The 57,671-nt window shown below is 35.6% G+C and carries 51 protein-coding genes (2 of these 51 only partly in view); 28 read left to right on the top strand and 23 right to left on the bottom strand.

The window, feature by feature from the left end:
- The 14 genes from bamA to EGI05_RS17765 all read right to left on the bottom strand — a co-directional run.
- On the bottom strand, positions 1–2,513 hold the 5' portion of the coding sequence (gene bamA, locus EGI05_RS17830; RefSeq protein WP_123264360.1) for an outer membrane protein assembly factor BamA. The gene continues 25 nt to the left of window position 1, outside the view; the window shows 2,513 of its 2,538 coding nt (coding positions 1–2,513); the start codon lies at positions 2,511–2,513; its stop codon lies off the left edge, out of view.
- Positions 2,514–2,543: 30 nt separating this feature from the next.
- Positions 2,544–3,293 carry an isoprenyl transferase gene (locus EGI05_RS17825; RefSeq protein WP_123264414.1) on the bottom strand — a complete coding sequence of 250 codons (750 nt, stop codon included), beginning with the start codon at positions 3,291–3,293 and terminating at the stop codon, positions 2,544–2,546.
- A gap of 5 nt (positions 3,294–3,298) precedes the next feature.
- Positions 3,299–4,192 (bottom strand): type IX secretion system protein PorG, encoded by an 894-nt coding sequence (gene porG, locus EGI05_RS17820; RefSeq protein WP_123264359.1) that lies wholly within the window; start codon positions 4,190–4,192, stop codon positions 3,299–3,301.
- Positions 4,193–4,406: 214 nt separating this feature from the next.
- Positions 4,407–6,902, bottom strand: coding sequence for an exopolysaccharide transport family protein (locus tag EGI05_RS17815; RefSeq protein WP_123264358.1), 2,496 nt, complete (start codon positions 6,900–6,902; stop codon positions 4,407–4,409).
- A 2-nt stretch (positions 6,903–6,904) separates the two neighbouring features.
- Positions 6,905–7,759, bottom strand: coding sequence for a polysaccharide biosynthesis/export family protein (locus EGI05_RS17810; protein ID WP_123264357.1), 855 nt, complete (start codon positions 7,757–7,759; stop codon positions 6,905–6,907).
- Positions 7,760–7,796: 37 nt separating this feature from the next.
- On the bottom strand, positions 7,797–8,915 hold the full coding sequence (locus EGI05_RS17805) for a glycosyltransferase family 4 protein (RefSeq protein WP_123264356.1): 1,119 nt from the start codon (positions 8,913–8,915) through the stop codon (positions 7,797–7,799).
- Between the two features lie 94 nt (positions 8,916–9,009).
- The gene (locus tag EGI05_RS17800) at positions 9,010–10,011 is read right to left on the bottom strand and encodes a glycosyltransferase family 2 protein (RefSeq protein ID WP_123264355.1); all 1,002 of its coding nucleotides are present in this window, start codon (positions 10,009–10,011) and stop codon (positions 9,010–9,012) included.
- A gap of 3 nt (positions 10,012–10,014) precedes the next feature.
- Complete coding sequence (locus tag EGI05_RS17795; RefSeq protein ID WP_123264354.1) at positions 10,015–11,085, bottom strand: formimidoylglutamase; 1,071 nt, start codon at positions 11,083–11,085, stop codon at positions 10,015–10,017.
- A 36-nt stretch (positions 11,086–11,121) separates the two neighbouring features.
- Complete coding sequence (locus tag EGI05_RS17790) at positions 11,122–11,583, bottom strand: ecotin family protein (RefSeq protein ID WP_123264353.1); 462 nt, start codon at positions 11,581–11,583, stop codon at positions 11,122–11,124.
- A 121-nt stretch (positions 11,584–11,704) separates the two neighbouring features.
- Positions 11,705–14,260 (bottom strand): type I DNA topoisomerase, encoded by a 2,556-nt coding sequence (gene topA / locus EGI05_RS17785; RefSeq protein WP_123264352.1) that lies wholly within the window; start codon positions 14,258–14,260, stop codon positions 11,705–11,707.
- A 52-nt stretch (positions 14,261–14,312) separates the two neighbouring features.
- Entirely contained in the window at positions 14,313–15,461 is a 1,149-nt protein-coding gene (locus EGI05_RS17780; RefSeq protein WP_123264351.1) for a hypothetical protein, read from the bottom strand.
- Between the two features lie 153 nt (positions 15,462–15,614).
- Positions 15,615–19,055 carry a T9SS type A sorting domain-containing protein gene (locus EGI05_RS17775; RefSeq protein ID WP_123264350.1) on the bottom strand — a complete coding sequence of 1,147 codons (3,441 nt, stop codon included), beginning with the start codon at positions 19,053–19,055 and terminating at the stop codon, positions 15,615–15,617.
- A gap of 297 nt (positions 19,056–19,352) precedes the next feature.
- Positions 19,353–20,492, bottom strand: a complete 1,140-nt coding sequence (locus tag EGI05_RS17770) for an EpsG family protein (RefSeq protein ID WP_123264349.1) — start codon at positions 20,490–20,492, stop codon at positions 19,353–19,355.
- On the bottom strand, positions 20,493–21,497 hold the full coding sequence (locus EGI05_RS17765; protein ID WP_123264348.1) for a hypothetical protein: 1,005 nt from the start codon (positions 21,495–21,497) through the stop codon (positions 20,493–20,495). It lies immediately after the preceding gene.
- A gap of 218 nt (positions 21,498–21,715) precedes the next feature.
- Between EGI05_RS17765 and EGI05_RS17760 the strand changes: the two genes are divergently transcribed.
- The 5 genes from EGI05_RS17760 to EGI05_RS17740 are packed head-to-tail and all read left to right on the top strand — an operon-like array spanning position 21,716 to position 28,316.
- Positions 21,716–25,336 carry an MMPL family transporter gene (locus EGI05_RS17760; RefSeq protein WP_228428637.1) on the top strand — a complete coding sequence of 1,207 codons (3,621 nt, stop codon included), beginning with the start codon at positions 21,716–21,718 and terminating at the stop codon, positions 25,334–25,336.
- Between the two features lie 43 nt (positions 25,337–25,379).
- Positions 25,380–26,294 (top strand): dialkylrecorsinol condensing enzyme DarA, encoded by a 915-nt coding sequence (locus tag EGI05_RS17755; protein WP_123264346.1) that lies wholly within the window; start codon positions 25,380–25,382, stop codon positions 26,292–26,294.
- 2 nt (positions 26,295–26,296) lie between these two features.
- A complete protein-coding gene (locus EGI05_RS17750) occupies positions 26,297–27,436 on the top strand; it encodes a beta-ketoacyl-ACP synthase III (RefSeq protein ID WP_123264345.1) in 1,140 nt (379 codons plus the stop codon).
- Positions 27,436–27,867 carry a hypothetical protein gene (locus EGI05_RS17745; protein WP_123264344.1) on the top strand — a complete coding sequence of 144 codons (432 nt, stop codon included), beginning with the start codon at positions 27,436–27,438 and terminating at the stop codon, positions 27,865–27,867. Before EGI05_RS17750 ends, EGI05_RS17745 begins: the two co-directional genes overlap by 1 nt.
- A gap of 5 nt (positions 27,868–27,872) precedes the next feature.
- The gene (locus tag EGI05_RS17740; RefSeq protein ID WP_123264343.1) at positions 27,873–28,316 is read left to right on the top strand and encodes an ABC transporter permease; all 444 of its coding nucleotides are present in this window, start codon (positions 27,873–27,875) and stop codon (positions 28,314–28,316) included.
- 123 nt (positions 28,317–28,439) lie between these two features.
- Here the strand turns inward: EGI05_RS17740 and EGI05_RS17735 are convergent, their stop codons facing one another.
- A complete protein-coding gene (locus EGI05_RS17735) occupies positions 28,440–31,352 on the bottom strand; it encodes a M16 family metallopeptidase (protein WP_123264342.1) in 2,913 nt (970 codons plus the stop codon).
- Positions 31,353–31,610: 258 nt separating this feature from the next.
- Between EGI05_RS17735 and EGI05_RS17730 the strand changes: the two genes are divergently transcribed.
- The 16 genes from EGI05_RS17730 to EGI05_RS17655 all read left to right on the top strand — a co-directional run bounded on the left by EGI05_RS17730 (position 31,611) and on the right by EGI05_RS17655 (position 43,912).
- Positions 31,611–32,018, top strand: coding sequence for a hypothetical protein (locus tag EGI05_RS17730; protein WP_123264341.1), 408 nt, complete (start codon positions 31,611–31,613; stop codon positions 32,016–32,018).
- Positions 32,015–33,010, top strand: coding sequence for a BtrH N-terminal domain-containing protein (locus EGI05_RS17725; RefSeq protein WP_123264340.1), 996 nt, complete (start codon positions 32,015–32,017; stop codon positions 33,008–33,010). The genes EGI05_RS17730 and EGI05_RS17725 overlap by 4 nt, the downstream gene beginning before the upstream one ends.
- Before the next feature lies 1 nt (position 33,011).
- Complete coding sequence (locus EGI05_RS17720) at positions 33,012–33,767, top strand: ABC transporter ATP-binding protein (RefSeq protein WP_123264339.1); 756 nt, start codon at positions 33,012–33,014, stop codon at positions 33,765–33,767.
- Positions 33,757–35,022, top strand: a complete 1,266-nt coding sequence (locus EGI05_RS17715) for an ABC transporter permease (RefSeq protein ID WP_123264338.1) — start codon at positions 33,757–33,759, stop codon at positions 35,020–35,022. Before EGI05_RS17720 ends, EGI05_RS17715 begins: the two co-directional genes overlap by 11 nt.
- Positions 35,012–35,440, top strand: coding sequence for an acyl-CoA thioesterase (locus tag EGI05_RS17710; RefSeq protein ID WP_123264337.1), 429 nt, complete (start codon positions 35,012–35,014; stop codon positions 35,438–35,440). Before EGI05_RS17715 ends, EGI05_RS17710 begins: the two co-directional genes overlap by 11 nt.
- The gene (locus EGI05_RS17705) at positions 35,437–36,570 is read left to right on the top strand and encodes a beta-ketoacyl synthase N-terminal-like domain-containing protein (protein ID WP_123264336.1); all 1,134 of its coding nucleotides are present in this window, start codon (positions 35,437–35,439) and stop codon (positions 36,568–36,570) included. The genes EGI05_RS17710 and EGI05_RS17705 overlap by 4 nt, the downstream gene beginning before the upstream one ends.
- Positions 36,571–36,578: 8 nt before the next feature.
- Entirely contained in the window at positions 36,579–37,121 is a 543-nt protein-coding gene (locus EGI05_RS17700; RefSeq protein ID WP_123264413.1) for a beta-ketoacyl-[acyl-carrier-protein] synthase family protein, read from the top strand.
- Positions 37,122–37,186: 65 nt separating this feature from the next.
- Entirely contained in the window at positions 37,187–37,444 is a 258-nt protein-coding gene (locus EGI05_RS17695) for a phosphopantetheine-binding protein (RefSeq protein WP_123264335.1), read from the top strand.
- 73 nt (positions 37,445–37,517) lie between these two features.
- The gene (locus EGI05_RS17690; RefSeq protein ID WP_123264334.1) at positions 37,518–38,717 is read left to right on the top strand and encodes a beta-ketoacyl-[acyl-carrier-protein] synthase family protein; all 1,200 of its coding nucleotides are present in this window, start codon (positions 37,518–37,520) and stop codon (positions 38,715–38,717) included.
- The gene (locus tag EGI05_RS17685; RefSeq protein ID WP_123264333.1) at positions 38,714–39,775 is read left to right on the top strand and encodes a beta-ketoacyl synthase N-terminal-like domain-containing protein; all 1,062 of its coding nucleotides are present in this window, start codon (positions 38,714–38,716) and stop codon (positions 39,773–39,775) included. The genes EGI05_RS17690 and EGI05_RS17685 overlap by 4 nt, the downstream gene beginning before the upstream one ends.
- A 118-nt stretch (positions 39,776–39,893) precedes the next feature.
- The gene (locus tag EGI05_RS17680; RefSeq protein ID WP_123264332.1) at positions 39,894–40,649 is read left to right on the top strand and encodes a polysaccharide deacetylase family protein; all 756 of its coding nucleotides are present in this window, start codon (positions 39,894–39,896) and stop codon (positions 40,647–40,649) included.
- Positions 40,642–41,268, top strand: a complete 627-nt coding sequence (locus EGI05_RS17675; RefSeq protein WP_123264331.1) for a LolA family protein — start codon at positions 40,642–40,644, stop codon at positions 41,266–41,268. Before EGI05_RS17680 ends, EGI05_RS17675 begins: the two co-directional genes overlap by 8 nt.
- Positions 41,234–41,869 (top strand): hypothetical protein, encoded by a 636-nt coding sequence (locus EGI05_RS17670; protein WP_123264330.1) that lies wholly within the window; start codon positions 41,234–41,236, stop codon positions 41,867–41,869. Before EGI05_RS17675 ends, EGI05_RS17670 begins: the two co-directional genes overlap by 35 nt.
- Before the next feature lie 3 nt (positions 41,870–41,872).
- On the top strand, positions 41,873–42,244 hold the full coding sequence (locus tag EGI05_RS17665; protein WP_123264329.1) for a 3-hydroxyacyl-ACP dehydratase: 372 nt from the start codon (positions 41,873–41,875) through the stop codon (positions 42,242–42,244).
- Positions 42,245–42,249: 5 nt separating this feature from the next.
- Positions 42,250–42,735, top strand: a complete 486-nt coding sequence (locus EGI05_RS17660; protein WP_123264328.1) for a hypothetical protein — start codon at positions 42,250–42,252, stop codon at positions 42,733–42,735.
- Between the two features lie 4 nt (positions 42,736–42,739).
- Complete coding sequence (locus EGI05_RS17655) at positions 42,740–43,912, top strand: DUF2062 domain-containing protein (RefSeq protein ID WP_123264327.1); 1,173 nt, start codon at positions 42,740–42,742, stop codon at positions 43,910–43,912.
- Here EGI05_RS17655 and EGI05_RS17650 read toward each other — a convergent pair.
- Positions 43,909–45,627, bottom strand: coding sequence for a response regulator (locus tag EGI05_RS17650; protein WP_123264326.1), 1,719 nt, complete (start codon positions 45,625–45,627; stop codon positions 43,909–43,911). The genes EGI05_RS17655 and EGI05_RS17650 overlap by 4 nt on opposite strands.
- Positions 45,628–45,899: 272 nt before the next feature.
- Here EGI05_RS17650 and EGI05_RS17645 point away from each other — a divergent pair, with 272 nt between their 5' ends.
- The 6 genes from EGI05_RS17645 to EGI05_RS17620 all read left to right on the top strand — a co-directional run bounded on the left by EGI05_RS17645 (position 45,900) and on the right by EGI05_RS17620 (position 49,178).
- Positions 45,900–46,085 carry a hypothetical protein gene (locus EGI05_RS17645; RefSeq protein ID WP_123264325.1) on the top strand — a complete coding sequence of 62 codons (186 nt, stop codon included), beginning with the start codon at positions 45,900–45,902 and terminating at the stop codon, positions 46,083–46,085.
- A 93-nt stretch (positions 46,086–46,178) separates the two neighbouring features.
- Positions 46,179–46,475 (top strand): hypothetical protein, encoded by a 297-nt coding sequence (locus EGI05_RS17640; RefSeq protein WP_123264324.1) that lies wholly within the window; start codon positions 46,179–46,181, stop codon positions 46,473–46,475.
- Positions 46,476–46,555: 80 nt separating this feature from the next.
- Complete coding sequence (locus EGI05_RS17635; protein WP_123264323.1) at positions 46,556–47,083, top strand: hypothetical protein; 528 nt, start codon at positions 46,556–46,558, stop codon at positions 47,081–47,083.
- Positions 47,080–48,000, top strand: a complete 921-nt coding sequence (locus EGI05_RS17630) for an HTTM domain-containing protein (protein ID WP_123264322.1) — start codon at positions 47,080–47,082, stop codon at positions 47,998–48,000. Before EGI05_RS17635 ends, EGI05_RS17630 begins: the two co-directional genes overlap by 4 nt.
- A 22-nt stretch (positions 48,001–48,022) precedes the next feature.
- Positions 48,023–48,814, top strand: a complete 792-nt coding sequence (locus EGI05_RS17625) for a GLPGLI family protein (RefSeq protein WP_262694910.1) — start codon at positions 48,023–48,025, stop codon at positions 48,812–48,814.
- Between the two features lies 1 nt (position 48,815).
- Complete coding sequence (locus EGI05_RS17620; protein ID WP_123264320.1) at positions 48,816–49,178, top strand: thiol-disulfide oxidoreductase DCC family protein; 363 nt, start codon at positions 48,816–48,818, stop codon at positions 49,176–49,178.
- An 8-nt stretch (positions 49,179–49,186) separates the two neighbouring features.
- On the opposite strand, the gene EGI05_RS17615 is transcribed toward EGI05_RS17620, so the two are convergent.
- The 7 genes from EGI05_RS17615 to EGI05_RS17585 form a co-directional block, all read right to left on the bottom strand.
- Positions 49,187–50,812, bottom strand: coding sequence for a C45 family autoproteolytic acyltransferase/hydolase (locus tag EGI05_RS17615; protein WP_185144986.1), 1,626 nt, complete (start codon positions 50,810–50,812; stop codon positions 49,187–49,189).
- 97 nt (positions 50,813–50,909) lie between these two features.
- Positions 50,910–52,439 carry a phytoene desaturase family protein gene (locus EGI05_RS17610; protein ID WP_123264319.1) on the bottom strand — a complete coding sequence of 510 codons (1,530 nt, stop codon included), beginning with the start codon at positions 52,437–52,439 and terminating at the stop codon, positions 50,910–50,912.
- A gap of 131 nt (positions 52,440–52,570) precedes the next feature.
- The gene (locus EGI05_RS17605; RefSeq protein ID WP_123264318.1) at positions 52,571–53,455 is read right to left on the bottom strand and encodes an LpxL/LpxP family acyltransferase; all 885 of its coding nucleotides are present in this window, start codon (positions 53,453–53,455) and stop codon (positions 52,571–52,573) included.
- A gap of 106 nt (positions 53,456–53,561) precedes the next feature.
- Positions 53,562–53,816, bottom strand: coding sequence for an acyl carrier protein (locus EGI05_RS17600; RefSeq protein ID WP_123264411.1), 255 nt, complete (start codon positions 53,814–53,816; stop codon positions 53,562–53,564).
- Positions 53,817–53,820: 4 nt separating this feature from the next.
- Entirely contained in the window at positions 53,821–55,041 is a 1,221-nt protein-coding gene (locus EGI05_RS17595; protein WP_123264317.1) for a beta-ketoacyl-[acyl-carrier-protein] synthase family protein, read from the bottom strand.
- Positions 55,042–55,115: 74 nt separating this feature from the next.
- Positions 55,116–55,847 (bottom strand): 3-oxoacyl-ACP reductase FabG, encoded by a 732-nt coding sequence (gene fabG, locus EGI05_RS17590; RefSeq protein WP_123264316.1) that lies wholly within the window; start codon positions 55,845–55,847, stop codon positions 55,116–55,118.
- Positions 55,848–55,904: 57 nt separating this feature from the next.
- Complete coding sequence (locus tag EGI05_RS17585) at positions 55,905–57,425, bottom strand: HAL/PAL/TAL family ammonia-lyase (RefSeq protein ID WP_185144981.1); 1,521 nt, start codon at positions 57,423–57,425, stop codon at positions 55,905–55,907.
- A gap of 98 nt (positions 57,426–57,523) precedes the next feature.
- Between EGI05_RS17585 and EGI05_RS17580 the strand changes: the two genes are divergently transcribed.
- Positions 57,524–57,671 carry the 5' end (the start) of an NAD(P)/FAD-dependent oxidoreductase gene (locus tag EGI05_RS17580; RefSeq protein WP_123264314.1) on the top strand. It continues 1,100 nt past the right edge of the window, so 148 of the gene's 1,248 nt are visible here — the first part of the coding sequence; its start codon is at positions 57,524–57,526; its stop codon lies off the right edge, out of view.

The following is a 57,671-nucleotide window of genomic DNA, read 5'->3' as shown; positions in this document are numbered from 1 at the left end:
TGGGTCTTCCATCCTGAAGGATCGGTTCCAAGTACTGTTTTATCGAATCCATATGCAAAGTCAAATCCAATCAGACCAAATGCTCCCATATACACTCTTACTCCGACTCCGACTGATCTCTTTAACTGGAAAGGGTTATAATTACTCCATGAATTCCAAACGTTACCTCCTTCTGCAAATGTTAAAGCATAAATTTTAGCTGTCTGGTTCAATGAAATCGGGTATCTTAATTCTAACGTAAATCTGTTATAAATCGTACCTCCTCCTTTTTGAGTGATATCATCAACGGTTCCTCCATATGTAGAAGCATTTTCATATCCTCTCAACGGAATTAATTCTCTACCATCATATCTACCTCCGAAAAGTCCGGTTCCCCCTACATAGAATCTCTCGAAAGGCGGAGCTCCCAATTCTCTGTTATATCCATCCATAAAGCCCATTTCAGCAGAAGATCTCAATACCAATTTTCCAACGATTTCATTATAAACATCTGCTTTGAACTTGATTTTATAGAACTCCATCCACTTATACTTTTCCGTTGGAGACATTGTTGAGTAATCTTTATTGCTAAACAATGAGTAAGGAGGCGTAAGTTTCGCTGAAAGTTCTATGTTTGAACCTACAGTAGGGAAAATCGGGTCGATTCCGGCAGAGTTTCTGCTTAGTCCGATATTCAAACTGAAGTTATTGGCATTTCCGTAATATTCTGTGGTATCACCGAATTCGAATGGATAGTTTTTAAAGTTATATTTCTGGAACTGAATTCCGGTATATAATGAGAAATAATCATCCGGCCATTTCAAGAGTCTGTTCAGGCCTACTGAAGCTGAGAAGATATTTAATTTCTGTGCATTTCCACTAACATCCGAATATTTAACTCTGGAGTTGTTCAAACTTACTGAAAGTGAAGTTTGTCTTGTTCCGAACAACCATGGCTCTACGAAAGATATCCCGTAGTTTTGGAAATATTGTCCTGCCTGCGCCTGGATAGACAATGTTTGTCCGTCTCCTTGCGGAACTGGCTTGAAGTCTTTAAATTTAAGGAAATTCTTTAACGAGAAGTTATTAAACGTTAATCCTAACGTTCCTATGAAGCTATTCCCCCCATATCCGGCTTGTAACTGAACTTGTGAAGATCCTTTTTCCACTAATTTCCAGTTAATGTCTACAGTATTATCCTGTTGATTAGGATTAATATCCTGACCAATCTGCTGTGGATCAAAGAAAGACATCCCTGCTAAATCGAAATATGTTCTTTTGATATCACTTTTCGCAAATAAGCTTCCTGGTTTTGTTCTCAAAGCACGAAGGATAACGTGGTCATGAGTAGTAGTATTACCTTCCCATGTTACTCTGTTCCATGTTGCTTTTTCTCCTTCATTGATACGGATTTCAAGATTAACAGCATCTCCGGAAACAGATTTTTCCACTGGAGTTACGTTAGAGAAAAGGTAACCGTTATTCATATATACGGATTTGATATCAGAATCATCTTCTTTACCTCCGTCTTCCCCTACTTTCTTATTAAATCCAACAGCATCGTAGATGTCGCCTTTCTTGTATCCTAAAAGTCTTTGTAAATATTCTGTGGAATATACAGTATTACCCGTGAATGTAATGTCACCGATATAATATTGTTTACCTTCGTTCAGCTTTACATTGATCTCGTAATTGTTATTCTTATTTCTCCATACGGAATCCGAAACGATAGCTGCGTCTCTATATCCTAAAGAGTTATAATAACTAATCAGATTTTGTTTATCTTCCTGATATTTTTCTTCAATGAATTTGGAAGATTTTAGGATACCTCCGATACCGAATCTCTTTTGCTTAGTTTCTTTGAATCCTTTTTTTCTAAGCTTGGCATCTGTAATTTTGGTATTTCCTTCAAACTCAATGTGGTCGATTTTCACTCGTTTTCCTTTGTCTACATTGATCGTCCAGTCAACAAGTGAAGGGTCGTTTGCATTTACCTTATCCTGAATGGTAATTTTGGTATCGGCAAATCCTTTTTTAATGTAGTCTTTAGGAATATTTGTTTTAAGGCTTGAAATTAAATTTTGAGTAATCTTGGTACCTGGCTTCAGGTTATTATCCTTTGCCAATTTTTCATTTTTAGATTTACCAATTCCTTTTCCTTCAAATTTTACTTCTCCAAGCTCTTTTAAATCCTGTAAATAGAATCGTAAAACTACTGTTTCACCCTCTATACTTTGTACATACACTTCAACTTCAGAAAAAGATTGAGTATCCCAAAGTTTTTTGATGGCATTACTGATTTTTTGTCCGGGAATATCCACGTTTTCACCTTTAGATAGTCCTGTAAATCTTAATATTTGAGCTGGCGTGTATTTTTTAACCCCATCTACAACAATATCCTTAAGAGTGTATGTGCCTGTTTGATTTTCCGCATATACAGGATTATTCACTTTTGTGCTATCCTGTGGAGTTACCTGTCCATAAAAATGTGCAGAGGCAGCAAACATAATGATGGGTAATAGTCTAAACTTCATTTTATCGTAGTCTTTCTTTTCTTTAAAATTTTACTGGATTTTTATTTGTTCTCCGGTCATACCGAATCTCCTTTCTTTGTTTTGATAATCTACAATACATTGAAAGAAGATGTCTTTTGAAAAATCCGGCCATAGAACATTTAAAAATTGCAGTTCTGCATAAGCGATCTGCCAAAGAAGGAAATTACTTATCCTTATTTCACCGCTGGTTCTGATAAGTAAATCTACTGGAGGAAAATCTTTTGTGTAAAGATAGTTTTCGAATAATTTTTCATTAATATCCTCTACATTTACCTTTCCTTCCTTTACATCTGTGCTTATATTTTTAACGGCATTCAGTATTTCATTTTGAGAGCCATAGCTAATGGCCAGTACTAAATTCCCTTTTGTATTTTCTTTGGTAAGTTCTACCACACGAAGCAACTGTTCTTTTACCAACGGTGGTATTTTTTCTAAGTTTCCGATCACATGCATTCTTAAACCTTTGCTGAAGATTTCTTCTGCTTCAAGCAATAAGGTTTCCGCCAGCAGATTCATTAACGTATCTACTTCATCTTTAGGACGGTTCCAATTTTCCGAGGAAAATGTATAGAGAGTTAAATATGGTATATGGATCTCATTGCAAGCATTAATGGCATTTCTCACGGCATTAATAGCATTTTTGTGACCAAAAGTTCTTTCTTCGCCACGAGATTTCGCCCATCTTCCGTTGCCATCCATGATGATGGCTACATGTTTCGGTAAATTCTCAGAATTTATTTTATCTTTAATCAACGACATATTCATTAATCACAATAGCATGGAGGTCTTCCGAAAGAATAAGTAAGCCCTAAACTAAAGGTATTCATCCAATCTTTCGATCTAAAGTCTCCAACATTTCTTTCTCCTAGGAATGCATTTTCTCTTTCTTTGGAAACAATATAATAATTTCCGGACTGAAGCAATGACCCTCCAGTAGACGGATCCAAAATATCTGCATTATAAGTGGACTTCACATCTTTGGAAAGGATCTTACTATGATCCAACTGGTCCGTTAATGTATATCTGAAGGTAGCTTCAGCAAATATTCCCCAATTATAATTAAACTTATATTTTAAACCTACTCCAAAAGGAATCTGCATTACTGTCTTGGTACCTGTAGAGTATACCGGCGTTGTAGTGAAATCAAGCTCATTTAGCGGAGCCTGTGCCACACCGTCTGCATCTCTTCTAAAATCATTAACTAGAGTAGCTTTCGGAGCATCAAACATTAAAGCCCCAACCCCCGCGAAGATATATGGACTCGCCATACTTACTTGCTCATTATTTACAGGGAAGAAGTTATATTCAAACATTAAACTTGCCTCATATACGTTATTTTTCCCGTATGAGTTTCTGTTTTTTCTGTATTCTTCTTTTGCTACTTTATCATTAAACTGAACCTGGTTGTATCCAAGGTCTAATCTAACCGTCTGATAAGGATTAAAATTAAATCTATATAATACCCCTCCATAAAAAGGAAATCCCCATTCCGACATTCTATCTAAATCCAATGGCTTTTGTAAAATATAATTGGTTCGCCCTATATCAGCCACTAGGTTACTCATACCTAGACGAACTCCCAATTCATTTCTTTGTGCTTTAACACCTGCCATTGTCCCCAATATGGCAAGGAAGCTAAACAATAATTTTTTATTCATAAAAGAACATGGATTTATGGTTATTTTAAAATTTAATTTTTGCAAATATAAAACATTTTTATATTAATGATATTCTTAATGTTTAGTTAAAAATAAACAAAAAATAATAATTTGTTATAAAGTAAACGACAAAGTGACAAAATTATTCTTTTTCTAATAACTTACAACATATCTCGTATACAAAAACCCTCATTAAATGAGGGTTTAAAAATATTTATTTTTTATTAAATATTGCCTGCACTTTATTTCTTATTCTGATTAAAAGAGGTTCCTTATAGTTTTTATCTTCATCAAAATATCCGTAACCGTAACCATAGCCATAACCATAGCCGTATCCATAACCATATCCCTGCTTCACATTATAATCATTATATACAAGTCCTAAATGCTCAATTTCATTATTATGATATTTCTCTGTAATCATTTTAAGCATATATTTCTCTGTATACTCGTGACGAACTACATATAAATTAGCATCAGAATATTTCATCAGCTCATATGAATCCGCAACTAGCCCTACAGGTGGTGAATCTATAATAATAAAATCGTATTTGTCTTTCAATTCCTGAATGAAGTTTATATTTCGTTCACTCATCAAAAGTTCAGAAGGGTTAGGAGGAATTGGTCCTGAAGTGGCAACATCAAGATTTGGGATCCTTGTTTTATTGATAATCTGATCAATAGAAACTTCCCCTGTTAAATAATTGGAAATCCCATATTTATTATCAATTTTAAAGTCACCAAAGATTTTTGGTTTTCTTAAATCCATTCCCAATAAGATGGTCTTCTTATCACTTAACCCTAAAACAGACGCCAGGTTAATTGAAACATATGTTTTTCCTTCCCCACCAATAGAAGAGGTAACCAGAATGATTTTGCTTTTCCCGTTTTCATTGGATAAAAACCTCACATTCGCTCTGATTCCTCTAAAGGCCTCGGAAACGGAAGATTTCGGATGTTCCAGCACCGTAAGCATATTGTCATTATTATTATTTCCAATAACTCCTAATAATGGAATTCTTGTAGCACCCAACAATTCTTTAATATTTCTTATTTTATTGTCCAATACTTCTCCAATAAGTATAAATAATAATGGTAATAATAAAAGTCCTCCTACAATAGCCGCTTTCGTTCCTTTTACATTAGGCCCTATTGGAAGCTGTCCTAAGTTTTTAGCCGGGTCAATCACAGTAATGTCTGACTGATTGGTAGCCACTTTCATTTGAGCATCATTCTGTCTGGCAAGAAGGCTGTTATAAGTAGCCTCTATCATATTGTATCCTCTCTCTGCATCCAGATATCTTCTTTCTTTCTCAGGATATGACTCCAGATCAGTATTAGCACTGGAAATATCTTGGTTTAATCTATTGATCTGCTCATAATACCCGGTGTAGTAATTCCTTAAGGAATTGGAAGAAGCCAGTTTCGCATCATTGATCAGCCTATTGATTTCTCTCATGGGTTCAGAATTTGGTGTATAAATCTGAGCCATTTCTCTTCTCTTAAGGTATAGGGCTTTCAATTCGGAAACTGATGCTGAGAAAAGTCCGTCTTCAAATCCTGCAGCATTAGTGCTGATCATTTTATCAAAGTTCTGGGTCTGAAGAGTGTTTCTTATTGTATTTAATGAGTTGATTTTGCTCATTAAATCTGCTTTTTTAGCTTCAAGTTCTTTGATTTTATTCAAGGACTTTTCATCTCTATCCTTAATATCATATAACTTTTCCGAAGTTTTCAGGAAATTTAAAACCGAAGCACTAGAATCAAGTTTCTTTCTGATATCATTAATGCTTCCTTGCAGATAAGCATCTGTATTTTTATTGACAATATTTTTGTCCGCTAATCTTTTTTTCTGTAATTCGGCAACCGATTTATTCAAAAAGTTTACAGTTCCATTAAGATTATATCCTTTTTTAGTAATAATCATAATGGTGTTTATTTCTTTATCGAACTCAACTCCTATGGTAGAAACAATATCATTAACAGATTGGTTTACAGAAGTAAGTTTAACAATAATATTATCAAGCTTAATTTTAGCAGGCACAGTATTTTGTACCAGCTTAAACCTTAGATTAGGAGTTGTATACCACTCATTAACTTTTATAATTTTATTTTCCGGTCTACCATACGGGTTTATGGATTGAAATCCTTCGCTTTCATAGCTATATAAATTAGTACTTTGTCCTTCTTTAGGAAGTACCACTTCATAGGAATTATTCCCCTTAGGAATTAAGGTGATAGGGTAATCAATCTGTTGGAGATGTTTTTTATCTATCTGAAGAAAAACAGGAGAATCATCCTTATCCAGATAGGTAGATTTGATAGCCCCTTTTGTTGAATAGTTAACAAAAAGGTCCAGTTCTTTCACCAAAAACTCATTATGTGATCTTGAAAGAAGCATTTTCTTTAAATAGATCCCATCCTGATTTCCTCCCTGAGTCCAGATGAAATTAATGGATTGATTGGGCGTAAAGTAGCTTGCCGTATTATTGGAAACACTTAAAGAAAGGTTGGAAGCATAGATGTTCTGGGCATAATATTTACTATAAACCCAAGAAATGGCATATCCTATGAGCAGCATAAAAGCAAACCAATACCAGTTTTTAAGTATTCTCCTTAAAAAGTGCTCTACATCAAATAATGCAAAGGCTCCATATTTATCTTTCTGAGAATTATTTTTCTCCGCAGCAGTTTCTCTTTCTGGAATCATGACTAAAGATTTTTTAGGAGTAAATAAATAGACAGAGCCGTAGTAATTACAGAAACTCCTGTAGTTAAAGTCTGAATTGGATCTTTTCCAAATCCGTTTAAGCTTTTCGCTCTTGTATTCAGATAGATTTCATCCCCGTTTTGCACATAGTAGTACGGTGAATTCATTACATCTTCACGGGTAAGATCTATTTTTGCAATTTTGATTCCTTCCGGCAATTTTCTGTGGATTACAATATTTTTTCTATCAATAGTTCTGTTTAACCCACCATTAATAGCCAAAGCTTCTGTAACAGTAAGTGTATTTTTATGAGCCACTTTTTCGCCGGTCATTCCGGTTGTTTCAACATCTCCTAATATATAATAGGTAATTCCATCCGTATTCAGTCTTACTTCTGATTTTCCTTCCTGGAAATTTTCATTTACTTTTTCCTGAATCTCTTTAGTGACTTCTTCAATGGTTCTTCCTTCTGCCTTCACATAGCCAATTCCGAAAATATTGATATCACCATTGGAATCAACTTTCAATCCGTTAAAATAGAAATTGATGTTTCCGCCACCACTGGTGCTTGTAGCAACATTTGTAGCAGGATTATTTGTGGTTGGTGTTATTGTACTTCCAGATGTATTCAAGGAAGAATAGAACTGAGCAGCATCTCCTTTGGGAGTGGTAACGATATTAAGATTTAGAATATCATTTTTGGTAATTCTATAAATCGGAATATTGTAGGGAACCAATCCTTCTTCATTGATTACGAGACTTTCATTAGGCTGCATATATCTTACATCTTTGGTGGTGATGCACGATGTAATGAACAAGGGTAGTAAAAAAAATAAATACTTATAGCTCTTCATCATATTTCAATGTTATTTACAAAAATAAAAATTTAAATGGTTAATTGTTATTATTTCTTAAACGATAAATGAAATCCGGAAGATAAGCTCCTAAAAATCCTAATGCAAGAATAATTATTAATAATAGATTTACATTTATATGCCTTAAATAATAAGCAACGGTTACAATAAAAAGGTAATACACTATAATATAAAAACTGGATCTTCTGTGTGTAAGATCAAGCTTCAGCAATTTATGATGAATATGGTTTTTATCAGCATCAAAAGGAGATCTTTTATTAATGATTCTCACGATAATGACATTCAGTGTATCAACAATAGGTAATATTAAAATCGCAACAGCCACTGCAGGGGCAGATTGCAGGTGATACCTCGGTACATTAGGCAAAGCTTTATCTATAAAGATATCTATAAAGCAAACAGAGGTAAATGCAAGCAAAAACCCTAATAACATAGAACCTGTATCTCCCATAAATATTTTATTGGTCCTATAATGTGATAAATTATAGTACAGAAACGCCAAAACTGCTCCGATGATAATCACTGATAAAACAACCAAAGGATAATTATATTCTCCTAAACGATAATAGCTTATCCCAAAAAGAGCGCTGCATATGACGGAATATCCACCAGCAAGACCATCAATTCCATCAATAAGATTGAATGCATTGATCAGGATAATAAAAGTAACAATACTAAATAATATACTTATCCAATAATTCAGCTCATACACTCCAAATATTCCGAATAAGCTTCTTATCCTTATGTCTGACCCTATTACCACAAGTGATGATACCATGATTTGCGCCACCAGCTTTTTATAAGCCCTCATCACCACAATATCATCCATCACTCCAATGTACAGGAGAATGACTAAAGAGGCAAATAAAAATTTGTAAAGATCAAAAAGTTCATACGCGAAAATAGAAGCGCAAATTCCTATGGAATAAAAAATAGCAATTCCACCGAGATTAGGGATTTTTCTAAGATGGGAACTTCTTATACCCGGCTCATCCATAAGGTTTTTTCTTCTGGAGATCTTAACAATGGTAGGAATGGAAAAGAAAGTAATTAGAAAAGAAAATATAAAACCCAGGCCTATTTTCACATAAAAAATAGGGATTCCACTCTGAGTTAAGAACAATTCAAAATTCTTCATTTTTTTATTCGAGTACTTGCTTGTTCCGGTAAAAAAGATACACCATGAATTTATAAAAAACCCAATCGAAACAATAGTACCTTACATTTGTGTTTTACATTAATTTTCTTATCAGCTTCTTTTGTCCTGCAAAATACAGCAGATAAAAAATCTTTTTTTTCAAAGGCAAAGATAAAAGATAATTCCTATCAAAACGATTATAGTTTAAGATATCTTTAATTTTTATACCTCTTTGTGTTATAAAATTATTAAGCCGAACTGCCATTTCGTAGAAATGTTCTTCTTCTTTTACAAAGGCTAAATAGGCTAAAAAAGAGTATACTCCTTCAAAAATCTGAAAATTTTTAAGTTCCTGTAATTTCTCTGAGTATACGGATTTTTTAAAAACTTCTTCCACATCTTCCACTGCTTTTAACATATCCAACCCTTTTTTGGTATGCGTCTTTGTAATGGAATCGCTGCGCTCCAGATATTGGTAATGGAAATTCTGTGTCTGTGCGATGGTAGTACATTCCAGTAAAAGTTGAGGGACTAACTGGATGTCTTCAAAATGAATTCCCTTTTTAAACCTTTTATCTGCGAAGAGTTCTTTCTTAAATAATTTATTGCAGGCAAAATAACTGATATCCGAAAATACCGAAAAATGCTTTTCAAGATCAATTCTTTCCGGCAAATTGGGAATCTGGGTGAGTTTTTGAGTCACATTTCCATATTCATCCACCTTTTGAATATTGCAGATCACCATTTTCGACTGGTGTTTTTCCGCCAGGTTCACCATTTCTTCGAACATGGTTTCCGTAACGTAGTCATCACTGTCTACAAAGCCGATATAATCTCCGGTCGCCCTGTCAATTCCAAAATTACGGGCATCACTTAATCCTCCGTTTTCCTTTTGAAAGGCTTTTATCTTATCGGGATATTGTTGAGCATATTCCTGAATGATATGCCCGGAGCTATCTTTACTTCCATCATTGATAACCAGGATTTCTATTTCCTGCAGGGTTTGATTGACTAAAGAATCGAGGCATTTGGCCAAATAATTTTCGACATTATAAACAGGAACAATGATGGAAACTTTTGAGGGAACGTTTATCATACATTATATTTTCGTCAGTCTTGCGCTTAGCCATCCTTTTTTGGCTTCATCGAAGTCTTTTCTTGAGCAGGGAATGCAGTTTTCTATATTCTCATCATCTCCGAAATACCATAAATTGCTGAAAGTATCACGTTTGAAAGCATATTGCCTGTCATCAATCAAAACATAAAACACTTCATAATGCCTTTCTTTTGGATGTGACTTCTGGATATTGATTCCTTCGATCAGATACCAGATCATTTGTGCTAAAAGCTGATGATTCAACTGATTCTCAGAATAAATATTATAATTGAAAATACCTACTGACTTAAGATTTTCACTTAAACCGATCTCTTTCATATAGGCACAGATCTCTCTTCTGTTTAATCCATTGACTTGTGGATTCATGGAAAAGGCATCGCTGAAACTTTCAATCGCATCGCAGTTTACTGTCACAAGATCCGCTTTTCTAAAGAACGGCTCCGTTTTTTCCGTAGAGTTCATCATTTCTGCTAAACGGATGATATCAAACTCCACCTCTTTGATTAGTTTTACAGAATCAACTTCATTCAAATGTTTTTGATATCCTAAATGATGGTAATTTTTGATGGAAAAATTCTTAGCTCCAAAAATTTTACTTAAAAAAGTATGTTCATTAATTTCTTCTCCTTGTTTTAAGGAAATGATATTGCTGATCTGAGTATAATTAATATTCTTCTGATGAAAGTTTAATGCAGAGAATAATGAAAAAGCAAAATCATTGGATCCGCCAATAATAATTGGGATCGCCCTGTTGTAATGACATGCAGACAATACTTCCTGTAAAATATAATGGGTATCCTGAATACTTTTCCCGGAAACCAGGTCGCCCAAATCCACTATGGGAATTTCAAAATCCAGCTGCGAAAGTCTGTAAAATTCTTTTCTCACCGCCGTAAAATCCTGAACTTCGGCCTCACCATTCGCGCCTCTGTAATCTGAAACAAAAAGAAGGACAATGCTGTCTTCTTTTATTTCCTTCGTGATCCTGTTTCCGATCTGCCAGTTTTCAGTTTTAAAATTTCTTGGTGAAATGATAAAATCTTCAAAATCCATATTCTTTAATTTGAAAATTTAAAATGTGATTATTTGCTATTTTACTTCTGTGAAATGGGGTTCTGCTTTCCAAATCCTGTATTCTACATTTATATTTTTAGGAACATAATATCTGTAGGTAAAAATACTATTGTACTCTATGAAGATAGGGTTAGAGCTATATATCTTTTTCTGCACTTTTTTGGAACTGCACGTTCCGCTCCGCCCGACCACAACCTCGTAATTATTCTCATCGATCACATAATAAGGATATGCATGGGGAGGCTTAAGATAACGTGTCTCAAAATCCGGCAACGTAAAGCTTCCTTTTTCACAATCCAACATCTCATGCATCATGCTAAAGTTGACTTCTACTTTATAATCGACTTCATTTTTAATGTTAGGGAGCTTTATATCCACTCTTTTAAAACCCTCTTTGGGTTCCGGATAAGTAACTTCTTCCTGACCAAAGGCATAAATTCCTGTAACAAGTAATACGAAACAAAAAATCCTTACCATTCAAAACATTTTCCGCAAACATACAAAAACCTCATCAAAATCAATCTTCTTATCATCCCATAATTCATAAAAAAGCCATTAACAGGTTATGTTAATGGCTTTTTTATTGTATCGTAAAGTACTATTTCTTTTTAGTTGCAGCTTTTTTAGCAGGTGCTTTCTTAGCTGTTGTTTTCTTCGCTGCCGGTTTCTTTTTCTCAGCAAATGCATTTTTATCCTGATCCGTGATCCACTTTTTCACCTCATCCAAAGAAACTTCTTTCAATTCTTCCGCTGCATATTTCGTATCGTCACTTTTCTTCGGAATTTTGAACATGCCTTTTCCGAATTTGATGAAAGGTCCCCATCTTCCGTTTTCAATGGAGATTTTTTCTTTCTCCCACTGTTGGATATACCTGTTGGCTTCTTTTTCAAGTTTAGCCTCGATCAGTTCATTGATGTCACTTTGTGAAAGGTTTTCGAAATTATATTTTTTCGGAACGTTCACGAAAATATCTTTGTATTTGATGAATGGTCCGAATCTTCCAGTGCCTTTCGTCACAGGCTCACCTTTAAAAGTAGCAATCGGAGCGTCTGCTTTTTTCTTTTCATTGATGATTTCTTCCGCACGTTGTTGATTTACGGATAAAGGATCTTCTCCTTTCGGAATGCTGATGAATGTTTCTCCCCATTTTACATAAGGCCCGAATCTTCCTACTCCTACAGAAACGGGTTGTCCTTCAAAATCATTCAGATCAAAAGGAAGCTTGAAAAGCTCTAAAGCCTCTTCCAATGTGATCGTTGCAATATTCTGTCCCGCCATTAACGAAGCAAAAACAGGTTTTTCCTCATCATCCGTCTCTCCGATCTGAATCATTGCCCCGAATCTTCCAATTCTCGCGTGAACATTTTTGCCCGTTTTAGGATCAATTCCTAATAATCTATCTCCTGTTGCGCGGTCTGCATTTTCTTCTACATCTTCAATTCTCGGATGGAATTTAGAGTAGAAATCCGTCATCATCTCTTTCCACTTCTGTTCTCCGTTGGCAATCTCATCGAAACCTTCTTCTACTCTTGCCGTGAAACCATAATCCAGGATTTCTTTAAAATTATCGGTAAGGAAGTCATTTACGACTTCTCCTATATCTGTTGGTACAAATTTATTTTTATCGCCTCCGAATTTTTCTTCAAGAATGGCTTTTTTGATTGTGCCTTTTGCCAAAGACATTTTGAGAACCTCACGGGTTTGTGGTTCTATCTCACGCTTATCCACATACTCACGGTTCTGAATAGTCTGAATAGTCGGTGCATAAGTAGAAGGACGGCCAATTCCCAGCTCTTCAAGCTTTCTTACCAATCCCGCTTCCGTATACCTTGCACTCGGCCTCGTGAATTTCTCTGCTGCAATGATGGTTTTATAGTTTAAAACTTCGCCAACTGCTACTTTCGGTAATAATTTCTCATTGTTTTCTTCATCATCTTCTTCCGTTTTAACAATTCCGTAAGCTTTTAAGAAACCATCGAAAATGATTACTTCACCCTGTGCTTCAAATTGTTGTGGCAAACTTGGATTTCCGATCTCAATAACCGTTTTTTCAATTTTAGCATTCGCCATCTGAGAAGCCAGTGTTCTTCTGTAAATCAATTGATACAATCTGTTCAACTGGTTATCTCCAATACTTTTTACTGAAAAGTCTGTTGGACGAATCGCTTCGTGAGCTTCCTGTGCTGAAGCGGATTTGGTGGTATAATTTCTTGGTGCAGAATATTCTGCCCCATATTCTGATTGAATTTGTTTTTTTGCTCCTTCAATTGCTTCCTGGGAAAGATTTACGGAGTCTGTTCTCATATAGGTAATGTGCCCTTCCTCATATAATGTTTGCGCCAGACGCATCGTGGTGGTTACATTATATCCAAGCCTTGAAGATGCCTCTTGTTGAAGTGTAGAGGTGGTAAAAGGCGCAGAAGCCGAACGTGTTCCGGGTTTTGTTTCTACATTCAGAACTTTAAATTCTGTTGTTTTAGCTAATTCAAGAAATCGTTCCGCCTGCTCTTCTTTCTCGAAATCTTTTTTCAGCTTTGCAGCAATTTCCTGTTCATTCTTATTCAGGAAGATCCCGTCTACCTTAAAGCTCGCTTTCGGAACAAATTCACGGATCTCTTTTTCTCTTTCAACAATTAGTCTTACGGCAACAGATTGCACTCTTCCCGCAGATAATCCCGGCTTTACTTTTTTCCAAAGAACCGGAGACATTTCAAAACCAACGATCCTGTCCAGTACTCTTCTTGCTTGTTGAGCATTAACAAGATTTTGGTCTATATCCCTTGGGTTATCAATGGCCTTTAGAATAGCATTTTTGGTAATTTCATGGAAGACGATTCTTCTTCTGTTTTCCGGTTTTAACTTCAATTCATCTGCTAAATGCCAAGCAATAGCTTCTCCTTCACGGTCTTCATCGGAAGCCAGCCAAACCACATCAGCTTTTTTCACGGCGGCTTTCAGTTCGGTTACCAATTTCTTTTTATCTGCCGAAACTTCATAATCAGGATTGAAAGTGGCCAAGTCAATCCCCATTCCTTTTTTAGGTAAATCCCGGATATGCCCGAAACTGGATTTCACTTCGAAATCTTTTCCTAAATATTTCTGAATAGTTTTTGCTTTTGCCGGAGACTCTACGATTACTAAATTTTTCGACATTCTAAAAAATTTTTGCAAAAGTAAAGTTTTTTTATCAGATAGATTTTTTTAATCACATTTTATTTAACAATTCTAAAGGGGCAATGAAGATTCTATATAGGATTCCTTCGAATGTAAATCCGCTTCCCGACATTTCAACCCTGTAGATTAACGATAATATAATAATGAATAATGTAATATAAAATTTCTTGTTGATCATAATAGGCTCATACGCAAATAATGAGTCTCTCTTCCGCAATAACAGAGCAAAAAGCACAATCATAAGCATCATGTGGATATACATCCATCTGCCCCAATCGATAGCCAGATAAAACAGCGGCAATGAGAATAAAAATGCACCTCCCAATAAAATAGATAATAACTTTCGGCTGTTTAGATATTTTAAATAATACCCTATGTGAAACACGCTAATTGCTAAGCTTATGAAATACAGCCTGTATTCTTTGATATGTTCTCTAATATATTGCCTTTCATCAATATCCCAGTAAAAAATTCCGTAAGTGGGGTGTACTCCTCTTTGATTCAAAAGTTGGAGCGACATTCCCTCGTTTACATTTTTCCCGAAAAGAATAATCAAAACAGCCGGAATACCCGTTGCAAGAAAATATTTAAGATATCTTTTAATCTCAAGCTTTCCTGTTTTTACATACAGTGCAATTGCAAAATAGGGGACATAAAACAGGGCAACCTCATGCAACAAGATACTGATACATAGTAAAATACAAAAGATGTATTCTTTATATTTTGAAAGCCTATCTTTATCCAAAAGATAAACAAACCATGTGAACAACAGAAAAACAATAAATTCTTTCTTTCCGACATAGGTAACCGTATTTAAAAGTCCTATAAAACCGATAGAAGAAAGTAATAGTGATAAATATAATAGGGTAGTAACCTTATAACGTATAAGTTTGGTGTAATACCAAAAGAATAATAAAATGATAGAAAACTGACAAAAATACACCAAGTAATTGAGCCCAATCCCCGTGATATCCTGCAACAGAAAAAAGAAACTTCCCGAAAGCCCTCTTCTTTTAAAGCCTCCGTCCTGGTAATTGATCAGCCAGTCAGCAAGAATATAGCCATCATCCTTAAAATTATAGATGTAAGTAAAGACAAGAGTATAGACAGCCGTAGCAACAATAAGCAAATAAATAAGAATCTTACTATTGAAGTATTGTTCGACTTTTTGGAACTTCATACGTGTGTTTTTAACATTAAAAAATGAAAAGAAACATAAAAGCTGTTCCAGTTCATGTTATATATTCATCATTTTGAATTTCAAAAATATGAATTTACACGTTTCTGAACACTACTTTTATGTTTCTTTTACACAAATAGTATGAAACTCCTGTTATTCTTTTATGATTTTAACTACCGTTTCTTCATTGTTAATTCTCATTAAATAAGTTCCTGTAACCAATGCTGAAAGATCAGTCTGTTTGTTTTCAAACTTCCCTGATTTTACAAGCTGGCCGGACATATTATAAATCTGATAGTAATATCCTTTTTCAACTGAAGCATTAATATACAATACATTTTTGACAGGATTTGGATAAACCGTGATTTTATTTGCCTTTATCTTATCCCCAATTTCTGTTTTGCTTAAAGGAGCCGCAGCTTTAGTTGCCGGAAGTGAAGTTATCTGCAGTTTTGGAACTACCCCTTCTTCGTTTCCATTAGCGTCATATTTTATCTTAACGCAACGGCAGCTCATTCCGAAATAAGGATCGTTATTATCATGGAATGCGATGATACGGTTAGCTGACGAAGCGGCATCAAACAAAACATTAATAGGTCTTCCTATATAATTCGAATTCAATGCGGCTGTCCATATTCCGGGATACTGAAAATTAATGAAATTGAACGTTCCCTGTGCAGTCTGATTCCCCGTTACACTTCTGAAGCCTCTGGAACCGGAATTCGGATAATTCCCTATTTTATAAGAGGCATCGTTGAAGGTATATCCTATGGTAGAAGTGGTACTCGGATTTCTGACACGGATACCTAAATAATCATTAATAATACTATAAGAGGTCGCCACATTCTTATCCTTTTTATAAAAAGGAGTTAATCCGAAATCTTTATTGGATACAATAGCAACGCCTGTCAGATCCGGAATCCTCCATCCCGCAGGACACGGATCGAAAGGTGACTTTTCTCCACCTCTTCCCCATCGGTCCGGAGCAAGATTAGGTTCAGGAGATAACCAGTCTGAACCATTGGTATAATTTGGGACGGTGCTGTTATAGGGTGCAAATGTACTCGGAATCATATATACTAATGGATTACCTACAGAATAAGCAATCACTTTAGCCACTTTTTCTGAAACTTTATCTGAAGCCTGCACATTAGCTGTACCTGCATAGGTATTGTAAGGAACAATATAATTTCCTGACATATTATTATACGCAGATGCTAGTAAAGTAGAATACGTTACAGATCCACTCGCCGTCACATTACCTAAGAAAATATTATAAGAGGCCCTGTTATCCGCAAACTGGAAGACAGGAAGCGGATCCTTTCTGCCCCATTGGTAATGTAATCCGGTTGCAGCTCTGATCTTAGCAAGTTCAGCCGTAGTAGGTGTAAACGGATTTACCACTACCGGGAAAGCATCCGTCGCTCCTAAATTTCTGTCCATGAACTCTGTCTGGAACACATTATCTGCTTTGTTCACATAGTTTACATAATTGGTAACAGAAGTGTTTGGAAGCTCTGTGGTATACATATTAGATCCCACCGGAGTATCTGTTACCCAAATATGCCAGCTCCAATAAACAGGATTAGTAGTATTTTCATTATGAAGCGTAATTACAGCATTCCCACTCTGATTAGGTTTTATTTCAACCAGTATTTTAGTATTTACAATATTATCTAATGTTCCCGGAGAAGGATTAACCATGGTCACTTTATTGATCAGTTCTGTATTGGTAGACCAAAGAACATTAGCTTTTAAATTACTAAAGCTTGATGAATTAAGGATCATCTTATTGTTCAAAAGTTCACTTTGAACAGAAAATGCTTTGCTTACAGGAATTTCAACAGTAGAAATCACTGTATTTTTAACAATCTGATAAGTATTGGGATGATCAATTCCTTCTTTGTATTCGCTCGCCGGAGCTAAATATTCTGTAGGAAAATTATAGTTATCTATTACATATAAAGGGTCTTTTATACATCTGCATCCCGCTGCATTAGAAGTTGGTCCAGAAGATAAAGGAGAATACCAGTATCTCCCCTTTACATCCGGGAATCCTGCATCAGGAACATCGGTTTGCCCTTTATCCGGAATCAGTGATAATGCTCTTGCTCCAACAGCCGGAGTTGCATCAAAATGTCTCGCCATAGTTGCCGTCCATAAAGCCGTCTGATGCTGATCCGTATATTGCCCGTTATGGAAATTCAGAAGAATCTGTCCTGTTCCCGGAAAAATCCCCATATTAAATCCATTTACATTAGATAAATCAAATCCAAAATTAGGGTAGATCTTAAACCCTTTCATGAAAGTTGGTGTTGAAGTATCCGTTGGTTTTATAATATGATAATTATTGGATTCAAAAACATTTTTAGATGTATTGGTTCTTACGCCAAAAGGAGAAAAATCAATTCTCACATCATCCACATAACTTGCTGAGGCAAGATTGGCAACCAATACAGAAGGAATCCTCCATCCGTTGGGACAAGGATCAAAGGAAGACTTATCTCTATAAGGATTGGCATTATTGTCATCATTATAATTGGCTGCAACCAATCCTTTTGAATTATCTGACCATAAATTGAGTTCGCTAAGCTGGTTCGGTGCTAAACCGGCAAATGTTCCAAACCAGTTTACCGGCAAATTGGCATTATTGCTATAGTAAGCCGGTCCAGAATTATCATCTTTATTGACATAAATGAGACTTAGAGGGTTTTTCACCGACAGCCTTATATTATTGGTTACATTAGCATTTGATAATAAAACAAATCGTCTGAGATCATCAATCTTGACAGCATTAACATTATTTACCGCACCTCTGTGTCTCACTCTTCCAATAGAACCGGAAACCTCATAAAAATCATTCCCCCTCCAAACCAAAGGTGGAATAGGGTCTTTTCTGCCCCATTGATATAGCAACCCAGAGTTACGGTTCCAGTCAGATGCAGTAATAGAGCTGCTTATGGCTCCCAAATTTCTGTCCATCCATCCCCAGTCTGTATCCGGAATCGGTTCAAGAGTACCATCACTTTTTTCTCTTTTAAGATTAGTGAAACTTTTATATGTAGATCCATTGGAAGGATCATCTGTTACCCAAACGTGCCAACTCCAGAAGATTTCATCATTTACTCTTAGAACAATAACCGCATTTCCTTTTTTAGATTTATTAACTGGTACTTTTATTTTGGCACTAGGCCCGGAATCCACCATTTCCAAAGAATATCCTTGTCCGGATTTTATCAAACCATGAACATCTTCCCACAATACTTCTGCTGTAACTTTTCCTACAGGAATTCCGCTGCCTTTGAGGTATTTATCCTGTTCCCACATAGCATAAGCTTTTCTTACGGGAATATACAATCCTTCATTATTTTGAGCAGGATCAAAAATGTAGCTGTTGGGAGCTTTTGTCCAATCCTGAGCTATGGCCTTACCGGATGCTGAAGCTGTAATTAAAGTGTCAGAAGGTTTCCGATAAAGATCAGGAGGTTGTTTACATACTGAAGAAGCATCGTTGATGGCTGCATTGCCTGTAGAATAGGCCCATACCGATGCAAGGCAAAAAATTGCCGTTAGGTTTTTAGCTAAATTATTCATATCCTTAAGTTTGTGCTGTTATCAAAAGTACAATATCTAAGCCCCTATCATTAAACAATTATTTATTTTATAAATTAATCTAAAATAAACAAGTTATTTTATAGATATATCAAAAGTATTTGCTTACTAATGAAAATACAGCATATGTTCATCCGCCGCAAAAGTATGTATTATTATTAAATATTTATAAATAATTTATTTTTTTTAAAGAAAAACCAATACCAATTTTCTGTTGATTCAACAAAAAAGCAGCACCAAGGGTACTGCTTTATAAGTAAAATAACGTGGATTTCAGATTTAAGGAAGGAGGTAGTTTTTGTAAAGATCTATCGTAAATCTTCCGGCCTTAATATTATTAAAGCTTGCAAATACAACAAAATTAAACACCACCAAAGCTATAATAAACGTGTGGATCATTTTCTTAGCATTTTCAGACACTACATACATCGTATTAGGAATAAGAATATAGGCAAACCCAATAAATGCTCCTGCCAATCGGGATGAAAAGATAGGATTGTTCCTAAAAATAAAATAAAGGCATATTCCTATAACAGCATAATTCCTGTGGTATTCGTAATAAGGGAATTTCTCTTTCATTTTCGTATCAAAAGCAAAGAGGAAAAAGGTTAGAATAGCCATCATCGCCTCCGGAATTCCAATGCCACCATTCAGCCTCTGTACCGTTTCATCTATATATCCGTTAAATCCCAGAGTAAGCGTGTTATCTGCGGCTACATTATTCAAAAACTCTCCAAACGCCCTGTAGACCTCAAACGGGGATAAAAATACAGAAGTTATGATCAGAATAAGCATCATCACTTTATTCAATGGAATACGCGCTACCCAATACATGGGCAGGAAAAGATAGCACACGTTATGAATTCCACCTGCCAGATAAATACACAAAAGATAATAGAACAACTTTCTTTCTTTGATAAACCTTATTGCAAAATAGACGACAAAAGATCCCAGATTCTGTCTGATCTGTCCGCTCTCCCCGACAAAAAATCCGGGAATAAACATAAAAGCCATGAATGTAAAGGGATAGAACGTATTGTCTTCAATGTATTCTATCTTAAAGAAAATGGCAAGCATTGCTATGACAAGAGTCAGAACAAAGAAAGGTGCATTGAAAACATTGAGCAATATTTTGTTGATCAGCACAAACAGCCACTCCACTTCCATAGGCTGATTTCCTTCCATACGGAGGGCTTTCAGAAAGATCGTTACATATTCTTTTGTATCTGAATAAATATAAATCCCTTTGTAACTTCCATAATCCGGTCCTACATCATTTCGAAGCCCGGCAAGGATCACAAGATAAATTCCTAAAAAATACAACCAGCGTTTTTCCACTCTTCCCCGGTACACCTCCTGAAAACTCATAACGAGCATGAAAACCAATGCGATTATATAATATGGATGTAGTAAACTCATTTATAATAGATGAACATTTTTAAATTTCTGTGAAGCAAGCACTATTCCTGTAAGGATTAAAGGCAAAAATAACCTTGCCTCCCAAAAAAGCCCCACTAAAGTAATCATAATAAGATAGGGAAGTGAGAAAAACAGATATTTTTTCACTATTACTTTTCCTTCTTCATTACATAAGTTGTAGCCAAAATACAATGCAATTATTCCGAATAATAATCCGGCTATATTATATGGGCTTGTAAAATTTTTAATGAAATAAACACCTTCAAAAAAGGATGCATCCTGACGAATTGCCAGCTTAAGTCCCATATACGGCAAGACAAACGCTATAACCAGTAATAACATTTCCTTGATAACTGCATAGTCTCTTTTTTTATAAGTCTTAAAATCAAAAAAAACGGCTGCAAAAAAAGCAATATTCAGGCAGGCTGTTTCTCTGGCAAATGTTGAGATAATGATGATGATGCTTAATAACATCAGATCAGTAGGTTTCCTGTCATCCAGATATTTAAGAGTGAAATAAACCCCCGATAAATAAAAGAAAATGGCAATCAGATCACAGTTGGTGGGAACATACTGCAATATCACAATAAAAAATACTGCCAGCAAATGAAGCATTCTTCGAATATGAATATTTTGAATGATTTCAACAGGCTTCAGCTTAAAAATTTTGTCTAAAATAATAGAAGATAAAATAAAGAAGAAAGCATTGATCAGAAAAGTACTGTGATAAAAAACGGTCCCGTTTTTCAAAAGGAAAGTTTTAGCAAATGGAATATAATGATCTATAATATAGGTCATTAATTCTGTTACATGCACACTGAGATAGTTCGGAATCACTCTATACGCATACACGGATTCAAACATGAAATCAGGAGCCTTTTCAGCGGATTTTATCCATATTACATATGCTGATTCAAATCCGTAATAGGACATAAAGAAAAGCAGCAGAGGGAAAATTATTATAAATAAAAATCCGTTTATTTTTTCATCAATTGTTTTTAACATATCAAAACAGCATCATTTTTTGTGAAATTTTGTTTAAATATATTTTAAATCAGGGGAACTTCTGCAAAAGTATAAGTTTTTTTCATTTCAACTAGAAATATTTTATTGATTTTCAGTGAAAACTTGTTGGTAAAACTTTTGAACTAATACTTAAAAAATTAAATTTGCAAACCTGATTTCGTAATGCAATGCATCGTTTTTTTATTTATTTATATCATTTGATTTCTAAAAACAGAATTTTATCTGTATGTTTTGCATTGGGTATTGCCTTGTTATGCGGTTATTTTGCTTCGAAAATCAATTTTGAAGAAGATATCAATCAGATCATTCCTAAAAATGAAAAATCCGATCTTACCGCTAAAGTTCTTAAACAGCTGAATTTTTCAGATAAGATCATTGTCATTATTGAAAACAAATCCAATGAAGACAGTTTCCAGCTTTCTGAAACCGCCGATACTTTTTTACAGAAATTAGAGCCTCTACAACAATATGTGGGTTCTGTTCAGGGAAAAGTAAATGATGAGGAGATCTCGGAGACTTTTGATTTTGTGAATCAAAATCTTCCTTTATTCCTGGATGAAAGTGATTATAAGGAAATTGAAAAAAAGCTTCAGAAAGACAGCATCGCCAAACAGGTGGAAAACAATTATGTTTCACTGGTTTCCCCTACGAGTTTGGTGACCAAGGATTTCATTAAAAAAGATCCGTTGGGAATCACTTTTTTAGGGATTAAAAAGCTTAATGCCTTAAACATTAGTAAAGATTTCAAACTGGAAGATAACTACATTGTCACCAAAGATGGTAAACATCTTCTTCTTTTCATTGAACCTAAAAACAAAAGCAACGATACCAAGAATAACGAGGCTTTTGTAGATCAGCTGAATGAGATCAAAGACAACATCAATAAACAATTCAAGGGAAAAACAGAACTTAGCTATTTCGGTTCACCGGTGATTGCTGTAGCCAATGCCAAGCAAATTAAAAAAGATATTCAGAATACTGTTTTGATTTCCATGACAGTACTTTTCATTTTGCTGATGTATTATTTCAGGAATTTTTTCACTCCAGTCATTGTTTTTCTTCCTACGGTATTTTCTGTTTTACTTGCATTATTGGTCTTATACTTTATTAAGGATAAAATTTCAGCTATATCATTAAGTGTTGGAGCCATTCTTATCGGGATAACCATAGATTATGCCCTTCACATTCTTACCCATTACAAGCACAACAATAATATAGAGGAGCTTTATAAAGAGATCACACAACCAATCATATTAAGTAGCGCGACAACAGCCGTTTCATTCTTATGCCTGGTTTTCGTGCGTTCCGAAGCACTAAAAGACCTGGGACTCTTTGCTGCCATTACGGTGATTTTATCTTCTGTTTCAGCTTTAATTATTGTTCCTCAGCTTTATCATCCAAAGAAAAACGAAAAGAAAGAGAATACCAATTTCATTGATACCATCGGGGCTTATCCTTACGAAAAAAACAAACCTTTGATCATTGGATGCTCTTTGGTGATCATTGCCTGTCTATTTGGCTTCAGACATGTGGGGTTCAATGAAGATATTGGTGATCTCAATTACATTCCCAAAGAATTAAAAATCAGTGAAGCTAAGCTGGAAAAGCTTTCAGACATCACTTCCAAATCCATCTATACAATTTCTTATGGGAATTCCGAAGAAGAAGCATTGTCCAGAAACTCTCAATTGAGTCATTTTCTGGAAAAAGAAAAACAGGAAGGAAAAATTTTAAGTTATAATTCCTTAGGAAATGTTGTTTTATCTAAACAGGACCAACAAAAAAAGATAGAAATCTGGGAGAAATTCTGGGAGAATAAAAAAGACCACACCATCTCAGAATTGGTAAGCAACGGAATTCAATTTGGATTCAACAGTTCCGCTTTTTCCCAATTCAATGAAGTTTTAAGTAAAGAGTATTCTACTTTAAGCTTACAAGATTATGAAAAGATAAAAGCGTTACAGGTCTCGGAATTCTTAAGCAGCGAGAACGGATTTTACACTGTTTCCAATGTGGTAAAGGTAGATGAGAAGAAAAGGGATGCCTTCATTAAAGATATCGAAAAGAAACACGATGCTTTAGCCATCGACCGTCAGCAAATGAATGAAAACTTTTTAGGTTTACTGAAGAGGGACTTCAATACGCTGATCAACTATTCCCTACTCGCAATCATTCTCACGATCATTGTGTTCTTCAGGAATTTTGAACTGACAGTCCTTACGATGTTCCCAATTGTTTTAACCGGAATCGTTACCGCAGGAATTTTATATTTTTTAGGATTAGAACTTAATATTTTCAGTACGGTAGTCTGTACATTGGTATTCGGAGTTGGGGACGATTTCAGTATTTTCCTTACGAAAGCCATGCAGAAAGAGCATACAACAGGAAAAAATGAACTTCCAACCTACAGGATTTCCATTATTCTGGCTGTTTTCACTACCATCCTTTCCATTGGCTCGCTGATCTTTGCCAAACATCCCGCATTGCATTCATTAGCGCTGGTTGCTTTAATAGGAATGTTCTCAGTGATCATCATTACCTCAACATTATACCCGTTCTGGTTCAGGTTCCTGATTATCAACAGAGCTAAAAAAGGACTTTCACCTATCACTTTCAGACTATTTTTACATTCTATTCTTTCCTTTTTATATTATGGATTGGGAGGAGTGTTCTTTTCCGTGTTTGGAAGCTTCTTTGTAAAGAATTCAAAAGGGAAAACTTTAGATTTCATTAAATTAATAATGGCTAAGTTTTTAACTTCTGTCTTATTTTCGAATCCATTTGTAAAGAAAAGAGTGATTAAAAACAGTAATGAGGATTTCAGCAAGCCTGCAGTTATCATTGCGAATCACACTTCTTTTTTAGATACTTTAGCCATTGCCATGACTACTCATAAAATTGTATATCTGGTGAATGACTGGGTCTATCAATCCCCTATTTTCGGTAAAATGGTAAGAGCCTTAGGTTTTTATCCGGTTTCTCAGGGAATAGAAAACGGGATGGAAAAATTAAAGGAAAAAGTGGATCAGGGATATTCTTTGGTCGTTTTTCCTGAAGCGGAGCGTTCTTATACCAATGACATCAAGAGATTCCATAAAGGAGCTTTTTATCTGGCTGAACAGTTTGGCCTGGATATTTTACCTCTTTATATTCATGGGAATTCTGAAGTGTTGCCAAAAGGTGACTTTATTATTTATGATGGGAGCATTACAGTAAAGGTAGGAGACAGGATCAGAAAAGATGATGTGAGTTTTGGAAAGAGCTATTCTGAAAGGACAAAGAAGATCAATGCTTATTTCAGAGAGCAATTTGCCCAATTGAGGAATGAGATCGAAGATGAAAATTATTTTAAAAAGAAACTATTCTTAAGCTATTTGTATAAAGAGAATGAAGTTGTACATGAAGTAAAAGAAGATTTTAATACCAATAAAACAGCTTATTTTGAATTGAATAAACATATTCCGAAAGACAGCACTATTCTGCATATTTCGGATGATTTTGGACAGAAAGACGTTTTACTTTTGTTGTATCAGGCAGGCCGAAGAATATTCAGCCGGATAAGCAATGAAGAGAAAAGAGATGTAGCAGAACAAAATTACCTGGTAAAAAGAAGAAAATTGAGTTATATTAATGATATTTCAGAGATCAATAAGAATATTGATGTGCTTTTGATTTCGGATAGTCGTTTTAAAATCAATACTCTTTCAACATTACCGGAAACCATTATTTTCCTGAATGTAAAAGAGCCAGGCTTTGAAAACCCTGTATTTCAGAAGAAATTGGACACCGGAGCAATAAAAATTTTCAAAAAACACTAAATACATCTGAAAAGTATATTTTTGTAAACGCTAAAAAATATTAATGAAAAAAAACATACTTGTTATATATTATTCACAAACCGGCCAGCTGGAGGATATTGTGAAAAATGTAGCAAAACCTTTTGAAGATAAAAAGGAAGAATACGAGGTTACTTACTATAATATTCAACTCAAGAAAGATTTTCCTTTTCCGTGGCCAAGTGACGTTTTTTTCAACACTTTCCCGGAATCTTACCTACAGATCCCAAGCGAAATCCATCCGCCATCACCTGAAGTATTAAACAGGAAATATGATCTGATCATTTTCGGATATCAGGTTTGGTATCTGACGCCTTCCATCCCTATCATTTCGTTCCTGAAAAGCGGCTATGCGGAAAACCTTTTAAAGGATACTCCTGTAGTTACCGTTTCCGGAACCCGAAATATGTGGATGCTTTCCCAGGAAAAATTAAAAGTATATTTAAGAGACCTGAAAGCCCAACTTGTAGGAAACATTGCACTGGTAGACCGACATGATAACTATACCAGCGTATTAACGATCTTACGTTGGCTGACGACAGGGCAAAAAGAAAAATCCGGGATGTTACCCGCAGCAGGAGTTTCTAATGAAGAAATTGCCGGAGCCGGAAAATATGGTGAAATCATTAAAAAACATTTTGAAAATGGTGATCTTCAAAATCTTCAATCCGACCTGGTAAAAAACGGAGCCGTTGAAATCCGCCCTTTTCTGGTGAGAGTGGAAAAGGTTGGAAACAAAATCTTCACCGTATGGTCCAATCTCATCATCAAGAAAAAAGAAAAGCGCCCCTTACTGGTAAAATTCTTTAAGGTATATTTGATGGCAGCAATCTGGATCATATCACCTATTGTTTTGATTTTTCATATATTGCTGGGCCCATTATTCTGGGCTAAAAGAAGAAAAGAAAGAGAGTATTTACAAGGAATAAATTTAAAATAAAGATGAACGACGTATTTATAACAAAAGCTTCAACATACTTACCCAATGAACCGGTTTCTAATGATGACATGGAAACGTATCTTGGCTTAGTAAACGACACTCCATCTAAAGCAAGAGCTTTAATTTTAAGAAACAACAAAATAAGAACCAGATATTACGCATTGGATAAAAACGGAAAGCCCACACACACGAATGCCCAGATTACGGCAAAAGCAGTGGAAGGACTTTTCGATGAGAACTTCAAGAAAGAGGATATGCAGTTACTTTCCTGTGGAACCACTTCTGCAGATCAGATCCAGCCATCTCATGCATCTATGGTTCACGGAGAACTGAATTTAGGAAAATCTATTGAGATCAATACTTCTACCGGGCTTTGTAATTCCGGGATGAATGCCTTCAATTATGCTTTCCTTTCTGTAAAAGCAGGAGTGAAACAAAATGCAGTCTGCGTAGGTTCCGAAAGGTTTTCTGCTTGGATGACTGCAGATAAATTCAACCATGAAGCCGAAAATTTAAAATTACTGGAAGAAAGACCAATCATTGCTTTTAAGAGAGAATTCCTGAGATGGATGCTTTCTGACGGAGCTGGGGCTTTCTTACTGGAAAATAAACCAAGAGAAAACAGCATTTCCTTAAAAGTAGAATTCATTGATTTCTATTCTTATGCTCATGAAATCGAAGCATGTATGTATTCAGGTTGTGAGAAGCAGGAAGACGGAAGCCTTCAATCCTGGGCGGATTATCCTTCGGATGAATGGCTGAAGCAATCCATCTTTGCATTGAAGCAGGATACAAAATTATTAGACCAGTATATTTTAGTAAAAGGGGCAGAAAGTTTAAGAGCATCTTTTGACAAACATCAATTAGATCCTGAAAAAATTGATCACGTTCTGGCACACATCTCTTCAGGATATTTCAAAGAAGGATTGAAAGAAGAATTTGCTAAGAAAGGAATGGATTTTCCTTGGGAAAAATGGTATTATAACCTTTCTGAAGTCGGGAACATCGGAGCTGGTTCTATTTTCATTGCGTTGGAAGAACTGATGAATTCCGGAACATTGAAAAAGGGAGAAAAAGTATTGCTTTGTGTACCTGAAAGTGGAAGATTTGCCTATTCTTGCGCTTTATTAACGGTTTGCTAATGGAAAACAGATTACCGACATCTGACCAGCAATTTGTGGAAAGCTTAATTCCGCAAAGGTCTCCTTTTGTGATGGTGAATGAGCTTTCGGAATATTCCGAGAGTCACCTCGTCTCCGGATTTAAGATCAAAGAAGAGAATATTTTTATTCAGGACGGGATTTTTCAGGCTTCAGGATTAATTGAGCATCAGGCTCAAAGTGTAGCTTTACACACCGGATATAAATTTTATTTGTTAGGAAAAGAAGCTCCTACCGGTTATATTGGAGCGATTAAATCTTTTGAAGCGGTGGCATTGCCTAAAGTGGGAGATCATTTAACCTCGGAGGTCGAGATTCTGAGTGAAATCATGGGTGTTACATTAGTGAATATCATCACCAAATTAAATGGTGTAATGATTGCTCAATCTCAAATGAAAACTGTTGTAAAATAGCTGTAATGGAAATTAAGGAAGACAATATCATCAATATACATAACTATCTCCCTCATCGTGAACCGATGCTGATGGTGGATTATATCCTGGAACTCACCAAGGAAAATGTGATGACTTCCTTTATGATTACTGAAGACAATATTTTTGTCCATAACAATGAATTTGCAGAATCAGGATTGATCGAAAATATGGCTCAAACCTGCTCTTCCATTCTCGGGCAAAGTTTCTTTGAAAATCCGAATGCTGATACAAAAGTGATTGGTTTTATTACCAATATTAAAAAGATAGAGATCTTTTCTTTACCGAAAGTAGGAGATAAAATCATTTCAAAAGCGTCACTGATCTCGCAATATGAAAACATCTGTCACATTTTCTGTGAGACTTTTCATAATGATGAATTGTTGATTAGGGCAGAAATCAACCTGTTTATTCAGGAAGTAAAATCATAAAAGACTAAACACTCTATATCAAAGCTGTACTTTCGTACAGCTTTTTTTATTTTTAAATCCACACTATTCAATAAAAAAAGTGAGGCATTACACCTCACTCCCTCCTTTTGATTTCAATATAATTTAGTATCCGAAGATCTCTTCAAGGCTTACCTCTTTAAATTCTCCCATTTTATTGATGGATTCCATATTCAGGTTTTCTCTTTTCCCGATAATGGATGTATTATATTGTACAGGCTTCACTTCTGTATTATAGAAGTTCGTAAGCTGTGGCAACGTCAATCCTTGAATTTCAGCATAAATATCTTTTCTGATATCATAATCAACCCCCAATTTTTTAAGTGCTAACTGGTTAAAGAAAATATTTGTTCTGTTGATTCTGTTAGATGCAATCTGTTTCAAAGCAGAACCTCTTGCATTTTCAAATTGTGCAGGGATTTGTGGTAATTGTACCATCAGATCATTCATTGCATTCACTGCCAAAGGAAGCTTGTTTGCCTGCGTTCCGATATAATTTGTTACATAATTCGGGTGATTCTTTTCCGAAGCATTGGCATAAGAAACATAAGCAGAATATGCTAAAGATTTACTCTCTCTGATTTCCTGGAAAACAATAGAAGACAATCCGCGTCCGAAGTATTCATTGAAAACATTAGCTTTCCCAAAGTTTCCAAGGTTTACGGTATTTCCTTTTGCCACTTTAGACATTTCCATCTGAACCATGTCATAGTTGGTGAAATATACTTTTCCTTCTGTTGCAGGCTCAGGATATTCCTTAGCTTTCGCAGGTTGAAGACTTGTATTGACAATATACGGCTTCACTGCCTTTTCAAGAGTTTTCTGTTCTTGTCCGTAAAGGAAAACTTCGTATGGATACTGATTGATGGTTTTTACTTTTTTCATCAGCTCATTCACATCAATACTTTGAAGACGCTCTTTAGAAATAATATCCGTCATTCTGGAATCTTTCCCATACTTTGCATAATTGTTAAGAGCAGCCATGATTCTGTTCTTATCTTTTTTAGCAACAGCTCTGGATTCCAAAATAGCTTTTACAGTCTGATCATAGATGGCTTTATCCGCTTTTACATTAGTCAGCCAGTGGTTCATCAACTCAACACCTTTCTGCATATTGCTTTCAAGTCCGCTCAATGTGATAACCGTTTGATCATTGGAGGTTCTGAAACTGTTTGAAATTCCTAATTTATAGAACTCCTCTTTCAACTGCTCCGGTGTATATTTATCTGTTCCAAGATATTCCAGTACAGAAACAGCAAGAGACAATTCCTTATCATTATCTGTTCCGAAAGGGAAAATATAATTTACCTGAGCAATATCGTTGTATTTATTCTTCACAAAGCTTATTTTCTTGTCCTTGATCTGAGAGGTCTGGATCGCTTCTTTATAATCAATAAATTCAGGTTTAATTTCTGTTGCTTTTGTTGCTAAGATATCCTTCAGGAAAGGAGACTGCGCTTCTCTGTTCAGCTTAATCGGGGTAATTCCCGGGTTTTCTACACGAACAAGCTTATCATTCACTCCTTTTTCCTTATACACTACCACATAATTATCTTTGAAAAATTCATTGGCAAATTTTACGATATCTGCTTTGGTGATTTTTTCATATTGATTGATCTCATCAAGCTCTTGTTCCCAAGTTCTTTCGTTGATATAAACATCATATAGATTCGTTGCCAAACCGTCTGCTGTTTCCCAGCTTTTCATTCTCTGAACTTTTTTGTCATTGATGATCGCTTTCAGCATCCAATCTGGGAATTGGCCTTTCTTTACCAGCTCCAGCTGATCTAATAATAATTTTTTAGCCTCATCAAAGCTTTGCCCCTCTTTTGGAGTAACCACAAGTCCGAAATATCCATACATTTTGAATGGAGATTCATATGCTCCTGCTCCTAACGTTTTTTGCTTTTGATTGATATTAAGGTCAATTAATCCCGCATCTCCTCTATTGCTTAATATATCTGCAATCATATCTGCCAATCTTGCCTCTTGTGTTCCGTAAGAATCTGTTCTCCAGGCTATAGTCATTCTTGGCGTTGTAGGGCTTTTCACAGTTCTGGTCACGATACTGGTCATTGGAGCCTCCGTTACCATTTTTTTCATTGGCAATTCTTTGTATTTGAAGCTTCCGAAATATTGGTCAACCAATTTGATGGTTTTATCATAATCAAGATCCCCAACTAAAACTACTGCCATATTGTTAGGAACATAATATGTATCAAAATATTTATGAATAGCCACCATTGAAGGGCTTTTCAAATGTTCCGAAGTTCCGATGGTTGTTTGTTGCCCGTTCGGATGTTTTGGGAAAAGAGCTTCCATTAGCGCGTAATTCACTAAGCGCCCGTCATTATCCTGAGCTCTGTTGTATTCTTCGTAAACCGCTTCAAGTTCCGTATGGAAAAGACGCAAAACCAATTCGGAAAAACGTTCCTTCTCAACTTTTAGCCATTTTTCCAATTCATTGGACGGAATATTATTCTTGTAAACTGTTTCGTCCAGTGAAGTATGCGCGTTAGTACCTGTAGCTCCTAATGAAGAGATCGCCTTATCATATTCGTTTGCAATAGCATATTTGGATGCTTCCTGAGAAACTTCATCTATCTTTTTGTAAAGCTCTTTTTTCTTGGCAGGATCTTTTTCAGCTTTGTGCTGCTCATAAAGATCAGAGATCTGCTGAAGTAAAACCTTCTCTTTTGCCCAATCCTGAGTTCCCAAATGAGAAGTTCCTTTGAAAACCATATGCTCCAGGTAATGCGCCAAACCCGTATTGTCACTTGGGTCATTATTAGATCCTGTTCTTACCGGAATATACGTCTGAATTCTTGGAGCATCATCGTTTTTGGCAAGGTATACCTTCAATCCGTTCTTTAAGGTGTATACTCTTACACCGGACTTATCATTTTTCACGGTTTCATAAGTATACCCTTGGTTATCTGTAACCTTTTGAGTATCAAATTTCTGTGCCATCGCACTGATCATACAGAATAATGATACAGAAATAAAAAATTTCTTCATAGTAATATTGTTTAACCAAATTTCTTTAAAGAACATTAGTCTTATTAAATGATCCAGTTGTTACACAGGAAGATAAAAAGTGAAACATTTTTACACTTTCAACCTAAAATATCTGAAAATTAGCAACATATAATCCATATTTCCCAGAAAAACTTTAGCCAGATTTAATATGATAAACATATAATGTATTTTCACTATTTTAGCCAACTGATTAAACAATCATTAAAAATCTGAAGTCTATATTAATATCTTTTTTAGATGAAAAAACAGGACCTTCCTCAAGACGAAAGTAATCTGAAATCAGCAAATATGACCGAAGTGTTGTATGTGACTGATGAAAATGATAACTATACTACGGCAAACAGCATTGGTTGGGAAGCTAAAAAAGCAGCTTTGGAAGAATCAATGGAGCTTATTCAGGAAAGAATTGAAGAAGCCAGGGAAAATGTTGCCAATAATAAAGTAAGTCCTGTTATTTACTTTATGGAGCTGAATAAAATGGACTTAAGTGTACTTGCCGCCTATGTAGGAATGTGGCAGTGGCGTGTCAAAAGACATACAAAACCAAAAGTATTTAAAACACTAAGTGAAAATGTACTGAAAAAATATGCCAATGCTTTTGGCATTTCAGTGGATGAATTAAAAAATTTTGACGGAAAAAAATGAAATTGAATTTTGAACATCACCAGACCGCGCATTGCGAAAATGGTGTTGCCTCCAACTTATTATTATATAAAGGACTAAAACTAAGTGAACCTATGATCTTCGGGATCGGTTCCGGATTATTCTTTGTATATCTACCCTTTTTAAAAGTGAATTTTGCTCCGGGTTTCAGCTACCGACCTATGCCGGGTGCTATTTTCAGTAAAGCAGCCAAAAGATTGGGAATTAAGATCAAAAGACAAAAATTCTCCAATCCCAAAGAAGCACAGACAGCTTTAGAAAAAAACCTGGAAAATAATATCCCGACAGGATTACAGGTAGGTGTTTTTAACCTTACTTACTTTCCTGAAGAATATAAATTTCATTTCAATGCCCATAATCTTGTGGTGTACGGAAAAGAAAATGGAAAATTTCTCATTAGTGATCCGGTAATGGATTACGTAACTTCTCTTTCTGAAGAAGAGCTGGAAAAAGTAAGGTATGCTAAAGGTGCCCTCCCTCCAAAAGGGCATATGTACTATCCAATTTATGTTCCCGAATCGGTAAATTTAGAAGAAGCTATCAAACAAGGAATTAAGGATACCTGCAAAAACATGCTGGCTCCCGTTCCTCTTATCGGAGTAAAAGCCATGAGATGGGTCGCAAAAAGCATCCCGAAATGGGCCGAAAAAAAAGGTACCAAAGTAACCAATCATTATTTAGGACAGCTGATCAGAATGCAGGAGGAAATCGGAACCGGAGGTGGTGGATTCAGATTTATTTATGGTGCATTTTTACAGGAGGCCGCTGAAATTCTTAAGAATGAACAATTGAAGGAACTTTCAAAAGAGATTACCATGATCGGTGACCTTTGGAGAGATTTTGCCATAGATATTGCAAGGGTTTATAAGAATAGAAATTCAAAAAGTGATATTTACAACCAGCTTTCAAAATCTATGCTTCATATTGCTGATCTGGAAGAAGCCTTCTATAAAAAATTGAGAAAAGCGATCTGAAATGGCTGAGAATATTATTGAGATCAAAAATTTATACAAGAAATACAAAAATTCAGATGAGTTTTCTGTAAACGATATTTCTTTGAACATTGACAAAAATGAGATCTACGGAATTCTTGGGCCTAACGGAGCAGGGAAAACCACATTGATTTCGATGCTTTCGGGGTTGATCAAACCTACTTCGGGGCAGTTTAAGATCAATGGATTATCTCCTCAGAAACACAGCTCCAAAATAAAGCAGATCATCGGCATTGTCCCACAGGAATATGCTCTTTACCCCACTCTTACGGCAAAAGAAAATCTTATGTTTTTCGGAAGTTTATATGGCTTACAACATAAAAACCTGCATAAAACCATTGATGAGTCTTTAGAAATCATGGGATTATCGAAGTTTGCAGATAAAAAAGTGGATCAGTTTTCAGGAGGAATGAAGCGCCGTTGCAACCTCATTGCAGGAACACTTCACAATCCGAAGGTTCTCTTCTTGGATGAGCCCACTGTTGGAGTTGATGTGCAATCCAAAAAAGTGATCATTGATTATTTAAAAGAACTGAATAATAACGGAACATGCATCATTTACACTTCCCATCACCTTTCGGAAGCGGAAGAATTCTGTACTAAAATTGCAATTATTGACAAAGGGAAAATCCATGCGGTTGGAACCCCTGAAGAACTTGTGGCCCAAATTGCCAATGCAGAAAACCTTGAAGATGTATTCATATCATTAACCGGAAAAGAATTGAGAGATGTTGTATAAATTGTGGAGAAGCTTTATCAAGGAAATTCTTTTGCTGAAAAGAGATATTGGCGGAATTGTCATCATTTTCGTAATGCCTTTGCTTTTGATCGTAACCATTACGTTAATCCAGGACTCTACCTTTAAAAATCTTGAAGGATCAAAAATCCCGATTATTTTTATTGATAATGATAAATCCGAAGTTTCAAAAAACATCAAAAAAGAGCTGGAAAACAGTAAAACCTTCCAGTTATTGACCAACTTCAATGAAAAATCAGCTCAAAATGCAGTTTTTTCAGGAGAATATCAAATGGCGATCGTTATTCCGGAAAACCTCACAAAAGACCTGAATTCCAATATAGAAGCCAAAGTAGAGAAAATAGTAAGCTCATTCGGATTGGAAACCGATTCTGCAGCTGCTCCAAAAGCGGCTTCAAAAGCCAAAGACATTCATTTATATTTTGATCCTGCGACCAATGCAGGTTTCAAGAACTCAGTGATGAATTCTGTCAATAAAATGGTTTTTGAAATTGAGAATAAAAAAATTTATAAGGCTTTTCAGGATCAGCTCGGAACTACTGAAAATCTTGAAGAAAATAAAAACCTGATCAGTTTTAAGGAGATCACACCTAAAAAAGGGGATGCAGAAATCCTTCCGAATTCCGTTCAGCACAACGTTCCTGCATGGACATTATTTGCCATCTTCTTCATTGTTGTTCCGCTTTCCATCAATTTAGTGAAGGAAAAAAGCCAGGGAACCAGTGTAAGAGTCAGAGTAAGCCCTACTCCGTATTTCATTCATATTTTAGGAAAAACCTTTACCTACCTTATTATATGCATCATCCAGTTTTTGTTGATGGTTGCCGTAGGAATTTACCTTTTTCCTTATATGGATCTGCCTGCATTTGATGTTTCAGGAAAAATGTTCCAGTTGCTCACTGTAACACTGTTTGCAGGATTGGCTGCGATAGGTTTCGGAGTTTTACTGGGAACTATTGCCGATACTCAGGAACAGTCTGCCCCTTTTGGTGCCACTTCAGTAGTGGTTTTGGCTGCTGTCGGGGGAATTTGGGTTCCTGTTTTCCTGATGCCTGAGTTTATGCAGCATATAGCTAAATTCTCTCCCATGAATTGGGGATTAAATGCTTACTATGACATTATTTTAAGAAACAGCGGGATCGGAAATATTGCAAAAGAATTAGCTTTATTATTTTTGTTTTACCTTGCCATGGTAACTATTTCTATTTTTTACGAAAGAAAGAAGAATGCAGTCTAAAGAAAACATATTGCGATGTACGGAGGAAGTAAGAGTACGCTTCAATGAGACAGACCCATTAGGAATTGTCTGGCACGGGCATTATATTGTATACTTCGAGGATGGAAGAGAAGCTTTCGGAAGACAGCACGGATTGACCTATCTTGATATTCAGAAAGCAGGCTATGTAACACCTATTGTAAAAAGTACCTGCGAACATTTTCTCCCTTTAAAATATGGGGAAACTTTCAGGATTGTAACCACTTTCGTAAACTCTAATTCCGCAAAGCTTATTTACAGATATGAGCTTTTCAATCAGGAAGATAAGCTGGTTTGTAGTGGAGAGACTATTCAGGTATTCTTAGACTCGGAAGGAAATTTATGCTTGTACAACCCTGAATTTTTTCAGAACTGGAAAGATAAAATGGGATTATCATGAGGAAGGAAATTTATATTACAGACTATAATTGCGTAACTCCTTTAGGAATGAACGTTGCTTCCAATTGGGAGGCTTTGTTACGAGGTCAATCCGGAGTCGCTTTACATAAGATCATGGAAAATCAGGAGGCGTTTTATGCCTCCATGATTAATTCTGAAGAACTGGAAGAAGAGTCCAACAAAAATTTCAGCGATCAGGATTTTACCCGATTAGAAAAAATGTTCCTGTTGTGTTTAAAGCCTTTGATAGAAAAGCATAACATCACAGACGAAACGGCCTTTATTCTATCTACAACCAAAGGAAACATCAGTTTACTGAAAAATCAATCTGCTTTACCCGAAGATGTTTATCTTTCTAACCTAGCACAAAAGATTGCTGATTTCTTTGGATTTACCACAAAACCTATTGTGGTTTCCAACGCCTGTGTTTCCGGAGTAATGGCGATTGCTGTTGCCAAGAATATGATCCAGGCTGGAAAATATAAAGACGCATTTGTAGTTGCCGGAGATGAGATTTCAGAATTTGTGATCTCAGGTTTCAATTCTTTCCAGGCTATTGGAACTACGCCTTGCAAACCATACGATAAAAGCAGAGACGGAATTAACATTGGCGAAGCAACGGCGGCGGCTTATGTAACCTCTGCGCCTACCGAAAACGAAAAGTTTAGGTTTAAAGTCTTAGGAGACTCTGCCATCAATGATGCCAATCACATTTCAGGGCCTTCCCGAACAGGAGACGGATTGTATGCGAGTATCAGAAATGCAATGACAGAAGCAAAAGTTTTAGCGGAACAGATTGATTTCATATCTGCACATGGAACAGCTACTTTATATAACGACGAAATGGAAGCCATTGCTTTCAACAGAATGGAATTGCAACATGTTCCCTTAAATAGCATGAAAGGCTTTTACGGACATTGTTTAGGAGCATCGGGGTTGCTCGAAAGTATTATTTCTATGGAAAGTGCTTTACACAATACCTTAATTCCCTCCAAGAATTTTGAAGAACCGGGAACTTCCCAATCTTTACATATCATTAAAGAAAACCAACCTGCGGAGATCAATTATATTTTGAAGACCGCATCAGGATTTGGTGGGTGTAATGCTGCCATTGTTTTAGAAAAATGTTAATCGGAAAAATGATGAAGAAAACAGACACTTGCACCATAGAACATTCAACAATAACCGTTAATGGAAATGTTATTTTTGAAAACCAGGGCACAACCTTCTCAGAATTTGCCAAAGAAGCTTATAAAAGTTTAGAGATCAGCTATCCGAAGTTTCATAAAATGGATAACCTGAGCAAATTGGCTTTCCTAGCTGCCGAAACTCTTTTGAAAGACAAAGATAACAGCAGAACGGCATTGGTTTTTGCGAACAAATCATCCAGTTTGGATACCGATTATAAGTATCAGGAAAGCATTAATTCTCAGGAAAATTATTTTCCGAGTCCAGCTGTTTTTGTGTATACTCTACCCAATATCTGTGTAGGTGAGATCAGTATCAAACATCAGATGCAGACAGAGAATGCTTTTTTTGTTTTGGAGGATTTTGATGAAAATTTTTTAAATGAATATTCCCACCAGATTTTGCAGGCAGGCAAGGCAGAGAAAGTATTATGCGGCTGGGTGGAACTCTATCAGGAAAGTTATAAAGCTTTCGTATATTTGTTAACCTTATAAAAATCATTGGTTATTTTGGCCGGATTCTTCGACTCCACTCAGAATGACATTTTACAAATTAAATTATGGAAAACTTAAAAATAGAATTGAAGCACAAAATTATCGAAGTATTAAATCTTGAAGACGTTTCCGTGGAGGAGATCAAAGATTCTGATCCGTTATTCGGAGGTGGATTAGGATTGGATTCTATTGATGCTTTGGAATTGATCGTGCTTCTTGATAAAGATTATGGAATTAAATTGGCCGATCCTAAAAAAGGAAAAGAAATCTTCCAGTCTATTGATACTATGGCCAAATTCATCGAAGAAAACAGAACAAAATAATTAATGTAACGGTGTAACAATGTATCAGTTTACGAATTGCCAGATTGATACATTGCTGCATTATATATAAACCATGGGTCATCAAATTGCCATAACGGGAATGGGCATCATTTCTTCCATTGGAAACAATGTGGAGGAAAATCTTATATCACTTCAATCCGGCAAGCATGGGATTTCAGATATTGAATTGTTTGAAACACGCCACGTCGGAGCGATAAAAACAGGTGAGATAAAATTATCTAATGAAGAGCTGGTACAGAAGCTTCAACTTCCTGAAGACAACAATGTAACAAGAACTTCTTTATTGGGAATGATTGCCGCCCAAGAAGCTGTAAAAAGTGCGGGAATTTCAGATATCAACCAATACAAAACGGGGTTGATCTCTTCTACCAGTGTAGGCGGAATGGATATCACTGAAAAATACTTCTACTCTTACGAAAATTTCCCCGAAAAACAAAAATACATTGATGCCCATGACGCCGGAAACTCCTCACTGACCATTGCAGATTACTTAGGACTGAAAGGAATGGTTTCTACCATCAGTACCGCCTGCTCATCTGCTGCCAATGCCATTATGATGGGTGCAAAGCTTATTAAAAATGGAGTTTTAGACAGAGTGATTGTTGGCGGAACAGATTCTCTTTCCAAATTTACTTTGAATGGATTCAATACCTTGATGATCCTTACTGATTCTTATAATACTCCTTTTGATAATAACAGGAAGGGGTTGAATTTAGGAGAAGCGGCTGCATTTTTAGTGCTTGAATCTGACGAAGTGGTGAAAAAGGAAAACAAAAAAGTCCTGGCCTACCTTTCAGGTTATGGAAATGCTAATGATGCCCATCATCAAACAGCTTCTTCAGAGAATGGACAAGGCGCTTACCTAGCGATGCAGCAGGCTTTAAAAGTTTCCGGGCTTCAAAAAGAAGATATTGATTATATTAATGTTCACGGAACAGCAACTCCTAATAATGATTTATCGGAAGGAATTGCGATGATCAGGATTTTTGGGGAGAATAATGTCCCTGAATTCAGTTCTACAAAAGCATTTACAGGACATACTTTAGCCGCTGCTGCCGGAATTGAAGCCGTTTTTTCCATTTTGACGATGCAACACAATCTCATTTTCCCGAACTTGAATTTCAAAACAAAGATGGAAGAGTTTGATTTGGTTCCTGTAACGGAATTGAAAGAGAAAAGCATCAATCATGTGCTTTCCAATTCATTCGGGTTTGGTGGAAATTGTTCAACTTTAATTTTCTCTAAATCATGAGTGCAGTATACATCAACAGTGCTTCCTGCATTTCAGTTCAGGATACTTTAAATGAAAATTTCTTTCAACATCTTACTCCTGAAAATTCTACTCAGGTGATCAAAGCTATTGAACCCAATTACAAAGATTTCATTCCTGCTGCAATGATCAGAAGAATGTCTAAAACGGTAAAGATGAGTTCCGTAGCTTCTCATTATGCTTTGAAAGAAGCAGGAATTGAGCAACCTGATGCCATTATTGTGGGAACAGGAATGGGGTGTTCCCAGGATTCCGAAAAATTTTTGAAAAATGTGATTGATAATCAGGAAGAGTTCTTAACACCCACTTTTTTTATTCAATCCACCCATAATACGGTTGCGGGGCAAATTGCTTTAGGTCTGCAGTGTCATGCGTATAATTTCACATACGTAAATACTTCTTCATCTCTGGAGTTTTCATTTCTTGATGCAAAACTTCAGATCAATGACGGAGAGGCAGAAAATGTTCTTGTAGGCTCTACAGATGAGCAGACTGACAGAACAATGGAACTCTATCAATTGAATAACACGATTAAAAAATCGGAAAACCTACCTTTTGATTATCTAAGCTCAACAACAGATGGTGTTATTTGGGGAGAAGGTTCAAGTTTCTTTGTTTTAGGCAAGGAAAAAAAGGAAAATTCTTATGCTCAGCTTAAAGACATCCTGATCACTAATAAATTAAAGCTGGATGAAACTCAAAACTTTATTGGAAATTTTTTAGCTAAAAATAATCTTACAGGTAATGATATTGATGCCGTGATCCTTGGTTTCAGCGGAGATGCAAAATCCGATGTTTATTATACCAAAGCCATGGATCTATTTTCTACTTCAGCTTTGTTATATTATAAACATTTGAGTGGTGAATTCAATACGGCAAGTGGTTTTTCAACATTTATGGCTTGTCATATTTTAAAGGATCAGCAAATTCCGGAAGTGATGATGATCAATTCAATAAAGAAAGATGGCATTAAAAATGTTCTTCTTTATAATCACTTATCGGGAAATGATCATAGCTTAATGTTATTGGAAAGAGCTTGATTGGTGAGAAAGCAAAACCGTGAAATCGTTAAGCCGTGAGTGAATCACGTTTGTATTCTGATGAAAGGATTTCAATTATAATATTTAAATTATTAGAGAGCCGTAAACATTCCAAAACATGAAGCATTATCCATTCATCCTGTTTTATCTTTTCTGTAACGTATTTATTTATGCGTTTCAGGGAAGTTTTTGGGTGTATTTGTTGTGTTTTCTGGCTTTTTCTGCTGTAGTTGTTTGGGGTTCTTTCGAGATTCAACTGGGCTACTTTGTCAATAGTATTACTCATAAAAGGACAAGGATTAAAGAAGTTGCCCTTACTTTTGATGATGGTCCTACAGAATTCACGCCGAAGTTTTTAGATATTTTAAAAGAAAATAATATAAAAGCCACTTTCTTCTGTATTGGAAAACAGATTGAAAAATATCCTGAAACTTTTCAAAGGATCATCGCAGAAGGTCATACTGTTGGAAATCATACCTTAACCCATTCTAATTCAACGGGATTCCTGTCTACTTCAAAAATGATTGAAGAGATTGAAAAATGTGATGAGGTAATGGCTAAAACCGGAAATATCAAAACAGATTTATATCGTCCTCCTTTCGGAGTTACCAATCCTAATATTGCCAAAGCCATCAAAAGAACCCACAAAAAAAGTATCGGCTGGAATGTGCGTTCTTTAGATACGATTACTGATAACGAAAAGAAAATTTATACTAGAGTTACCAAAGGTTTAAGAAAAGGCAGTATTATTCTCCTACATGACACATCAGAGAAGACGTATCATGTTTTGGTCAATTTATTGCTATTTTTGAAGGAGAAAAAATATTCCACTTTTACGGTGGATTCAATGATAAAATCAAAGAATAATGGTTAAAAATATTGCTTTTGGAGCATTTTTATTGATTTCAAGCCTGTTTTTGGGTCAAAATACGGCAATGACAGGAACGGAAGCTAAAGCATTTGTCACCCAGGTTTCTTCTGGCACACAACAGATCAAAACATTGCAGAGTGATTTTACCCAAACCAAAAAGATGGATTTTTTGGATAAAAATATTGTGACGTATGGCAAAATGTCTTTAAAATCCCCGAATATGTTAAGCTGGAAATATACAAAGCCTTATCAATACAGCATTGTTTTTAAAGACAATAAAATTTTCATCAATGACCAGGGAAAAAAATCTTCAGTGGATGCCAAAAGCAAAACTTTTGAGAAGATCAATAAGTTAATTGTAGGAAGTTCCAACGGAAAGATGTTTAATGATCCTGAATTTACGGTAACGTATTTTAAGAATGGAAATTTCAACATTGCCAAATTCACTCCGAAATCTTCTCAATTATTAAAATACATTAAGCAAATAGAATTGTATTTTCCTAAAAATCAATCTACAGTTTCGCAGGTAAATATGCTGGAAGCTTCGGGAGATACTACGAATATTGTTTTCAAAAACACCAAGATCAATGCGCCGATCGCTGCTTCAGAATTTTCTTTATAGCGGTGTTTTGCTGATGCTGATTTCGTGCAAAACATTTGAGCTTACTGATGCAAAGCCTGTTTCCGGTTCTGAAAAAACAGTTGAAAACCTGTACTTTTCTTCCCCGGAAGATTATGTCTATAAATGTCAGATCGATATTTATAAAAATCACGTAAGCGGCATTCTGATCATCAAAAAACTGAATGAAACGACTCACCGTGTTGCTTTGACTTCTGATTTCGGAAACAAACTGATCGATTTTGAGATTTCAGATGTTGATTTCAAGGTTAATTACGTAATTCCCGATCTGGATAAAAAGATCATCATCAATTTCCTGAGAAATGATTTCCAGCAACTTTTGAAAAGGCAATATCCGGTAAATGAAACCTTTGAAAATACCCAGTCCAATATTTACCTTTCAAAAGAAGATAAAAAGACATATTATCTGTTCTTCAACAAAGAAAACGGTTTGCTAAATACCATCATTTACACGAAAAACAATAAGGAAAAAATCGATTTTACTTTTGAGGCAAAAAAACATATCTTCGCGGATAGTATCCATCTTCAGCATAAAGATTTTAAGATCAATATTAAACTTGTTCAAATAACAGAAACCGAATAACTGATGAAAAGTATCCTTACAGATTTTTATACATTACAATCCCATGAAAAGGCAGAGAACGGAAGCATCACTGCGAATATCATACTGAATAAAGATCATGATATTTTCAAAGGACATTTTCCTGGAAATCCTGTGACTCCGGGAGTTTGTATGATGCAGATCGTAAAAGAGCTTACAGAAGAGTTCACCGGTTCAAAATTATTCTTAAAATCTGCTTCGAATGTAAAATTCATGGCGATTATTAACCCGGTTGAGACGCCTGAACTAAAGCTTCAGCTGGATATTACCGAAAGTGAAGGGGAAATTAAAGTAAAAAATACAACGTCTTTTGGCGAGACTATTGCATTAAAAATGTCAGTAAACTATAATAAATAGACATTATGAAACTTCTCTTATCTTTATTTGCCGGATTACTGCTGTTTTTCCAATCCGCAGATATAGAAGCATTAAGAAATAGCTATGCTAAAGCAAGCCAGTCCAATGCCAATACGCAAAGTTTTATCAATCTTGCGGAAAAGCAGTCTTCCTCGGATGTGATCACTACAGGATATAAAGCAGCTGCCAAGATCATGGAAGCCAGGATCACTACGGAAAAGAATAAGAGAAAATCATTCATCAAATCCGGGGCTACAACCCTTGAAAATGTTATCAAAAGTAATCCGAATAATGCGGAATTACGGCTGATCCGATTAAGTGTTCAGGAAAATCTTCCTAAAATTGTAGGATACCGCGGAAGCTTAAAAGATGACAAAACCTTTTTGATCAACAATTATAGTAAGCAGAATGCAGGTCTGAAAAATTATATTAAAAGATTTGCTTCACAATCTAAAACATTTACTCCTGCAGACAGAGCTTTATTAAAATAAAACAATGACCATCCCTGAAGTACGAAACGCCATTTCTGAAAAGAAAATATGTGTTTTAATACCTACTTACAACAATGAAAAAACTCTGAAAAGAGTAATAGACGGTGTTCTGGATTATACCGAAAATATCATTGTGATTAACGATGGTTCTACAGATTCTACTGCACAAATTCTGAGTACTTATCCACAGATTACGACTATTTCTTTACCTGAGAACAAAGGAAAAGGAAACGGACTTAAAACAGGATTCAGAAAAGCCAAAAAATCAGGCTTTGATTATGCGATCACTATCGATTCCGATGGACAACATTATCCGGATGATATTCCTGTTTTTGTGGAAGCTTTGCTACAGGAAAAAGAAGATGTTCTGCTAATAGGAAACCGGAATATGTCTCAAGACGGAATTCCTAAAAAAAGCAGTTTCGGAAACAGGTTTTCCAACTTCTGGTTTTGGTTTGAAACCGGGATAAAGCTGGAAGATACACAATCCGGATACCGTTTATATCCTTTACATAAAATTCCGAAGAAGTATTTCACCCCAAAGTTTGAATTTGAGATCGAAATCATTGTGAGAACGGCATGGAGACATGTCCCCGTGAAAAATGTTCCGGTGAAGGTATTATATGATCCGGCGGAAAGGGTTTCTCATTTCAGGCCTTTCAAAGATTTTACGAGGATCAGTATTTTGAATACTATTCTAGTTATTATCACTTTATTTTACATTATTCCGAGAAATTTCGTGAATAATTTCAAAAAAAAAAGCTTTAAAAAATTCATAAAGGAAGATGTGCTGGAAAGTGACGGAAGCAACCGTACCAAAGCATTTTCCGTTGCGTTGGGTATTTTTATCGGCTTATCTCCGTTTTGGGGGCTTCATACCTTATTGGTTATTTCATTAGCGGTTCTTTTTAAATTGAACAAGGTATTGGCTTTTGTGGCATCAAATATCAGCCTGCCTCCGTTTATCCCATTTGTCATTGCTGCTTCCTTATTTCTAGGAGCACCGTTCGTTCACGGAGACAGTAATATTCTGACTCAGGAGCTGAATTTCGATCTTGTCAAGAATAATTTGCTCCAATATGTGATCGGCAGTGCGATTCTGGCTACCACTATGGCTACACTTTCAGGGATTGCTACCTACCTGCTTTTGCATAAATTAAATCCGGAGAATAATTAATTATCCAGCTCACGTTTTCTATTCTTAATAAAATCTTTTGGGCGTACTCCATTGATCTCGTAGAACAGATCGGAAAAATTCTGTCTTGATGCAATCCCACATTCTTCAGCATAACTTTCAATGGTATAATTAAGATAGGTTTTGTTATTATAAATCTGCTGGGTGATGTAATTGATCCTGAGCTCTCCAAGATATTTATTGAAATTCGATCCTTTATATTCATTAATTACCTGTGAAAGGTAATTGGCATTGGTTCCCAGCTTCAGAGCCAGTTTCGTAAGGGTAAGCCCCTTTTGATTAAACTGTTTCTTTTCTTCAAATTGTTCCAGTTTTTCAAGGATATTCTGAACTTTATCATCATCAATTTTAGATTTCCTTTCTTTTGGAAACTGGAATTCGCCTTCAGTAATGGCGCCTCTATTGTCCATTTGGTTTTTCCTGATCTTTTCTTCCAGGAGGATATATTTTCTATGAATATTTCTCTCTCTGCTGTATTTTATGATCAGGAGTATCATTAATACAATCATTAATGCAATGAGTCCGTATATAATATTAGTACTCCACAAGGTTTGCCTCTCCAATTTCTTTTTCTCATCATAGAGTACCCCAGTGTCATATTCTTTATGGATTTTTGATGATAAATAACTGAAATCCTGCGTAATAATACTGTCTGCTTTTAAAAGCTGTTTGGTATAATACAATTCCTGACCTACATCCCGCTGCTTTTTATAATAGCTAACCAACGCTTCATAGTTTTTCCTTATTTCAGGATGAATGAAGTGATATTTTTGAAAGATGGAGTCCACTTTTTTAAAGTTTCCGATAGCCATTTCTTCATTTTCCAATCCTTGATAACTTTTTCCTATATAAAAATAATTGACGGAAGCCCAGGCAAAATTATTGTTCTTAAGCATTCGGGGAAGTGATTGATTTAAAAATCGTATCGCATTTTTATATTCTTTCTTATAATAACAGGATATCCCTTTGCATTTGAGAAAATAGCTCTCTTCCTGGCTAAAATCCTTGATTCCCACCGTATTTTTTAATCCGATATCGATCAAAGAATCTGATTTTCTATAATCATTGAGATCCAAATAACACTCCACCATTTGATGCAGGCTATTGAAATAGCCTTTCTTATTATTAAAAACCATATTCGGATGCAGCTTTTTTTCTCTAATCTCGGAAGAAAAGTAATCTGCACATTCTTTAAAATGAATGAGGGCATCCTCATAATATCCCAGATAGCTTTTTACTACTCCTAAATGGTAGATAATCTTGTGTTTGAGATATTCATCTTTTATGGTTTTAGAATATTGATATGCCTGGAGATATTCATTGAGAGCCAATTGATACCTTTTGTAATTAAAATAATAAACAATTCCCTTTCCCAGATAGGCCATACTTATCAATTCATTATCTTCTGATAAGTTAGCAGCCCCTATTGTACTATCTGCGTAGGCTAATTTGTTTTCATTGGAGGAAGAATAAAAGACCCCGTCTTTATAGCCCTGCACAAGCTTAGAATAGTTCTTTTCTTTTTTTGCTTTACTAATATACTGATCAACGTATTGAAAAGCATTAATGTCATTCTCTTCATACTGTTCATATTCCTTTCTAATATCTTCAAAACTTTTAGCTTTTCTCTGCTGAGAGTACAAAAAATTGAAAAATATTAAAAGAAACAACAAAAATGTAGTTCTTTTGGCAATCATAAAATGGTATTAGTTTTTATATAAAAATAAAGAAAAACATTAAAATATCACTCTTTGTAGAATAATTTTTATTATCTCAATATTCATGGGAGATTAAAAAAAATTTTACCCGTCTTAATTCGCAAATTAGAACGTCCTAATTTCCCAATAGCGACAAATATGGTTTTTCATCCCGGTTTTCTTGTTCTAACTTCCAATTCGGAAACAAGCTCTACCACAACAACTTAAATCATAAAACCATGAAAAACTATCTACCTATAACCATTATCATAATGGTCTTTATTTTAGCCTTGCATTCCTGCAGGCAAGAGGACAGCATAACCGAATCAACCATAGAAGAGGTAGTGCAGGCTGATAAAAATAATGCCGAGGCTTCTAAAAATGATACCATAGACCAAAACATCACCCCTACTGATCCACCTGTAAAGGATGGGCAGCAATGGAAACAAAAAAAGTGATTATCATTCATCCGATTTGTAGTGCGCAATACAGTAAAGATGAATCTTAATAAATGTGTAACAACCAAAAATTAATTTCAAAATTTTAAAACCATGAAAAAAATTCTTTTTGCATCAGCTGGAATTTTAGCAATTTCCCTAATGTCTTTCACAAACTCTAACAGCAAAAAAGCAGATCCTATCTTCAAAATAGAAGGACAAAGAGTTACTCTTACTAATACACAAGCAGTAAAACCTGCTGATCTAGATTTCTTAGCTCAGCATATGGTAGGTTGGTCAGTTTGTGATTATCAGGCTATGAGCAATGAGTGTACAACAAAGTACAGAGATTTCCCGGACAATGCTCAAACAGTAGCTCAAATCAAACAAATTATTGCAAAGTATCAATAATTTTTCACTTAAAGACGGGATGTACAACAATGTTGTCATCCTGTCTGTTTTTATGATATAGCATTAAAACAAGCGTAATCATGACTCACAAGCCCAGAACAATAGAAATTGCCATATTTTCGATCGTTATCCTTAAAGTATTTATTACAGGGATAATAACAACGGTTTCCAGCTTTTGCGAATTCTATGAATATCAACAACCTGAGCTCGCAGAAAAAATCAATGAAAGCTCTGTGTATAGAAATTCATTTTTCACCTATACAGGTTTTGATACCGGATATGGTTTTTTTGCACCGAATGTTTCCAGCAACTTTATTATTTTCAGTGAAAATTCGGATAAGGTTTATAACTCGTCTGATCTTTTACAGACCAGTGAAGGAAAAACAAGGTTCATGGGTGCAAACGACGTGTTCTTTAACAATTTTGGAAATAAAAAAAATGAGGATAAAATGGCTGCCAATAAAATTATCCTTAAAAGAATTAATAAAATGTTTGAAAAGAAATATAATTCCAAGTTTACCACCACAGTGTACTTATATGAATATCCCAAGTTGGGTGAACTCAATACCAAAAAAGAACATTTAATAAAAATTGATGAAATAAAATGAAAACTATAACCAACAGCATATTTTCAAAATCATTCACCCCTGATTTCATTGTATTTTTCAGAATTTCCATAGGAGTTATCATACTCATCCATTTTTTGTCCTTTTGGAAGGATTTTGACCTGCTTTATACGCAAAACAGCATCATTCCTTTAGAATTACATACTATTTACGGTACTTATAATGTATTGACAGTGGAAAGTATCTTATCATTTTTCAATAATTTTTTAGATGATTATCAATCTATCTTACTTTTTAAATTTTCCTATATTTTCCTTTGCTTAATGATTATCTCAGGATTTTTCAGCAGATTGAGCGCCATCATCCTTATCATTCTGCAAATTTCATTTATAAAATCCGGCAGTCTTTTTTTCTACGGCGCCGATTTTTTCACCAGTATGTCTTTATTTTATATTGTTATTTTTCCTTCAAGCTCTTATTTTTCTCTTCAGAAAAAATTATTTCCGACATTTTCAGAAAGCAAGCAATCATTAACATTGTGCAAAAGATTAATACAGATCCATTTGTGCCTCGCTTACTTTTTCTCAGGACTGGATAAGATATTGGGATTCAATTGGTGGAACGGAGAATCCGTTTGGAAAGCGGTACATCTCCCTAACCTTTACAGCTTTATAGAAATTGGAAATCATATACAAAATCCCATTTTTTATATGATATTAGGATGGGGAGTGATCATCATAGAACTTTTTTATCCTATCTTTATTAATATAAATAAGACGAGGAAGATTTGGCTTCTGCTTACCGTTTCAATGCATCTTGGCATTGTTCTGAGCTTTAATCTCTTCTTTTTCTCTTCTATAATGATCGTATGGAACCTCACATCATATTATTTTAACTATTATCATGAAAATAAAACCATTTCCTCTCATTCTCATCCTTCTGCTAGTAGCCTTTACTAGTTCCTATGCACAATCATACAAAATGATTTACGATTTTCAATGGAAATCAAACAAAAAAAGCCCGGAACACAATAGTGAGCTTTGTGCTTTGATTACGAGAGAGAATAATCAACCTTCCTTTTTTGAGTCTTATGAAAATTTCAGGCTGGATTCTTTAAAAACAAAAGTAATCAATGATTATGCTAAAAATAACCGGCAGGGGCCTTTACGGCTGCCGTCTGATGAAAAAAAATCTTTATTTCGGCCTTTGATCATTAAAAATCCTGCGGATAAAACAATAACAGTAGAAGAAAAGGCTTACGTTAAACTGTTTTCAGTGACCTATAGCTGTCCTATAAAATGGAAAATACAATCAAATGATAAAGAAACCATTTTAGGATATAAAGCTCAAAAAGCTGTCTGTGAATTTGGAGGAAGAAATTGGACCGCCTGGTTCACGAATGAGATTCCTATTATGGACGGCCCTTATAAATTCTCCGGACTTCCAGGACTTATTCTTAAGATCCAGGATTCTGAGAAAAATTATTCTTTTGAAATAAAATCCATCACAAAAGAAAGTAATGATATTGAACACCGTAATTTCGGCTCTTCCAAAGCCGCTAATCTATCTCCTAAACAATGGGAGAAATTTTGGGATAGTTACCGAAAACAGCCATCAATGGTTCTTGAAAACCTGAATACGGAGAAAACGACTTATGTGATCAACGGAAAGGACGTCAACAGCCGTGAAGTAAAAGATGCTTTTAATAAAAAAGAATGGGACGCGATGAAGTTTTTTGAAGATCCTATAGAATTAACCGCAACCTGCAATTGATATGCTGATTTTTTATGATAACTGGTGTCCGAACTGTACAAGGTTTGTACAAATTGTAAAAAAGCTTGACTGGTTTTCGTGTATTGAAGAAAAACCCTTAAGAGATATTCTTTATACCGATGAATTTCCATCGCTTGACAGAAAAATGGCTTTGAAACAAATGGCCTCCTATAACGGAAAATGGCACTACGGTTTTATATCTATTTACCTCATTCTTAAGAAATTGCCTATTTGCTGGATCTTTATCCCTTTTCTTTACCTATTGAAAATATCTACGATAGGACAATTTATATATTCAGAATTGGCACTTAAGAGAAGGATTATTCCGATTCATTGTGATGAGAATAGCTGTCAAATACCATAAATATTTTTCTACTTCAGTCTTTTCACGGTCTTCCTCAAATACTTTTCAACATTTTCTTTATCCGGAAGTGTTGTAATTTCTTTCGTTAACGCTTTCTCAAACTCGGCCTTTGCTTTTTGATAATCTTTTAACTGATAATAGTATTTTCCTGTCTGATAATACACGACCCAAAAATCAGGATTTAGGGATTGATAGTACGAGATGAAATCATCTGTAAGAGCTATGTGATCATTATTATCAATAGCATGAGTCATTTCAGTGTTCATCATTTTGTATTGTTCATACTTCACAAATTCTTCAGAATCTGCAAACGGATCTTTGGCAATATTGAATTGTGACGCTGCAAATTCGCCTCTTTTCAGTCTTTTACCTGAGAAAATCTCATTCAGATCATAGCAGACAAATTCTCCGAGCTGATAGGGATTTGAGGAAACCCAAACCAGTTTTTTCTGTGGTGAAAATATGACCGCATGGTGAGCTAAAAGCTGGTTGATCGCTTTTTCATTTCCATAGCCTATTTTTTCTCCTTTTAAGCCTGATTTATTTCTTAAAATCGCCGCCATTTTCTCCGGATTCAGTTTTTTGTTTTCCTGCAAAAGCTCCTGAAGTTTTTCATAGCGATACTCGGAATGGCTTTCTACAATATGTTTCTGGTTTCTTTTATCATTTTTATAAGCTTCAGACTGGAAATGATTGGTACAAAATACTCGGCTCGAATTCTGAACTTTATACACTCCGAAATTCTTTGGAGAAACTTCAATAATCACCGCATTTTTATCATTCGCACTTCCTACCAGAATAGACTCGGAAACAAAAACTTTCCTCTTTTTGGCAATGGCAATCGCTTCATCAATATTTTTAGCGTATTGTAAAATTTCCCTCGTAACTAAAGAAATTGGTGTTTTAGCCGTTAATGGAATCTTTGATTTTCCGGCATTGATGGTAACGGTAATACCTTCTTTATTCATTCCGGAAACGACCCCGATCATTCCCGGCCAGCTTATGGACATATAAGGGATTCCCTGCTCCGGTTCTACAAATTCAACCAGTTTATTTTTAGCAAAATCATCTCCGACATAAAAATCGAAATTTCTTCCGATCAATAGATCTCCATCTTCCGTATTTTCATTCCATACAGCTAATGAAGTACAGCCCACCATAGCCAAATCCTGTAAAGCGTGTCCGATATCATGAGCGCCGTGCAAATACAAACTTCTTAAATATTTAGGGGCAATAAAATCATATTTCTCCGATGAATACTGGGACAATCCGTATAATTCAGCCTGGTAATCTTCTCTTACATTGAGATACATTTTCCGGTTATACCATTTTAGAAAACCTCTCAGCAATTTTTGTTTAAATTTTGACGGGACAAAACCTTCTACTTTAGAAAAGAAGATCTCTTCCTGTTGCCGCATGAGATCTTGTGTCAAAGCTCCATTGTTATAACCCAATTGTAGCGGATTGCCCTTGATATACAATTCCCAAAGCTGCTGTTTATTCTTGGTTAAATAATTTTGATTATAGCTGAACGTAGAATCATTAATCTTGTTGATTTTCGGAACTTCTAATGAGTATCGCTTTATATCAGGAAGATGGTGAATGGATTTTGAAACACCACAGGAAGTGAGGATAAGGGTGAGAAGTAAAACTAAGGAGTACCTATTTCTACTAAAGGAGTTATCTTTTGGAGATTCTTCGCTCCACTTCGTTCCGCTCAGAATGACAATACTATTTCTCACTTTGTTTGATCATTTGGGTGAGACGTTCATCAATCAGGTCTTTTCCTAAAATTTCAGCGCAGGTATTAAACGCCCCGATGGTTACTCCTAAAATCCCATGCATATTAACAGATTGCCCGGTCAGGAAAATATTATCAATTTTCGTTCGTGGGGAAACCATTGTTTTCAGTGGGTTTTCTGAGCTTTTCACATATCCGTACATATTTCCTTTAAAGCTTCCGATATAATCACGGTAAGATAAGGGTGAGGAAGTATACACTGCTTTTATCGATGATCTTAAGTCCGGAATCTTCTTCTCCAACGCATCAATCATTCTTTCTGTTTTTTCCTGCTTGAATTGTTCATACTGTTTTCCTCTCTCATGTTGATTAGCTACTGTATTTATAGTATTTTCCCAAGCTTTTACCTCATCAAAATCCATATAAGAAATAGCAGTCAAACTTTCCGCAAATTCAGGGTAGTGCTTTGAAGGTGTGGAAGAAAGCATATAGGTTTCCGGCCATTTTTTTTTATCGTAACGATAAGCATTCCATACAGATTCTTCGGAAGAATAGTGAAAGATATTGTAATTGAAATTCGGAATAGTATGAGGTTTCAACACCAAATACACACTGAAACATGACGGAACGGGTTCCCAGCTTAATACTCTGTTGAGGAAAGATTTTTTCAACCTTTCTTCTCCAATCAGTTGAATGATAGAACGGATTTCAATATTGGAAATAAATTTTTTGGCGTAATATTCCTTACCCGATTTTGTTTTTACGGAAGTCAAGACATCATTGGTGAAAACCATTTCGGAAACTTCGGCATGTTTGTGAACATCAGCTCCGTACTGACGTAATTTCCGGATCAGCAGTTTGGAGATCTGGCTTCCTCCTTTTACACATTTATAAGCACTTTGAATATAGGAATTCACGGTAAGTGCATGAACATAAAAGGGAACATTTTCAGAATCTCCCGCATACAGGAAATTGGAGCCCAATAGAACAGACTGCAGTTTTTTATCGGAGGTAATTGATTCTATAAACCTTTTGGTATTCAGGTGGAGAATTTCTTCATTATAATTTTCCTTTCCTATAACGTTATACCTCGGAAACTGGCTGCAAACGTATTGAATTTCCTCACAATAGCTTTCTAAGTTTTCTTTTTCATGAGGAAAAAATTCAGATAATTGCTTAACGAAGTTTTTATACCCTTGAGCATGCGGATATTCAACAGGGTCATCCTCAAAAGTGATTTTGTCATAGCCGTCTTCATCCATTTTCTGAAGTTCCAGCTCGTCCATGATTTCCAGGTAAGAAAAATATTGATTCAGGTTTTGCCCTTGAGAAAGACCACCTAAATAATGAACTCCGGTATCAAAGATCAGTTTATCTCTTGAAAAGGTCTGTAAATTTCCTCCGTACTGATTGTTTTTCTCCAAAACACAGACTTTCAAGCCTTCTTTGGCCAGAATAAGAGCCGAAACAAGTCCCCCCAATCCGCTTCCGATTACAAGTATGTCATATTCTTTTTTCAATGGAGAAAAGGTGTGTTTTTTTAATTAAGAGATTAGAGTAAGAAAATTATAAAGTAATCATCTTAGTTTCTAATGTTCTTAACCGTTTGAGTTTATTTTATTATTAGTTTTCGGACTTAAAATTAGAAAAATTAATCAATATCGTCCCAAAAATCGAAATAATTGAACCATTGAGTAGGATATTTTTTAAGCATGAACTCCAGATTCTGAACATAGGAATTTAAAAGTCCTTGTGCATCACGCTTTTTAATGTTTTGAGCAACTCTTGCAAATAAGTGATAATGAAGATTATTTTCTTTCATTACATATACATACACTACGGGAACTCCCAGTCTGGAAGCAATTAAGAACGGACCTGCAGGAAATTTAGCACTTTTCCCCAATAGCTCTGCTCCAAGATATTTTGAACCTTCGAAATAGCGATCACCGGTAAAACAGATCAATTCATTATTCGAAAGTGCCTGATTAATATCAAAGATATGCGACATATCCTCTTTCACATAAATGAATTTGATATTGCTTTTTTTAACCGCTACACTTTCAAGATATTCTTTAATAACGGTAACTTCTTGGTCTGTCGTCACCAAATTGATCTGGCAATCAAAGTCGATATCCGCAAAAAAATGTTCTGCAATTTCAAAATTCCCGATATGGGCACTGATGAGAACTCCGCCTTTTTTTTCGTTTAAAAGATTTTTCAGATTTTCAACCCCATCAAATTCATATGTGAAACGATCTCGTAGACCCACAGAAATTGCCGTTTTATCAATTAACACTTTTCCGAAAATAAAATAACTTTTGAATATGGAGAGTTTGGATTTCCAGAAGCTGTAATTCAGCCTTTTACGGAAATAGTAAAAGATGTATTGATTGCTTTTTTTCAGAAAAAGAAAATAATAAGCTGCAACAAAATAGAGAACAATATATGAACTTCGGACCCCTATATTTCTAATGCACCAGACGAATATTTTATATCCTAATATGGTTCCTTTAGACTTACCTTTCCATTTGTTCATTTTTAAAATAGCAATGTATCAGTGTAGCAATTTACCAATTAAAATCATTATTGCATATCAGATTGGCATATTGTTACATTCAATTGAGTAAAGTTCTAATCAATAATTAAGCGTTTTTTTCAGCGATTTTATGTTCAATCGTAGTATAGAAATCATCAAAAGTAACCATCTTTTTAAAGTCAGCTTCTCCCAATTTCACTCCAAAATTAGATTCTATTACCACTACCATATCAATATAATCCAGGCTGTCCAGGCCCAGTGTATTTTTAAGGTTTGCTTCATTGCTGATTTCGTCACCGTCTACCTCAAATTCATTTACCAGAAAATCATTAACAATGGCAACAATTTTTTCCCTTTCCATGTTTTTAATCAAATTTTTTAACAATTAATGCGGAATTGGTTCCCCCAAATCCGAAAGAATTTGACAAAAATACGTCAATTTTTTGATTTTTCGTTTCAGAGACTAAATTTATCTTTTTCGCCTCATCGTCAGGATTTTCCAGATTGATATTCGGAGCAATGAAATCATTTTGCATCATCAGAATAGAATAGATCACTTCACTTGCCCCTGCCATCCAACATTCATGGCCCGTCATGGATTTAGTAGAACTCACCGGAACTTTGCTTCCGAAAATCTCATAAATGGCTCTTGCTTCATTAGCATCTCCAATTGGAGTAGAAGTTGCATGGGCATTAATATAATCAATATCATTTGCGGTTAACCCTGATTGTTTCAAGGCTCTGTCCATGGCTAAAGCTGGCCCGTCAACATTGGGTGTGGAAATATGCCCTCCATTCGATGAGAAGCCATATCCTACGATTTCAGCCAAGATAGGAACTCCTCTTCTTTGGGCAGATTCTAAGCTTTCCACAATTAAAGTCGCGGCTCCACCACTTGGAATTAGCCCATCCCTTGCTGAATCGAATGGTCTTGAAGCTTTGGAAGGCTCGTCTTCTCTCACGGAGAAAACACCTAATCCGTCAAAGCTGGCCATTGAATATTTATTGGTTTCCTGAGCTCCACCACATACGATCATATCCTGAAAACCATTTTTAATCATCATGTAAGCCAATCCGAGTGAATGAGATCCGCTTGCACAAGCTGCACTGATGGTTAAATTGATCCCTCTCAGCTTAAATATGGTGGAAAGATTCATGGTCACCGTAGAGTTCATGGATTTGAAAATGGCTCCGGAACCCATTAATGTAGTATCTTTCTTTTCTCTGGCAATATCTATGGATTCTATCACTGCCTGAGAAACGCTATCGTTTCCGTATAAAATTCCAACTTCATGATTCTCAAAATAATCTTCATCCAGACCCGCTTGTTTTAAGGCATCCATGGTAGCAAGATAAGCGTATTCACTTTCCTCTCCCATACTTACACGTTGTCTTCTATTAAGCAGATTTTTTAAATCCGGCTTCGGAACAACGCCTGTAAGGCCTGATCTGAACCCGAACTCTTTTCTTTCTTCTACTAAAACAATACCGGATTTTCCTTGATACAGGGATTCTCTGACCTCCTCCAAGGAAGTCCCGATGCAGGAATAAATTCCCATTCCGGTAATTACAACCCTATTTTCCATTTAAAATTAAAGGTTTTAGGTTGCAGGTTGTAGGTTGCAGCTGTTTACTGTTACCCATTATCTGCCACCTTATTTTATGAGTAAATTCCTCCGTTAATATTAATCACTTCGCCTGTAATATATGAAGCTTTTTTCGATGCTAAAAACGCTACCAGATCCGCCACTTCTTCCGCTTCTCCAAATCGGTTGGCAGGAATCATGGCTTTAAGCTCGTCTTCATTAAACTCCTGTGTCATATCTGTTCTGATAAACCCTGGAGCAACCGCATTTACGGTAATATTTCTCTTGGCTACTTCCTGAGCCAAAGCTTTCGTAGCTCCTACCAAAGCACCTTTTGCTGCTGAATAGTTGGTTTGTCCGGCAGTTCCTTTTACTCCTGAAACAGAAACCATGTTGATGATTCTCCCGTATTTATTGCGTAACAGTTTCTGGATAAAGAAATTCGTTACGTTGAAAAAACCATTCAAGCTTGTATTGATCACACTGTTCCAATCTTCATTTTTCATCCACATGAATAATCCGTCTCTTGTAATTCCGGCGTTATTCACGATCACTTCAACAATTGCATCAGGATTTCTCTCCTGCCATTCTGATAAAACGCTCTGAGTTTCTTCTGCATTTCCTACATCAAATTTCAGGATCTCTCCTGTTGCTCCCAGTTCCGTAACTTTTGCCAATGTTTCATTAGCTGCCGCTTCGTTGGAAGTGTAGTTGATCAATAGGTGGTAGTTTTTTTCTTCCGCCAGTTTTATACAGATGGCTCTTCCTATTCCCCTGGAGCCTCCCGTTACCATTGCACATTTCATGTATTAGTGTTTAGTTTTATTTCTATTTTAATATTGACAACTTATTAAGTGCTTTAATTACATTGTCTTTAGATATTTTTTTACTTTTTCCAGATACGGATACATCACCATATCATCGGAAAAAGCAGGGATAATTTTTCTTATCTCATCATACAATTTCTTGGTGGATGAAGATACTTTATCCTGATAGCCCAGATATTCAATAGCCTGAACAATCGTTATTGCCTCAATGGTTAATACCTCAAATGCATTTTCGATCACTTTTCGGCAAATTACTGCTGCATTGGTCCCCATACTTACAATATCCTGATTGTCATTATTGTTCGGGATACTGTGAACATACATGGAATTGGATAACATCTGGCTTTCGGCAGTGGTGGACGTCGCCGTAAACTGTACTCCCTGCATTCCAAAATTAAACCCTAATTTACCTAAATTTACAAAAGGAGGCAAAATTTCGTTAATTTTCGAATTTAAAAGGTAATTCAATTGTCTTTCAGCTAGCATCGTCAGTTTTGTGACTACCAACTTCAGTTTATCCATTTCCAGAGAGATATAATCTCCATGAAAATTACCTCCATGATACACATGCTGGTCCTCAACATTGATAATTGGGTTATCATTGGCTGAATTGATCTCATTTTCAAGAACTTTCTCCGTGTATTCCAAGGTATCCAGAACAGGTCCCAAGATTTGTGGTACGCATCTTAATGAATAATACTCCTGAACTTTATCTTTAAATACCTTTTCCTGTTCTTCAAAATGGGTATATAAGTGATCTTCTCTTTTTCTGATCAGCTTGCTGTCTGCCAAATGAGCACGCATCCTTTCAGCCACTTTCTGCTGACCGTAATGTCTTTTGGTTCCATTCAAGGCTTCTGACAAATGGTCATCATACGCCTGAACAATTTCATTGATCGCACAGGAAAGCTGGATAGAAATATCCGTTAACTGATTGGCTTTGTAAGCATTTACAATTCCTATTCCGGACATCACAGAAGTTCCGTTCATCAAAGCAAGGCCTTCACGGATTTCCACTTGTATAGGCTCCAAACCTTCTATTGCAAAAACTTCTTTTGTTGATTTTCTTTCCCCTTTATAGAAAACCTCTCCTTCACCAATCAGTACCAATGCCAGATGAGCTAATTGTACCAAGTCTCCACTTGCACCTACTCCTCCATGTTCAAAAATCAATGGTGTAACGTCCCTGTTAATTAATTCTTTAAGTAAATTAACAACAGATTGATGTACTCCCGAATTTCCAAGAGACAAGGTGTTCAACCTTGCCAACATACAAGCTTTCACTTCTTCCGCAGGCAATGGATTTCCAATCCCCGAAGAATGACTTCTGATAAGGTTATATTGTAACTGGTGCTTATCCTCATCATTAATCTTAAACTGGGCCATCGGTCCGAAGCCGGTGTTCACACCATATATTACTTTATTCTTCGAAAATTCTTTCAAAAACTGAAAACTAGCCTCTATTCTGGCTAAAAGTGCATCATCCAGTTCTATTTTTTCATTTTCAACGATAATCTTTTGAAAATCCTTCAGTTCTAAAAAGTTATTTATTTTCATCAATTAAAAGTAATAATAGATAATTTTATAAAATATTAATTAATTGTCATTAATTTTGCGGCAAAGATAGAAGTTATTATTAAAATAAAAAATCAAAGATGGACAAAGAGTTTGTTGACGTTCTCGTAATTGGGGCAGGACCTTCCGGATGTGTATCTTCTTCATACTTAAAGAAGAACAACGTCAACGTAAAGGTTGTAGAGAAGACAAAATTCCCAAGATTGGTTGTTGGCGAAAGCTTGATTC

The organism is Chryseobacterium daecheongense, assembly GCF_003729955.1.
Taxonomy (GTDB): Bacteria; Bacteroidota; Bacteroidia; order Flavobacteriales; family Weeksellaceae; genus Chryseobacterium; species Chryseobacterium daecheongense.
The sequence above is the reverse complement of the archived record's forward strand: the minus strand, read 5'-3'. Positions and strand labels throughout refer to the sequence as shown.

What these genes read in the sequence shown, in the direction of transcription:
- EGI05_RS17825 (WP_123264414.1), bottom strand. Translation starts at nt 3,293, where the DNA reads ATGTCGTTGATTAAAGATAAAATAAATTCTGAGAATTTACCGAAACAT.
- porG (WP_123264359.1), bottom strand. Translation starts at nt 4,192, where the DNA reads ATGAATAAAAAATTATTGTTTAGCTTCCTTGCCATATTGGGGACAATG.
- EGI05_RS17815 (WP_123264358.1), bottom strand. Translation starts at nt 6,902, where the DNA reads ATGATTCCAGAAAGAGAAACTGCTGCGGAGAAAAATAATTCTCAGAAA.
- EGI05_RS17810 (WP_123264357.1), bottom strand. Translation starts at nt 7,759, where the DNA reads ATGATGAAGAGCTATAAGTATTTATTTTTTTTACTACCCTTGTTCATT.
- EGI05_RS17805 (WP_123264356.1), bottom strand. Translation starts at nt 8,915, where the DNA reads ATGAAGAATTTTGAATTGTTCTTAACTCAGAGTGGAATCCCTATTTTT.
- EGI05_RS17800 (WP_123264355.1), bottom strand. Translation starts at nt 10,011, where the DNA reads ATGATAAACGTTCCCTCAAAAGTTTCCATCATTGTTCCTGTTTATAAT.
- EGI05_RS17795 (WP_123264354.1), bottom strand. Translation starts at nt 11,085, where the DNA reads ATGGATTTTGAAGATTTTATCATTTCACCAAGAAATTTTAAAACTGAA.
- EGI05_RS17790 (WP_123264353.1), bottom strand. Translation starts at nt 11,583, where the DNA reads ATGGTAAGGATTTTTTGTTTCGTATTACTTGTTACAGGAATTTATGCC.
- topA (WP_123264352.1), bottom strand. Translation starts at nt 14,260, where the DNA reads ATGTCGAAAAATTTAGTAATCGTAGAGTCTCCGGCAAAAGCAAAAACT.
- EGI05_RS17780 (WP_123264351.1), bottom strand. Translation starts at nt 15,461, where the DNA reads ATGAAGTTCCAAAAAGTCGAACAATACTTCAATAGTAAGATTCTTATT.
- EGI05_RS17775 (WP_123264350.1), bottom strand. Translation starts at nt 19,055, where the DNA reads ATGAATAATTTAGCTAAAAACCTAACGGCAATTTTTTGCCTTGCATCG.
- EGI05_RS17770 (WP_123264349.1), bottom strand. Translation starts at nt 20,492, where the DNA reads ATGAGTTTACTACATCCATATTATATAATCGCATTGGTTTTCATGCTC.
- EGI05_RS17765 (WP_123264348.1), bottom strand. Translation starts at nt 21,497, where the DNA reads ATGTTAAAAACAATTGATGAAAAAATAAACGGATTTTTATTTATAATA.
- EGI05_RS17755 (WP_123264346.1), top strand. Translation starts at nt 25,380, where the DNA reads ATGAAAAAAAACATACTTGTTATATATTATTCACAAACCGGCCAGCTG.
- EGI05_RS17750 (WP_123264345.1), top strand. Translation starts at nt 26,297, where the DNA reads ATGAACGACGTATTTATAACAAAAGCTTCAACATACTTACCCAATGAA.
- EGI05_RS17745 (WP_123264344.1), top strand. Translation starts at nt 27,436, where the DNA reads ATGGAAAACAGATTACCGACATCTGACCAGCAATTTGTGGAAAGCTTA.
- EGI05_RS17740 (WP_123264343.1), top strand. Translation starts at nt 27,873, where the DNA reads ATGGAAATTAAGGAAGACAATATCATCAATATACATAACTATCTCCCT.
- EGI05_RS17735 (WP_123264342.1), bottom strand. Translation starts at nt 31,352, where the DNA reads ATGAAGAAATTTTTTATTTCTGTATCATTATTCTGTATGATCAGTGCG.
- EGI05_RS17730 (WP_123264341.1), top strand. Translation starts at nt 31,611, where the DNA reads ATGAAAAAACAGGACCTTCCTCAAGACGAAAGTAATCTGAAATCAGCA.
- EGI05_RS17725 (WP_123264340.1), top strand. Translation starts at nt 32,015, where the DNA reads ATGAAATTGAATTTTGAACATCACCAGACCGCGCATTGCGAAAATGGT.
- EGI05_RS17720 (WP_123264339.1), top strand. Translation starts at nt 33,012, where the DNA reads ATGGCTGAGAATATTATTGAGATCAAAAATTTATACAAGAAATACAAA.
- EGI05_RS17715 (WP_123264338.1), top strand. Translation starts at nt 33,757, where the DNA reads ATGTTGTATAAATTGTGGAGAAGCTTTATCAAGGAAATTCTTTTGCTG.
- EGI05_RS17710 (WP_123264337.1), top strand. Translation starts at nt 35,012, where the DNA reads ATGCAGTCTAAAGAAAACATATTGCGATGTACGGAGGAAGTAAGAGTA.
- EGI05_RS17705 (WP_123264336.1), top strand. Translation starts at nt 35,437, where the DNA reads ATGAGGAAGGAAATTTATATTACAGACTATAATTGCGTAACTCCTTTA.
- EGI05_RS17700 (WP_123264413.1), top strand. Translation starts at nt 36,579, where the DNA reads ATGATGAAGAAAACAGACACTTGCACCATAGAACATTCAACAATAACC.
- EGI05_RS17695 (WP_123264335.1), top strand. Translation starts at nt 37,187, where the DNA reads ATGGAAAACTTAAAAATAGAATTGAAGCACAAAATTATCGAAGTATTA.
- EGI05_RS17690 (WP_123264334.1), top strand. Translation starts at nt 37,518, where the DNA reads ATGGGTCATCAAATTGCCATAACGGGAATGGGCATCATTTCTTCCATT.
- EGI05_RS17685 (WP_123264333.1), top strand. Translation starts at nt 38,714, where the DNA reads ATGAGTGCAGTATACATCAACAGTGCTTCCTGCATTTCAGTTCAGGAT.
- EGI05_RS17680 (WP_123264332.1), top strand. Translation starts at nt 39,894, where the DNA reads ATGAAGCATTATCCATTCATCCTGTTTTATCTTTTCTGTAACGTATTT.
- EGI05_RS17675 (WP_123264331.1), top strand. Translation starts at nt 40,642, where the DNA reads ATGGTTAAAAATATTGCTTTTGGAGCATTTTTATTGATTTCAAGCCTG.
- EGI05_RS17670 (WP_123264330.1), top strand. Translation starts at nt 41,234, where the DNA reads ATGCGCCGATCGCTGCTTCAGAATTTTCTTTATAGCGGTGTTTTGCTG.
- EGI05_RS17665 (WP_123264329.1), top strand. Translation starts at nt 41,873, where the DNA reads ATGAAAAGTATCCTTACAGATTTTTATACATTACAATCCCATGAAAAG.
- EGI05_RS17660 (WP_123264328.1), top strand. Translation starts at nt 42,250, where the DNA reads ATGAAACTTCTCTTATCTTTATTTGCCGGATTACTGCTGTTTTTCCAA.
- EGI05_RS17655 (WP_123264327.1), top strand. Translation starts at nt 42,740, where the DNA reads ATGACCATCCCTGAAGTACGAAACGCCATTTCTGAAAAGAAAATATGT.
- EGI05_RS17650 (WP_123264326.1), bottom strand. Translation starts at nt 45,627, where the DNA reads ATGATTGCCAAAAGAACTACATTTTTGTTGTTTCTTTTAATATTTTTC.
- EGI05_RS17645 (WP_123264325.1), top strand. Translation starts at nt 45,900, where the DNA reads ATGGTCTTTATTTTAGCCTTGCATTCCTGCAGGCAAGAGGACAGCATA.
- EGI05_RS17640 (WP_123264324.1), top strand. Translation starts at nt 46,179, where the DNA reads ATGAAAAAAATTCTTTTTGCATCAGCTGGAATTTTAGCAATTTCCCTA.
- EGI05_RS17635 (WP_123264323.1), top strand. Translation starts at nt 46,556, where the DNA reads ATGACTCACAAGCCCAGAACAATAGAAATTGCCATATTTTCGATCGTT.
- EGI05_RS17630 (WP_123264322.1), top strand. Translation starts at nt 47,080, where the DNA reads ATGAAAACTATAACCAACAGCATATTTTCAAAATCATTCACCCCTGAT.
- EGI05_RS17625 (WP_262694910.1), top strand. Translation starts at nt 48,023, where the DNA reads ATGATTTACGATTTTCAATGGAAATCAAACAAAAAAAGCCCGGAACAC.
- EGI05_RS17620 (WP_123264320.1), top strand. Translation starts at nt 48,816, where the DNA reads ATGCTGATTTTTTATGATAACTGGTGTCCGAACTGTACAAGGTTTGTA.
- EGI05_RS17605 (WP_123264318.1), bottom strand. Translation starts at nt 53,455, where the DNA reads ATGAACAAATGGAAAGGTAAGTCTAAAGGAACCATATTAGGATATAAA.
- EGI05_RS17600 (WP_123264411.1), bottom strand. Translation starts at nt 53,816, where the DNA reads ATGGAAAGGGAAAAAATTGTTGCCATTGTTAATGATTTTCTGGTAAAT.
- EGI05_RS17595 (WP_123264317.1), bottom strand. Translation starts at nt 55,041, where the DNA reads ATGGAAAATAGGGTTGTAATTACCGGAATGGGAATTTATTCCTGCATC.
- fabG (WP_123264316.1), bottom strand. Translation starts at nt 55,847, where the DNA reads ATGAAATGTGCAATGGTAACGGGAGGCTCCAGGGGAATAGGAAGAGCC.
- EGI05_RS17585 (WP_185144981.1), bottom strand. Translation starts at nt 57,425, where the DNA reads ATGAAAATAAATAACTTTTTAGAACTGAAGGATTTTCAAAAGATTATC.